This is a genomic window from Pseudooceanicola aquaeponti, assembly GCF_050897975.1.
Lineage (GTDB): Bacteria > Pseudomonadota > Alphaproteobacteria > Rhodobacterales > Rhodobacteraceae > Pseudooceanicola.
In genome coordinates, this window is record NZ_JBPAXY010000001.1 from 1 (window position 1) to 54,991 (window position 54,991).

General features: G+C 65.7%; 60 protein-coding genes, 1 tRNA gene and 1 pseudogene (1 of these 62 cut by a window edge). 21 read left to right on the top strand and 41 right to left on the bottom strand.

The annotated features are described in order from the left end of the window. Positions 1–116, top strand: a pseudogene (locus ACRARE_RS00005) (IS5/IS1182 family transposase); the annotation flags it as partial. Positions 117–275: 159 nt separating this feature from the next. Here ACRARE_RS00005 and ACRARE_RS00010 read toward each other — a convergent pair. The 32 genes from ACRARE_RS00010 to ACRARE_RS00165 form a co-directional block, all read right to left on the bottom strand. Further along, a complete protein-coding gene (locus ACRARE_RS00010) occupies positions 276–1,151 on the bottom strand; it encodes a hypothetical protein (RefSeq protein ID WP_432654354.1) in 876 nt (291 codons plus the stop codon). A 986-nt stretch (positions 1,152–2,137) separates the two neighbouring features. Next, the gene (locus ACRARE_RS00015) at positions 2,138–2,719 is read right to left on the bottom strand and encodes a holin family protein (RefSeq protein ID WP_432654355.1); all 582 of its coding nucleotides are present in this window, start codon (positions 2,717–2,719) and stop codon (positions 2,138–2,140) included. Next, positions 2,710–3,330 carry a holin-associated N-acetylmuramidase gene (locus tag ACRARE_RS00020; protein ID WP_432654356.1) on the bottom strand — a complete coding sequence of 207 codons (621 nt, stop codon included), beginning with the start codon at positions 3,328–3,330 and terminating at the stop codon, positions 2,710–2,712. The genes ACRARE_RS00015 and ACRARE_RS00020 overlap by 10 nt, the downstream gene beginning before the upstream one ends. Before the next feature lie 2 nt (positions 3,331–3,332). Then, positions 3,333–3,677: a hypothetical protein gene (locus ACRARE_RS00025; protein ID WP_432654357.1), complete on the bottom strand. Its 345-nt coding sequence runs from the start codon at positions 3,675–3,677 to the stop codon at positions 3,333–3,335. Further along, entirely contained in the window at positions 3,677–6,997 is a 3,321-nt protein-coding gene (locus ACRARE_RS00030; RefSeq protein ID WP_432654358.1) for a hypothetical protein, read from the bottom strand. The genes ACRARE_RS00025 and ACRARE_RS00030 overlap by 1 nt, the downstream gene beginning before the upstream one ends. Then, positions 6,994–9,486 carry a hypothetical protein gene (locus ACRARE_RS00035; protein ID WP_432654359.1) on the bottom strand — a complete coding sequence of 831 codons (2,493 nt, stop codon included), beginning with the start codon at positions 9,484–9,486 and terminating at the stop codon, positions 6,994–6,996. Before ACRARE_RS00035 ends, ACRARE_RS00030 begins: the two co-directional genes overlap by 4 nt. Further along, positions 9,486–12,956, bottom strand: a complete 3,471-nt coding sequence (locus ACRARE_RS00040; RefSeq protein ID WP_432654360.1) for a phage tail tip lysozyme — start codon at positions 12,954–12,956, stop codon at positions 9,486–9,488. Before ACRARE_RS00040 ends, ACRARE_RS00035 begins: the two co-directional genes overlap by 1 nt. Beyond that, the gene (locus ACRARE_RS00045) at positions 12,953–15,028 is read right to left on the bottom strand and encodes a hypothetical protein (RefSeq protein WP_432654361.1); all 2,076 of its coding nucleotides are present in this window, start codon (positions 15,026–15,028) and stop codon (positions 12,953–12,955) included. Before ACRARE_RS00045 ends, ACRARE_RS00040 begins: the two co-directional genes overlap by 4 nt. Beyond that, positions 15,025–15,558, bottom strand: coding sequence for a hypothetical protein (locus ACRARE_RS00050; RefSeq protein WP_432654362.1), 534 nt, complete (start codon positions 15,556–15,558; stop codon positions 15,025–15,027). The genes ACRARE_RS00045 and ACRARE_RS00050 overlap by 4 nt, the downstream gene beginning before the upstream one ends. Beyond that, positions 15,558–17,777 carry a phage tail protein gene (locus tag ACRARE_RS00055; RefSeq protein ID WP_432654363.1) on the bottom strand — a complete coding sequence of 740 codons (2,220 nt, stop codon included), beginning with the start codon at positions 17,775–17,777 and terminating at the stop codon, positions 15,558–15,560. Before ACRARE_RS00055 ends, ACRARE_RS00050 begins: the two co-directional genes overlap by 1 nt. Further along, positions 17,774–18,370, bottom strand: coding sequence for a phage connector family protein (locus tag ACRARE_RS00060; RefSeq protein ID WP_432654364.1), 597 nt, complete (start codon positions 18,368–18,370; stop codon positions 17,774–17,776). The genes ACRARE_RS00055 and ACRARE_RS00060 overlap by 4 nt, the downstream gene beginning before the upstream one ends. A 52-nt stretch (positions 18,371–18,422) precedes the next feature. Further along, on the bottom strand, positions 18,423–18,884 hold the full coding sequence (locus tag ACRARE_RS00065; protein WP_432654365.1) for a hypothetical protein: 462 nt from the start codon (positions 18,882–18,884) through the stop codon (positions 18,423–18,425). A gap of 70 nt (positions 18,885–18,954) precedes the next feature. After that, positions 18,955–19,899 carry a phage capsid protein gene (locus ACRARE_RS00070; protein ID WP_432654366.1) on the bottom strand — a complete coding sequence of 315 codons (945 nt, stop codon included), beginning with the start codon at positions 19,897–19,899 and terminating at the stop codon, positions 18,955–18,957. Positions 19,900–20,132: 233 nt separating this feature from the next. Next, positions 20,133–21,176 (bottom strand): hypothetical protein, encoded by a 1,044-nt coding sequence (locus ACRARE_RS00075; protein WP_432654367.1) that lies wholly within the window; start codon positions 21,174–21,176, stop codon positions 20,133–20,135. Then, positions 21,148–21,483, bottom strand: coding sequence for a hypothetical protein (locus ACRARE_RS00080; RefSeq protein WP_432654368.1), 336 nt, complete (start codon positions 21,481–21,483; stop codon positions 21,148–21,150). The genes ACRARE_RS00075 and ACRARE_RS00080 overlap by 29 nt, the downstream gene beginning before the upstream one ends. Next, entirely contained in the window at positions 21,480–21,716 is a 237-nt protein-coding gene (locus tag ACRARE_RS00085; RefSeq protein WP_432654369.1) for a hypothetical protein, read from the bottom strand. Before ACRARE_RS00085 ends, ACRARE_RS00080 begins: the two co-directional genes overlap by 4 nt. 103 nt (positions 21,717–21,819) lie before the next feature. Then, a complete protein-coding gene (locus ACRARE_RS00090) occupies positions 21,820–23,460 on the bottom strand; it encodes a portal protein (protein WP_432654370.1) in 1,641 nt (546 codons plus the stop codon). Further along, entirely contained in the window at positions 23,457–23,645 is a 189-nt protein-coding gene (locus tag ACRARE_RS00095; RefSeq protein WP_432654371.1) for a hypothetical protein, read from the bottom strand. Before ACRARE_RS00095 ends, ACRARE_RS00090 begins: the two co-directional genes overlap by 4 nt. A gap of 1 nt (position 23,646) precedes the next feature. Then, the gene (locus tag ACRARE_RS00100) at positions 23,647–24,165 is read right to left on the bottom strand and encodes a hypothetical protein (RefSeq protein ID WP_432654372.1); all 519 of its coding nucleotides are present in this window, start codon (positions 24,163–24,165) and stop codon (positions 23,647–23,649) included. After that, positions 24,162–24,461 (bottom strand): hypothetical protein, encoded by a 300-nt coding sequence (locus ACRARE_RS00105; protein WP_432654373.1) that lies wholly within the window; start codon positions 24,459–24,461, stop codon positions 24,162–24,164. The genes ACRARE_RS00100 and ACRARE_RS00105 overlap by 4 nt, the downstream gene beginning before the upstream one ends. Further along, a complete protein-coding gene (locus tag ACRARE_RS00110) occupies positions 24,461–24,760 on the bottom strand; it encodes a hypothetical protein (RefSeq protein ID WP_432654374.1) in 300 nt (99 codons plus the stop codon). The genes ACRARE_RS00105 and ACRARE_RS00110 overlap by 1 nt, the downstream gene beginning before the upstream one ends. 5 nt (positions 24,761–24,765) lie before the next feature. Further along, entirely contained in the window at positions 24,766–26,523 is a 1,758-nt protein-coding gene (locus ACRARE_RS00115; RefSeq protein WP_432654375.1) for a hypothetical protein, read from the bottom strand. Positions 26,524–26,691: 168 nt separating this feature from the next. After that, positions 26,692–27,372, bottom strand: coding sequence for a hypothetical protein (locus ACRARE_RS00120; RefSeq protein WP_432654376.1), 681 nt, complete (start codon positions 27,370–27,372; stop codon positions 26,692–26,694). A gap of 448 nt (positions 27,373–27,820) precedes the next feature. Beyond that, a complete protein-coding gene (locus ACRARE_RS00125; RefSeq protein ID WP_432654377.1) occupies positions 27,821–29,788 on the bottom strand; it encodes a hypothetical protein in 1,968 nt (655 codons plus the stop codon). A gap of 77 nt (positions 29,789–29,865) precedes the next feature. Continuing rightward, the gene (locus tag ACRARE_RS00130) at positions 29,866–30,045 is read right to left on the bottom strand and encodes a hypothetical protein (RefSeq protein WP_432654378.1); all 180 of its coding nucleotides are present in this window, start codon (positions 30,043–30,045) and stop codon (positions 29,866–29,868) included. Further along, a complete protein-coding gene (locus ACRARE_RS00135) occupies positions 30,042–30,326 on the bottom strand; it encodes a hypothetical protein (protein WP_432654379.1) in 285 nt (94 codons plus the stop codon). Before ACRARE_RS00135 ends, ACRARE_RS00130 begins: the two co-directional genes overlap by 4 nt. Further along, positions 30,323–31,489, bottom strand: a complete 1,167-nt coding sequence (locus ACRARE_RS00140) for a DUF7146 domain-containing protein (RefSeq protein ID WP_432654380.1) — start codon at positions 31,487–31,489, stop codon at positions 30,323–30,325. Before ACRARE_RS00140 ends, ACRARE_RS00135 begins: the two co-directional genes overlap by 4 nt. Beyond that, on the bottom strand, positions 31,489–31,776 hold the full coding sequence (locus ACRARE_RS00145) for a DUF2829 domain-containing protein (protein ID WP_432654381.1): 288 nt from the start codon (positions 31,774–31,776) through the stop codon (positions 31,489–31,491). The genes ACRARE_RS00140 and ACRARE_RS00145 overlap by 1 nt, the downstream gene beginning before the upstream one ends. Positions 31,777–31,929: 153 nt before the next feature. Beyond that, positions 31,930–32,787: a hypothetical protein gene (locus ACRARE_RS00150; protein WP_432654382.1), complete on the bottom strand. Its 858-nt coding sequence runs from the start codon at positions 32,785–32,787 to the stop codon at positions 31,930–31,932. Next, on the bottom strand, positions 32,784–33,110 hold the full coding sequence (locus tag ACRARE_RS00155; RefSeq protein ID WP_432654383.1) for a hypothetical protein: 327 nt from the start codon (positions 33,108–33,110) through the stop codon (positions 32,784–32,786). Before ACRARE_RS00155 ends, ACRARE_RS00150 begins: the two co-directional genes overlap by 4 nt. Continuing rightward, entirely contained in the window at positions 33,103–33,396 is a 294-nt protein-coding gene (locus tag ACRARE_RS00160) for a hypothetical protein (protein WP_432654384.1), read from the bottom strand. The genes ACRARE_RS00155 and ACRARE_RS00160 overlap by 8 nt, the downstream gene beginning before the upstream one ends. A gap of 238 nt (positions 33,397–33,634) precedes the next feature. Further along, the gene (locus ACRARE_RS00165) at positions 33,635–33,949 is read right to left on the bottom strand and encodes a hypothetical protein (RefSeq protein ID WP_432654385.1); all 315 of its coding nucleotides are present in this window, start codon (positions 33,947–33,949) and stop codon (positions 33,635–33,637) included. Between the two features lie 97 nt (positions 33,950–34,046). On the opposite strand from ACRARE_RS00165, the gene ACRARE_RS00170 reads away from it, so the two are divergent. The 15 genes from ACRARE_RS00170 to ACRARE_RS00240 all read left to right on the top strand — a co-directional run bounded on the left by ACRARE_RS00170 (position 34,047) and on the right by ACRARE_RS00240 (position 41,231). Further along, on the top strand, positions 34,047–34,742 hold the full coding sequence (locus ACRARE_RS00170; protein ID WP_432654386.1) for a helix-turn-helix domain-containing protein: 696 nt from the start codon (positions 34,047–34,049) through the stop codon (positions 34,740–34,742). After that, entirely contained in the window at positions 34,742–35,401 is a 660-nt protein-coding gene (locus tag ACRARE_RS00175; RefSeq protein ID WP_432654387.1) for a hypothetical protein, read from the top strand. The genes ACRARE_RS00170 and ACRARE_RS00175 overlap by 1 nt, the downstream gene beginning before the upstream one ends. 85 nt (positions 35,402–35,486) lie before the next feature. Beyond that, entirely contained in the window at positions 35,487–35,741 is a 255-nt protein-coding gene (locus ACRARE_RS00180) for a hypothetical protein (RefSeq protein ID WP_432654388.1), read from the top strand. 104 nt (positions 35,742–35,845) lie between these two features. Beyond that, positions 35,846–36,118: a hypothetical protein gene (locus ACRARE_RS00185; RefSeq protein WP_432654389.1), complete on the top strand. Its 273-nt coding sequence runs from the start codon at positions 35,846–35,848 to the stop codon at positions 36,116–36,118. Beyond that, complete coding sequence (locus ACRARE_RS00190; RefSeq protein WP_432654390.1) at positions 36,118–36,369, top strand: hypothetical protein; 252 nt, start codon at positions 36,118–36,120, stop codon at positions 36,367–36,369. Before ACRARE_RS00185 ends, ACRARE_RS00190 begins: the two co-directional genes overlap by 1 nt. A gap of 10 nt (positions 36,370–36,379) precedes the next feature. Then, on the top strand, positions 36,380–36,613 hold the full coding sequence (locus ACRARE_RS00195; RefSeq protein ID WP_432654391.1) for a hypothetical protein: 234 nt from the start codon (positions 36,380–36,382) through the stop codon (positions 36,611–36,613). A gap of 12 nt (positions 36,614–36,625) precedes the next feature. Then, complete coding sequence (locus ACRARE_RS00200) at positions 36,626–37,198, top strand: hypothetical protein (protein ID WP_432654392.1); 573 nt, start codon at positions 36,626–36,628, stop codon at positions 37,196–37,198. Further along, positions 37,195–37,473, top strand: a complete 279-nt coding sequence (locus ACRARE_RS00205; RefSeq protein ID WP_432654393.1) for a helix-turn-helix transcriptional regulator — start codon at positions 37,195–37,197, stop codon at positions 37,471–37,473. The genes ACRARE_RS00200 and ACRARE_RS00205 overlap by 4 nt, the downstream gene beginning before the upstream one ends. Beyond that, positions 37,470–37,793: a hypothetical protein gene (locus tag ACRARE_RS00210; RefSeq protein WP_432654394.1), complete on the top strand. Its 324-nt coding sequence runs from the start codon at positions 37,470–37,472 to the stop codon at positions 37,791–37,793. The genes ACRARE_RS00205 and ACRARE_RS00210 overlap by 4 nt, the downstream gene beginning before the upstream one ends. After that, positions 37,790–38,980, top strand: a complete 1,191-nt coding sequence (locus ACRARE_RS00215) for a site-specific integrase (protein ID WP_432654395.1) — start codon at positions 37,790–37,792, stop codon at positions 38,978–38,980. Before ACRARE_RS00210 ends, ACRARE_RS00215 begins: the two co-directional genes overlap by 4 nt. Beyond that, the gene (locus ACRARE_RS00220) at positions 38,977–39,156 is read left to right on the top strand and encodes a hypothetical protein (protein ID WP_432654396.1); all 180 of its coding nucleotides are present in this window, start codon (positions 38,977–38,979) and stop codon (positions 39,154–39,156) included. The genes ACRARE_RS00215 and ACRARE_RS00220 overlap by 4 nt, the downstream gene beginning before the upstream one ends. Further along, positions 39,153–39,419 carry a hypothetical protein gene (locus tag ACRARE_RS00225; protein WP_432654397.1) on the top strand — a complete coding sequence of 89 codons (267 nt, stop codon included), beginning with the start codon at positions 39,153–39,155 and terminating at the stop codon, positions 39,417–39,419. Before ACRARE_RS00220 ends, ACRARE_RS00225 begins: the two co-directional genes overlap by 4 nt. Before the next feature lie 344 nt (positions 39,420–39,763). After that, positions 39,764–39,904, top strand: a complete 141-nt coding sequence (locus ACRARE_RS00230) for a hypothetical protein (RefSeq protein ID WP_432654398.1) — start codon at positions 39,764–39,766, stop codon at positions 39,902–39,904. Between the two features lie 22 nt (positions 39,905–39,926). Then, positions 39,927–40,313, top strand: coding sequence for a dATP/dGTP pyrophosphohydrolase domain-containing protein (locus ACRARE_RS00235; RefSeq protein WP_432654399.1), 387 nt, complete (start codon positions 39,927–39,929; stop codon positions 40,311–40,313). A gap of 15 nt (positions 40,314–40,328) precedes the next feature. Continuing rightward, complete coding sequence (locus ACRARE_RS00240) at positions 40,329–41,231, top strand: phosphohydrolase (protein ID WP_432654400.1); 903 nt, start codon at positions 40,329–40,331, stop codon at positions 41,229–41,231. 83 nt (positions 41,232–41,314) lie between these two features. Here the strand turns inward: ACRARE_RS00240 and ACRARE_RS00245 are convergent. Together ACRARE_RS00245 and ACRARE_RS00250 are read right to left on the bottom strand one after the other, a co-directional pair. Next, a tRNA-Thr gene (locus ACRARE_RS00245) sits at positions 41,315–41,390 on the bottom strand. Between the two features lie 89 nt (positions 41,391–41,479). Further along, a complete protein-coding gene (locus ACRARE_RS00250; protein ID WP_432654401.1) occupies positions 41,480–43,147 on the bottom strand; it encodes an ABC transporter permease in 1,668 nt (555 codons plus the stop codon). Positions 43,148–43,229: 82 nt separating this feature from the next. Here ACRARE_RS00250 and ACRARE_RS00255 point away from each other — a divergent pair, with 82 nt between their 5' ends. Beyond that, positions 43,230–44,105, top strand: a complete 876-nt coding sequence (locus ACRARE_RS00255) for a hypothetical protein (RefSeq protein ID WP_432654402.1) — start codon at positions 43,230–43,232, stop codon at positions 44,103–44,105. Positions 44,106–44,209: 104 nt separating this feature from the next. Here ACRARE_RS00255 and ACRARE_RS00260 read toward each other — a convergent pair whose 3' ends face one another. Further along, complete coding sequence (locus ACRARE_RS00260; protein WP_432654403.1) at positions 44,210–44,476, bottom strand: DUF2312 domain-containing protein; 267 nt, start codon at positions 44,474–44,476, stop codon at positions 44,210–44,212. Between the two features lie 165 nt (positions 44,477–44,641). On the opposite strand from ACRARE_RS00260, the gene ACRARE_RS00265 reads away from it, so the two are divergent. After that, positions 44,642–44,857 (top strand): hypothetical protein, encoded by a 216-nt coding sequence (locus tag ACRARE_RS00265; protein WP_432654404.1) that lies wholly within the window; start codon positions 44,642–44,644, stop codon positions 44,855–44,857. A gap of 207 nt (positions 44,858–45,064) precedes the next feature. On the opposite strand, the gene ACRARE_RS00270 is transcribed toward ACRARE_RS00265, so the two are convergent. Continuing rightward, positions 45,065–45,289, bottom strand: a complete 225-nt coding sequence (locus ACRARE_RS00270; RefSeq protein WP_432654405.1) for a hypothetical protein — start codon at positions 45,287–45,289, stop codon at positions 45,065–45,067. A gap of 237 nt (positions 45,290–45,526) precedes the next feature. Here ACRARE_RS00270 and ACRARE_RS00275 point away from each other — a divergent pair, with 237 nt between their 5' ends. Beyond that, positions 45,527–45,949, top strand: coding sequence for a protein tyrosine phosphatase family protein (locus ACRARE_RS00275; protein ID WP_432654406.1), 423 nt, complete (start codon positions 45,527–45,529; stop codon positions 45,947–45,949). 103 nt (positions 45,950–46,052) lie between these two features. Here the strand turns inward: ACRARE_RS00275 and ACRARE_RS00280 are convergent, their stop codons facing one another. The 5 genes from ACRARE_RS00280 to ACRARE_RS00300 form a co-directional block, all read right to left on the bottom strand. Next, entirely contained in the window at positions 46,053–47,324 is a 1,272-nt protein-coding gene (locus tag ACRARE_RS00280) for a FliM/FliN family flagellar motor C-terminal domain-containing protein (protein ID WP_432654407.1), read from the bottom strand. 76 nt (positions 47,325–47,400) lie between these two features. Next, positions 47,401–50,091, bottom strand: a complete 2,691-nt coding sequence (locus ACRARE_RS00285) for an ATP-binding protein (RefSeq protein ID WP_432654408.1) — start codon at positions 50,089–50,091, stop codon at positions 47,401–47,403. Continuing rightward, positions 50,091–50,561 (bottom strand): hypothetical protein, encoded by a 471-nt coding sequence (locus ACRARE_RS00290; protein WP_432654409.1) that lies wholly within the window; start codon positions 50,559–50,561, stop codon positions 50,091–50,093. Before ACRARE_RS00290 ends, ACRARE_RS00285 begins: the two co-directional genes overlap by 1 nt. Before the next feature lie 18 nt (positions 50,562–50,579). Beyond that, positions 50,580–50,966 (bottom strand): response regulator transcription factor, encoded by a 387-nt coding sequence (locus ACRARE_RS00295; RefSeq protein WP_432654410.1) that lies wholly within the window; start codon positions 50,964–50,966, stop codon positions 50,580–50,582. Positions 50,967–51,073: 107 nt separating this feature from the next. Next, entirely contained in the window at positions 51,074–52,426 is a 1,353-nt protein-coding gene (locus tag ACRARE_RS00300; RefSeq protein WP_432654411.1) for a helix-turn-helix domain-containing protein, read from the bottom strand. 235 nt (positions 52,427–52,661) lie between these two features. Here ACRARE_RS00300 and ACRARE_RS00305 point away from each other — a divergent pair, with 235 nt between their 5' ends. Together ACRARE_RS00305 and ACRARE_RS00310 are read left to right on the top strand one after the other, a co-directional pair. Then, the gene (locus ACRARE_RS00305; protein WP_432654412.1) at positions 52,662–54,002 is read left to right on the top strand and encodes a substrate-binding protein; all 1,341 of its coding nucleotides are present in this window, start codon (positions 52,662–52,664) and stop codon (positions 54,000–54,002) included. Positions 54,003–54,194: 192 nt separating this feature from the next. After that, positions 54,195–54,991, top strand: partial view of a branched-chain amino acid ABC transporter permease gene (locus tag ACRARE_RS00310; RefSeq protein WP_432654413.1) — the 5' portion only. Its footprint extends 235 nt past the window's final position; 797 of the gene's 1,032 nt are visible here — the first part of the coding sequence; its start codon is at positions 54,195–54,197; the stop codon falls past the right edge of the window.

Below are 54,991 nucleotides of genomic sequence, written 5' to 3' on the forward strand. Positions count from 1 at the left end.
ACAAGCTCAAGAACGCCAGGCGTGTCGCGACCCGCTACGACAAGACGGCGGAAAGCTTCCTCGGCTTCATTGACATCACGTCGATCCGTCTCTGGATCCGCCATTTGTCAACATGACCTAGCTAGTCTTACCATCGCACCCGCCCAAATCTGTATCGAGTAAAGGCCGTAGGTAACGGGTCAATCGACGCAAAGGCAGAATATTAAGCGGCAGCTGCGACCTTTGAGCAGGTAACGGCGGCACAAATAGACGGACCTAATTGAAATTTCCATCTATTATGAAGGAAAGGCCATGTCTAGACGTAGAATATTCTCTACAACGCACCAAAAACCTCCAGCCTCTCGCACCATTGAGCTGCAAGCAAAAATTGCCAAAATAGAGAGAATGCAGACAAACCCAAGTGAGAAAATCCGCCCGTCAAACATCTCTAGTTTGATGGCGAAAGGGTATCGCTGGACCTTTGAACGCGCCGCGCTTGCTTTTTGAAGGCTGGCCGCATGATCTTTCTTAAGATTGTTGATCTCATCGACGAATTTCTCTGTAGTCGCGTTCATATCGCGGATCTTTTCAGATGCTGCCTCCTTAATATTTGCCAAGCTTCGATAGAGATTATCTAGCTCTAGGTCTGCGTCGTAGTTCCTTCGAACATCAGCGCCTGAACGTACTGTGACACTGTCGCCATTGTCTTTTAGCTCCGTATCTGAAAAATCTCCCAAAACTTCCTTCGAAAGCTTCCGGCAATCCTCAATAGCGTCTTTGCTTGCCTCGTGCGCGCCCTCAAGCGCTACTGAAAGGCTAGCACTATTACGTCTAAAGTCTTCGACCGTTTCCTCCACCTTCTCAGCTATTGAGTTAGGGAAATCGAGAAGAGACTTTGCGATTTCCGCCTCTTGCGTCCTATCTTTGAGCAAGCCGCCGTTGGAAAAGTATGCGATTAGAAATCCGAAAACGATTCTGGCCAGAAGGTATGTGAGAGAAATTTCTAGCCCGAGCGCGATTGAAGCTGTCGGTATCGGCAAGGCTCCCTCAAACACTGATTCCGGCAGTTTTATGTGTGCTCCGCCATACCGCCATATCGCCATCGACAAAAGGCTCAGGGATATTGCTGTCTTTCTTATAGATTTGTAGTCCGTATCGTCGAATGAAAACATCACAAGCCATTCCATGAAGCTTGCGCAGCCTAGCAAGTAGGCGCAGAACTTGTCTATCCATCTCGTCTGAACAGCTGGGGACGGGATGAATTAAGTTTCGTCGCAGAGCGTGTTTTTCCGCCCGAAGAACAAAGCAGTGCCAGAGGAAATCTTTCTCAGGCTGCGAGACTTGGGGCCGGACCTTCGCTGCGCCTGGTGCAAAGGCAGCTTTGGGCCGGAAGCGCTCAGAGGCGCGGCTGGAGACAACTCGCCTGGCATGTCCGCTCCCTGCGCATAGCAGCCGTTCGGAGTGCGCGGCACGAGTGACATCTAGAAGCCGCTCTCTCGCATCCGTCGCCCCCCCCTTGGCTACGGCCAGTGGAAGGCCTCTTCAGCGCCCAAAAGCAAGCGTTCGGAAGGTGCAATGCCGCGCACCGGGCAGCACCGACACCCCTTCGGCGCTATCGAAATCCAGACCAAGATCCCGGGCTCGAGCATCGCCCGAATTCGCCAAACTGTCCCACGCCCAAAATCCGTGGGACAAATCCCGGATTTTCTCGTGTTAAATCAATGCGACTCGAAGGAAGTGGTGCCCCCACACGGACTCGAACCGCGGACCCACTGATTACAAATCGCCATCCAATCAAATAAAATCAAAGGGTTAGCATTTCAGAACGCGAGAAACGCCTTCAATGAAATCAGATACTTGCAAGAAGCCTAGCGCGGCCGAGCCGTCAGTCCGAGCAGCTTGTGGCCTTCCGAGTGGGTGCTGTCATTGCTATCCCAGTAGACGCGCATATCCACCGCTGCGGCCTGCCCGCACGCCTGGCAGATTGCCCGAGGAAAAACATGCTCCCTAGTCGTATTGGCGTGGATCGAAACGACCTTCGTTCCCTCATGACCACAGGCGCACTTGATCCAGATCTTCCGTGGCATTTGCCCTCACGAAGCAGCACAGAGACCAGAACATAATAGAAACATCTGGACGAGGAAAGAGCCCGCAGCAATCATGCCGCCGTTCGCCGCCACTCCTCCACCGCGGCGTTTCCATCCACGCCGGCGCTCACCAGGCGCAGCCCCAGCTCTGCATCTGCCCCGCTATCCGCCACCCCCGGGCTGTCGGCCCGCAGCTTGCGCAAGGCACCCAGGTTCTCCACCACCTGCGGAACCCGCGACATGGTCTCGGCGATGCTCTTCTGGAACTCCTGTCCCTTCACCTGCTGACGAGCGCCGAAGTAGAAGCTGACCACGACGCCAAGAAGCCACCACAGCGGCTCCGGCACCAGGGCGAGGCCGGTCATCCGTTCCGCGAACCAGATCGGATCGACCATGGCCGCCACCAGCAGCCCCACGACACCGAAGGCCATGGCCGGGCGCGGCAACCGGTTCAGACCGTCGATCATGCCGTCGAACCAGTTCCGGCGGGGCTGGCCGTATTCGGCCGCCATCTGTGCCAGGGCGGCCGCTTGGGCATTGGCCCCACGCTCATCTGCCGACTCCGCATTCACGCGGAACACCTCGGCCGTCTCACGGATCACGTTGCGCTCTCCCCCGAAGAGCGCGGTGAACAGGGTTGTGATCAGTCCCATTTGGCAGTCCTTTCCCGAAACTCTGCCGCGCTCATGTGATAGCGCGGATCCATGAACTCCTCGGCCCGGCGGATCCAGCCGCCCTTACCGCCGCCCCGGGTGCGGCAATACTTGCGCGAGGGCGACCGGCGATCGGCCAGGGCGAAGTAGTAATTGCGCCGGGCGATCCCGTAAGCGTCGCGCAGATAGCCACCCGCGCTCTGCGCCACCGCATGGGCCGCCCCGATGCTCTGAGGCCCCAGGGCGCCATCCACGGCCACATCCTGGCCGAACTCGCGCAGAAGGCGCTGGAGGATCTTCACCGCATTGGCGCCCGCGTTGACGTTCATGTCGAAGACCGTGTCGACCAGGGCCTCGGGCAGCTCATGGATGCGCGGCGCGAAGAGGTAGTGATCGAGGAAGATGTCGGCGGCCTGGTCGCGGGTCAGCGCCCGCACGTCCGCCACATCGACATCACCGTCCCGGTCCAGGTCGAGGCCAAGGCGACGCATCGTATGGATCGTCACGCCAAAATTGGTCGCGCCGCCCGGGTCGTCGGGGTCGTTCACGAACCCGCCTTCGCGGGCGACGATACTGCGGGCAATAGCCTGCGGGGTCAGGTCATAGGGCATGGTTACCTCCCATCAGGGGTGCGCTCGATCCTCTCGAGACGCGCGTCGATCCGAGCCAGAAGGCCCAGGATCGAGGAAAAGCGCTCATCGGCGCGGGCCAACTGGTTCCCCATGGACCGGGTTTCCGCTTCCAGGCTGGCAATACGGGTCTCGGCTTCGGCCAGGTCGCTCTGGGCCGCCGCCACCTTTTCCGCCATGTCTTCGCGAAGGCGCACGATCTCAATCGCGTTGTTCTCGGTGCTCGCCTGCGTCGCCACGAAAGCGCCAGTACCGCCGACGACCAAAACGAGCAACTGAAGCCAGTTTCCGATGCTGATCGTGCGAGTAAACTCTGGCTTTACGGTCATCAGCCTTCCTCCCCCAGCAGACGGTCAAAAACGCCGTCGCTGATCGCCAGATCCCATAGGTCGGAGCTGGCGTGCGTCTCTGCCGGATCGACCGTCAAAGTGAAGCGCGACCCGGCCATTTCGAAAGCGGCTTCCAGAGCCGGGTAGGTCTCGGCACCGAAGAAATCCGTCGTGTAGGTCGTATCAGCCGATCCGACATAGCAGTCGACGGAGCGGAAGCCGGTCTTCGCCACCATCGGTTGAAGCGCCGCCATCGCGGAAGATGCGATGGTCTGGCTCTGGCTCACGGTGTAGGTGCCCACCCCGCCCGAGCCGGTGCCCAGGGCGCTGATGCGCGTGCCCGCGGTGACCCCGTCCGCCGACAGCATCTGCCCGACCTTGATCTCACCGAAAAGCATCGCGCTTACCGTCAGAGTGTCGCCGGACACGCTGCCCGTGAAGCCTGCCGACCCAAGGCGCGACACCGCGCCCGCATCGTCCAGGGGGATCCCGATTTCCCACCAGTCGTGACCCCGGATGAAGTCGAGCAGCTGATCGTCTTCGGAGCCGTCCGACGCCATGCCGTAGGCATTGCGGATCGGGGCTCGGCGACTTTCACCCCCACGCGCGAAGATCGTTGCGAGGCTCGGGACCGGGCCGAAAAGCACCGCACCTCGGAAAGGCACGGGCGGCGCGGCCAGCAGCTTCCCGGCGGCCAGGCCACCCATCGACCCACAAAGGAGAATCGAGGACCGCTGGACATTCAGATTGCCCTGCACCCATTCGTGCAGCTTCATGTAGCGCGTCAGGTAGATGTCATTGCCCCAGCCAGAGGCCGCCGAGGTGAAGGGCGCGGACGTTTCGTCCTGCCCGTCCGTCACCAGGAGGCAGCAGCTGTGCTGGTCCAGGTAGTTGCGCGCAGCCACGCTCGGGACGAAGGAGGCATTCTGCCCATTCCCGTGCAGATACCAGACCGGCACGGCCGCCGCGTCGTGCCCGCCACGGTGCCGATAGGCGTTCGGCAGGCGCACAGAGCAGTCGACGCCGTCGATCTGAAAGGAGAGGGTCGTGCCAGGCCCGGGCTCGTCCAGGATTTCCTGCGAAAATTCGCACGAGGCGAGATCGCTGGTGTAGGTGTGCAAGTACCGCTCAGTCGAGAAATCGGTCGGGTAGCCCGTCATGACGTTGCCGGACACATCCCGCGCGCCTCGCTCAATAAGAGCCGCCCAGTTGACCTTGATCTCGGCCCGGATGCTGGTGCCGCCTTGGGGCGAGGTGACCACAGTGTCGATCAAGCCGTCCCGCGTCTCTTCAGGGTAGGAGTAGAAGCTGTTGTCCCACAGCGACACCCGCTTCACGAAGACCCCTGCCGCGTCATATTCGGCGATACCGATAAAGCTGCGCCCGCCATCCGGGCCGAAGGTGATGACTTCCAGGCCGTAGCGCTTCGTCGGATCATGCCGCCAGATGTGACAGTCGAGGATCAGGTGGTCGGCGAAGCCGTCGCTGAAGACAGTGCCCTTGCGCCAGAGGTAGGGATTTTCCGGCGCCTCAGGCAGCTGACGGCGCCGGTCCAGCAGGAAGCGCTGGCGGGGAGTGTCCCGGGAAAAACACGTCTCGGCAAATCCACCCTTCACCCAGCTTTTCGGAGTGGGGTTCGGTGCTGCACTTCCTCCGCTGTCTTCCAGGGCCTCCCAGTCCACGGTGAGGCGCCCGAAGGTCAGCGGAGACCCGGGGGCAGGCACCAGCTCCAGCACCTCGATCCGCCGCCCGGCGACCAGATCGGGCTCCGTGTGCGGCCCGGGGTTGACCTGCCAGACCGCAACAACCCCACCGTCGCCGACGCTCGTGTCGATGGTGTCCGCATCGGTGTAGGCGACCACCCGCACGTACCAGCCGTAAAGCCCATTCCGGTCTGCGGTGAAAAGGGCCAACTTCATTCCGGTCACGCCCTCGAAATAGGCGTCCAGGACGAAAGACCGGACAGCCGGATCTACCCCCGTCGCGGCCGAGTGGAACGGGTAGCCTTCTTGAGTGGCGGTGTCGGCTTTAGCGCCTTGCTCTGGCGTCGCGAAATCCTCCACATCCTTCTCGGCTGCCGTCCCCAGGGGCACGATCTTTCCGGCAAGGTTCGCGTAAGCGTGGAACGCCTTAATAATCATGGGGTAGGCGACGTTCGCCATGCGGGTTTCGTCATCGCTGACGTTGACCGCGCCGCCATTGGGGTCGACTTCGGTCGAGGTGGAGACCTGGCTGACCGCGCTCAGATTGTCGCTGTCGAGCATTGGGTATGACTTGACGCCGGAGCCTGAGCCGTCTGGAGATGCGCTTCCGGTATAGGTGTGTCCATGCTCTTGCAGAGCATGGCCCTGGAAGCTGCGAATTTCCCGTGCAATTTCGGGGTCCAAGTTGCCATCAGGATCCCAGATACGGACGACACGGCCACGCGGATCCTGGAGCAGCGGATCTCCGTTCCCGTCGAGCGGCGCACCATCGTCTATCAGCTTCTGCCGCAGAGCGGGCATATCGGGCGTGACCGCCTGCCCCTGCACGCGCAACCAGCCGTCCGGCACCTCATCGAAGTAGTGGTAGGCCAACGTGCCGATCGGGATGACCGCCGACCCGATGTAGGCCTTGATGATCTCCACGTCCGCCTTCAGCTGCGCGGTCTCGTCGCGGATGGCTTCCGACTTCGCCGACCAGTGCTTGGCCGAGAACGCCTCCGGCTCGACCGGATCGTCCTCCGGGTTTTCCGCCCACTGTGCGGCCTTGTCCTGGGCCGCCCCTGCCGCGATCACCGCCTGCTCGACATCCCCGAAGGCCCCGGCGATACGAGCCACCTCTTCTGCATGGCCCTCGGCCGCACTGATCTCTTCCACAGATGGACCGTTGTCGAACCCCCCTTTCGTGTCGTTCCAGACCGGCACTCGGGCGTCGATCGGGTCCAACGGAGCAATCTTTCCGCGGCGCACCCGCAAGGAACGCCCGGCAGCGTCTTGCGCGTCCTGTGTACCCTGGGTGGTGAGATCGAGCTGCCGCTCGAGGCCCTTTTCCCGGGCGCTGTTCTGCCCCACCCAGCCCTGCTGCACCTCGGTCTCTCGATAGATGTAAAGACGTTCGCCCTCCAGGGCTGCGGCGATCGTTGGATCCAGGAAGAGGTTGCCCGCATCACCGCTGACCGGATCCACGCTGAAATCCGCTTCGGTCAGTTCGACCGGATCCCCGTCAGCCACCTCGATGACCGGCTTGATCGCCCCGGCGGTATATTCATGCGGGATGCTGTAGGGGCCAGTGCCGTCCACATCGTAGTTCGGCACCTCGGGAAACGGTTCCGTGGTCATCGCTCACCTCCGAGCACGTTGCTGAAATCAGGCCCCCGTTCGGGCTGGAGCTGGCCGCGTTGCCACCAGCTGCCGGTTCCGTAGTCGCGCTGCTGGCGGCGCTCCTGCTGCCGCATCAGACGCTCCGCCTCCGGATCCAGGAAGATGCGCAGTTGATCGGCCACGCCTCGGGCATAGGCCAGGCGCGCATACCAGAGACTGGACAGGACCGGGGTGTTGTAGCCGACGAAGTTCGCCACATCGCGACCGAGGAGAAAGCTGTCGCCTTCCATGGCGCGCCAGATCGGATTGCCGATCAGCCCCGCCACGTCGCCGCCAAACGAGACCACGGGCCCGGCCAGGGTTTCGGCGAAGCCGCCACCGATCCGGCTCTCGGTCGCCGCGAAGAAATCACCGAATATCCCCAGGCCACCCCCCTGCAAGATGGCGGCGCCCCAGAACTTGGTCTGGTCCATCGGGCGAGGATCGTTGCCCTTGGCCAGCTCTTTCAGCTGGATCGCCATTCCGCCCATCAGGGTCAGGCCGAGCCCCATCTTGGCGGCGTAGGTGAACCGGTTCCAAGGCGTCGGCTGAGCCAGAAACCGACGGTACTGGCTGAGCATCAGGGACAAAGCAAAGCTCTTGTACATGACACTGGACCGCAGCAGCTCTCCCCCGAGGGTGCCCGGTGCGCTGTTCCCCAGCCAGAAAGCACGTCCCTCAAGGCTGGCCGAGGGAATGGCCACTTCCATCTGTTCTTCGATCAGCATGTTCAGACGCAGGGACAGCCCCTCCGCCAGCGCGGGCGACAATCGTGTCTGGTTGTGGCGCCAATGCTGAGGAGACAGGAAGGTGGCACCATTGCTGGCCCGAAACAGCCCATCAGGCGACCGCAGAAGATCCCAGTCCGACATGGTGATACCGCGCGCCTCGAAAAGCTTGCGCAACGGCTCGTCTATCTGATCGAAGGTCCGGCCCGCGTTCTGCGCCAGGTAGGCGGAGAATTCCATCCTGAAGGCGTTCCGGTTCATGTCGGTCCAGAAGGCCAGGCCCGAGGCCCGCATCGTGATACCCGACACGCGCTCGGCGATCTCCCCCGCGATGACATCGCCAGTGTAGCGGGCGGCGCTACTGCCAGCCTCGGCCAGGGTGTCGGCCACATAGCCGAGCTTCGCCGCCAACTCCCGCTCTCCCGAAGAGGCCATCAGCTTGATCGACCGGCCCATGACATTATTCGGGTTCAGCCCGCTGGCCCGGGCGCCCATGCGCATTGTCACGATATCCGTCACCGCCGACAGCGGCGCGCTGCCCAGTTGGATCGCAGTCAGGTATTTCCGGGTATTGCTGAAGAAACGTGCGGCGACTTCGTGCTCGGTGTTGTTCACAGCCCCGCTGAAATGCGCCAGCATGGTCTGCGCCTTGCCTGCCGCCTTGTTGATCCTGATCTCGAGCGCGGTATCGCTCTTCAACGCAGCTTTCTGGCTGGCAACCTGGGCGGCAAACTCCAGCCCCATCTTAGGGTTCGGTCCCAGAACCCGCATCTGGGCAATGTCGCGCGCCATGCCGTGCAGGCCGCCGATCATCGCGCTGAAAGCATCCGAGGTGCCGAAGCGCTGGTTGTACTCCATCCAGGCTGAACCACCGAGAAAATGCAGTTCTCGATGCTCTGCCCTGGTGTTGTAGAGCGCCTGACCACCAACCGCCATGGACGGATCCCGGTCGTTCCAGCCCCGGGTCACGATGCCGTCGTAGACCTGTCGAAGGAATACTTGCGCCTCGGCGCGACGCGGGGCGCGGCCGTCGATGGCGAAGGCTTTCCCCGTCTGGTGGTTTCGGATCCGTGTCCAGTCCAGCAACGGCGTGATGAACTCGGCCCAGGCCTCGAACGTCACCCGCCGCAGGGCGGTGACATCATGGGTATGGGTCACCCCGAAATCCGCCAGGTCGCCGATGTCGCCGCCATGGGCGTTGAACATGCGGCGCAGGCGTTGCTGTACCCCGCGCACGGAATCGGCCAGCGCCTTGGCCGCCGGATCCCCGCTGTCCTCCAGGTGCAGCTCCTGGATCAGCTGACGCAGGCGCACCGGGTCACGGCTGTTACCGATCAGGTTGCGCCCCGTCGCGCGAAGGACATCATTCAGCTCCGCATTGACGTCGCGGATCAGCGCATCTGCCAGGGATTGTATGCTCTCACCGACAAAGCCGCTGCCCTCGCTCCACTCCAGCAGATTGACCAGGGCCCGGGCCGGATCCTCCGCCTTGGTGATCAGGTCATGCAGGCGTCGTTGCGCCTGAAGCTGGTTGACCACCTTGTGATGGCGCGACCGCCGCGCCTGCCTGGTTGCCTCTTTCAGATCGGCAGCGGCGGCCGCTTCAGCTGCATGGCGGGGCATGGTGGTCTCATACCGGGCCAGCAGCTGTTCGTAATTGCTTCCGGCCTGTTCAGCTCGGATTTTGTCGAGATCCCCCGCATCGACCGCGCGCTGAAGGCAATCGTGAATATTGGCCATCAGAGCCCCCTTCCGGTCGGACAGGCATCCAGAACCGTCTCGAGCGCTTCGTCAGCTTCGAGATCGTCCAGGACTTGTTGCAGGGATATTCGGGTGCCGTTCGCATCCTCGTAGGACAGGTCGAGATCGGACTGACGCAGCTCGCGCAGCATCGCCCCCATATCCGGCTCGCCCTCGAGGTCCCCAGGACCTTGATCGAAACGCCCGGCGGGCATATCTTCAGAGGGCCCGGTTGCGTCAGGAATTCGCGATGACGCACTTGCAGGTGGCTCGTTCGAAGTCCGCACCTGCCGGGCAATTTGCCCCTGTTCATCCTGGAATGCCGTTACCAGCCAGGTCTTCGCCTGGCCGTCGAAGTCCATCCGGATCACGGAGGTGTCGGGCGCACCGTCGCCAGCGAGCTGGATATAGGTCCGATCCCCTGCGGTCGACGTCCCGACGACCCGGCCGTCTCGTAGGATTTTCGGGACACGGGCCAACATCGCCGAACCGTGTTTGCTCTCGATATGGCGCAGGCCAAAGCCCTCTGTGCCGTAGACAAAGCCGATCGGCCCCAGCTCCGGGTGGATCACCGCATCGGGGATTTCCCCCGCCTTGTCCCGCATCAATCGCTCGATCGCGCCTTCGGGATCTCCGCGGAAGCCGCCGATGATCGGACCGAACGGGCCCTCGGTCTGAAGCTCTTGCAGATCGCGCACGGCCTGCATGTCGGCCGCCACCGCGTCGCGGCTGGCCGCGCCCTGCTCATAGGCTCCTTCGGGGATTGCGCGCAGATCGACCCGATCCGACGCGACCTCACGCGGCGCAGCCGTGCCCATTTCGGTGAGCTCCCCGAAGGTCTCTGGGTCGATCCGGCGCAGGACATCTAGCGGACTGGGCGTATCCACTAGATCGCCCCCGACACGTCCCACCGTTGCGGCCTCTCGCGCGTAGCGCTCCAGGAACTCAGCGATGGTGGTCGAGCGGGCCTGACGCCCGCCTGGCATCATCTTGCGCACCAGCGCCCGGGTCAAAGGTGCGACGCGGTCGCCCAGGAACAGATCGACGTCGCCCAGCATGTCCTCCAGCACGGCGGCCACCCCTTGGCCAGCTTCTGCTGCCGTCTCCCGGGCGAGCATGATCAGCCGCGTGGCATCGAGGAGGAAGGGCGTGATGTCGAACTCCGGCGCCACAACGCCCGCGTCAATCGCCGCCCGCAGCCGCGCGATTTCGGGCGCTGCATCGGCCAGCGCATCCATCAGGCTGCGCAGCTCGCCGCGCTCTGCCTCGACATAGCGGGCGAGGATATGCGGATCGGGATAGGCCCGTGCAAACAGCGCATCCCGCAGCTGCCGGATCCCATCGCTGCTGATCCTGCCCTCGGCCGACAGGAAGGCGTTGCGCTCCGAGCGCGGGAAATTCCCGATGAAAGCCCGGGCGAAATCGCGGTTGCGCGCCGATCCCAGATCCGCCTTGGCATCAAAGGTCTGCATGGCGTCGTGGCTTAGCGCCCGCTGACCGATCTCTGCGCGCTCGGTCGCGTTCATCCGGGCGACACCGCTGTCCTGGGCATCGACCACCAACCGGCGCCGGGCCTCGGCGTCAAGCTCGCTGGTGCGCCGTGCAATCAGAACTGGGCGCTCGACACCTTCCGGGATCGGCCGACCGGTGCGCAACTCGATCTGGCGCCGATAGTCCTCGGCACGGTCATAGGCCAAGTCATAGGCGCGTTCGATCGCGCGCACCCGGCCGTTGCCGCTTTCGATCACATCGTCGGGTCCGACCAGGGGCGCGCCGCGATCCGCTTCCGGGCCGTCCATGAGGCGCGCCGGATCCAGTCGGCTCGCGGTTTCCGCGACCCAGGCGTCGCTCGTGGCCCGGCTGCGATCACGCGGCTGAAGATCACCCGAGGCCTGCCGCAGGGTCGACAGATCCACGACCTGGTATTCCACGTCGACGCGCATGTCATCGCCCACACTGACCTGGCCCGTGCGGGTATAGGGCCGCGATGTCTGGTAGGTGCCGTCGCCGGGCCCAGTCGTACTGGCCCCCTCGCTGCCCACCCGGGCAGAAGCGCCGCGCCAGCGCGGGACACTGCCGCCCTCGTACTGGTTCATCACCTCGACCGCGTAGCCCCGGCGCGTTGACAGCGCCTTGATGCCTGGACGCTCGAAGGTCTCGGACACCAGCTCAGCAGCTTCTGCCGCGCTGCCCGCGCGCTGGATCTGTGCCCAGGCGGCGGCCTCGCTGGTTTCGAGCTCGTGGAACAGGAAGTCGATCTGGATGTCGATATCCGATGCCGGCTTGCCACGGGCCCGCGCGAAGGCTTCCAGGGCCCGCTTGCGCGGCCCGTTCCATTGCGCAATCCCGAATGCGTTGCCACGGTCCCCTAGGGCGGAGGTATTGAGGCTGACCCCGCTTTCGGCCATGAAATTGCCGACCATACCTGCGGCGATATGGGGATCCATGCCGCGCTCCAGCAGGCGCCCGAAAACGTAGCCGATCCGATTGTCCCGTGGAGAAGCGTTGCCGCCGGGCGCGAAGTCGAAGTCCGACATCTCCAGCGGCTGCGGCGACAGCGGGGGCCCGCCCTGCCCCGGCGCCTGGCTGCCATCGCCCCCCTGTTCCGCCTGGGGTCGAGCGGCCAGGCGCCGATCCGCCAGCTCCGCGGTAGCGCGCTCGACCTCGGTCATGTGGTCCAGCGCCCGTTCGTCCTTGCGCAGCTGCTCTGCCTCGGCCTCTCGGCGGACGCGGCGGTACTCCTGGCGTCGCGCCAACCCATAGCCAATGCCGCCGCCAAGTGCGCCAAGACCGGCCGAGAATAGGGCAGCATTCGCGATCTGCTTTCCGGCCTCGGGTTCCGGCAACCCCAGATCCAGCGCTGCCTGCTGCTGATCCGGGAGGCTCATATACTCGGTCAGTCCCCCGGCGACGCCCTCCGTAAGGGCCGTGCGCGCGACAAGGGCGCCGAAACCTAGCTTCACCCCAGCACTGGGCGCTCCACCCAGAGGAAGCGAAAGCAGCGTGTATTCGTCGCGAATGCCCGCCCCCAGGCTGCCCACAAGCGACGCGCTCCATCCTTCGAAGCCCGAGGCGACGTTGTCCTTGTCCTCGAGGATTTCCGTGAGCTCGGCGCGACGGCGGCGCTCGACCTCGGCGTCGAACTCCTCGCGACTGCCCGGCAACCGGCTGAATGTGTCGGGATCGAATGCGCGCAGCTCGGACACGCGATCCGCAGCCTGGCCAAGTTCCAAGCTGAACCGCTTCTGGCTGCTGCGGGTGCGCGATCGCGGCGGAGTGTCCGGGCCGATCGCCTCTTGCATCTCATCCAGAAGATCCTGCTCGAAGGCGTGCTTCTGCTTGCCGAAGTTGTCCACGGAAACCCGGTCCAGCCGGTACTGGAGCTGGACATGATCGGTCCAGCTGGGCAGCCCGCCCACCAAAGGCTCATTCGGCGCGGCCTCTGCGCTCGGGCGGCCGAACCAGGTCACGGTCCGAAGATCCGGTTCAGCAGCCGCAGGCTGAACTGATAGTCACCGCCTGCATCGGACTGGATCGTCTTCAGCCCGGTATCGGTGTCGACCTGCAAGATGTAGACATCATCGCCGATGGCTTTGATGCTCACCTGGCCATCCACCAGCTCATCGCGCGTGATCGGTCGCCCGGCGATCACCGGCAGACTATCCCCGGCGATCTGCCGAAGATGTTCCTGAAAACGCTCTTCGGTGAAGGACCGATAGGCCGCTGCGTAGCTCGCGCCCTCTCCGTCCGTGCCAAGCATGGTGAAATTGGTCTCGAGCTTCTCTGCGCTCAACCCCATGGGGATGATCGTCGCGGCGCCCTTGAAATCCTGGATGCCACCGCGCGCATCCGCTCTGCCATATTGGCCCGTCCCGCCCAGGACTTCATGCGCCGCCTGCGCATAGACCTTCGCATTCATCTCGCCGGTCGGATCCTCCCGCTTCATACGAGCGGCAAACAGCGCGTCGATCGACTGGTTGATTTCCTGCTGCAACAGCTCTTCGCCGGGCAGATCGACCAGCACGTCCCCGATCGCCGCCTGGGCTTCTTCCAGCCGTTCGCTGGCCGGCGGCACCAGGGCGTTGCCCAGGTCGATCGCCGACTGACCTTGAAGGATCTCCCGCCCTAGATCTTCGCGCCCGCCCGCCGACAGCAGGCCGCCAACATGGCTCAGAACCGGATCGCCCAGCAGGTCCAGAACCGGTGTCGATCCATCCTCCGCCACGGCTGAGGCCGCGATCCGCGCCAGGGCTGCCCGGACTTCTGGATCTTGGTCGGTCCCGGCCAATGCCTTCAGTTCGGCTTCTTCCTTGTCGGAGAAGAGGCGCAAAGCGCCGTCCGTGTAGCCTTCCGCCCGCATCTGCTCGGCGAAAGAGAGACGGCTTCGGATGCTTTGCTCGAAGGCCCTGGGGTTCGCCGGGTCGAGCTCAGCCGCGAATGCCGGTACCGGCAGATCGACCCTATCAGCCTGACGGATCGGGTCTTGCTCGTACCCGGCCACATTCTGGTCGCGGATTTCGATCAGCGCCTCGAGGCGGCGGGCGCTACGCTCATCCCCTGGTGCGGATTGGCGTTCTCGCTCGATCTCGGCGCTCAGCTGGGCGGGCGACATCGACAGCAGGTCGGGCCGCTCCTGGGCCAGAAGGACCACGGCTTCGGTCTGCGCGAAATCGTCATGGCCTACGATATTGGGATCCGACAGCAGATCATCCCAGTGAACATCCTTGCCATTCATGGCTTCGGACCTGACCACCCGCAGGAAGTCGGTGGTTTCCTTGTTGGCTTGCGACGCCCCGAATTTCAGCTCCTGGTCGATGGCGGTCTGCGCCTTGGTCTTCCAGATCGCGATATCGGTCGGTGCGAGCCCAGGAAAGCGGCCAGGGACGTCAAGCTGCTGCATCAGCTCTTGCGGATCCTGCCGCAGCATGTCGGTCAGCAGCGCGCTCGAGCTGCCCTGGCGCATCTCCAACTTCCGGCGCTCAGCCTCATCGGCGGCAATCACGCCATCTGCGACCATCGCGTCGTAATAGGCATCCCCCCGGGCGAAGGTTTCCTCGGCGCTCTCACCGCGGTTAGCGACCGCTTCGCGCGCGAATTGCTGGCCCGCCTGAATGGCCATGGCCTCACGCTCGGCGATGCGATCTTGCAGAAAGCGGCGGCCGAGGCTGAAGCTATGCGCATTGACCGCCTGATCGAAAGCCAGGCCAAAGCGTTCCTGGTTGCGCTGGTTCAGCCCCGGCGAAGCCTCATCTCCCTCGAGGTACCGCTGCTTGATCGCGGCGCTACGCTGATCCCAGGCTTCGCCGGCGGCACGGGGATCGCCGATTTGGTCGACCTCGAGGCGCAGATCGTTCAGTTCGCGGGTTGCATCCACCTGCGCCCGCTCGAACTCGCTGTTGAGCTCGAACTGCTCAACCTGTTCGAAAACACCTTTCACCTGCTGACCGAAGGCCGCGATGGCATTGCCATCCTCGCGACCTTCAACGCGCAGGCGCGCCGCGCGGCCAGCCTCGGATCCCGCCTGAGGAACGGTCAGCGTCATGACAGCAACTCCGCCCATTCATCCGCCGGCCGATCAAGCCAGGCGCCAGCGGCACTCAACCCCCCGCGCAACAGCGCCTGACTCGCCTTGGCCCGATAGTTCACCTGCTCGGCGGTAAGCTCGTTCTGGGTCGCCTGAGCGCCCGATCGGATGGCCTGGTCGTTGAAGGACAATTCCGCCGCGGCGGACTGGCCCAGAAGCACCGCCGTGGCGCTGTCCAGCTGGACACCACGGGCCGCCAGTTCCGCACGCTGAACCGCGATCTGGGACTGGAAGCGCCGCCGCTCACGATCCGCCCTCGTGGCATCCAGCGCGCGCTGCTGTTGCTTCTGGTTCTCGATCAGTTCGACATTGGCTCGCGCCGCCGCAGCGGTCTGTGCACCCTGAACCAGCGGCCCGGCGATCGCCAGCACCGTCCCGATGGTCTGCATCGTCCCCGCGATACTGGCGGCAGCGGTGCTGCCTGCCGCGGTGGCCGCACCGCCAGCGCCCAGGGAGGCAAAAATGGGAACGAGGGCTTGCACACACATCAGGCACCGGCCTCCTCAATGTCGGGCACCCATCCGAGAACGGTCATCGGCGCGCCGCCGTAGGGGCGGAACCGAACGAAGAGCTCATCGCAATGGCCAGAGGCGAGATCCAGCGGCGCCACCCCGGACACGGCCAGGGTAAGGTCTGCGGCCACGCTGCGCGGCACCAGGTCCAATTCCGGCCCGATCCGCTCGGGCTGGGCAAAATCTCTCTCGATCGCCTGCACCTTGCCCGCTGCAGTTCGATGCAGCATCACGCCGTTGTCCGAATGCAGACGCCGCTTACGGCCTCGGCTGTCACCATCCGGTGCGGGGGCGGTCACGTTCAGGGTGGTGAACTCGTGGGTCTCATCCAACAGACCGATGACAGCGTGGGAGACTGCGGTCTCGATGGTAAGCGCGCCGCCTGGCGGAACCGTGAGCGGCCCGTATTCACCCGCGCTCGTCCAGACATAGACCCTTTCGCCAACCAGGTGCGGCACCGGGAAGGTATCGGTCGGCTCTGCGGGCGCGAAGACGCTGGACGCGAAGAAATGGACTGCTTCGTGCAAGGGGCTTTCCCCGGCGATCACGCCCCAGGTCACGGCCTGCTCCTCGACCATCCGGACGGTCTGGCCGTCGATTTCGCGCGCCACCACCAGGGTCAGCAGGTCATTCCCAGTATCGGCGTCCGTCGTGACGGCCATGGTTTCTACCCTGCCCCCAGCGACCGGATAGCGAGCCCAGCCCAGCACATCCTCGTCCGGGTCATAGAGCATCGCCGCCAGCTCACCGTTGCCACGCAGAAGCCAGGCCAGCCGCTGTGGGGCCGATTGCCACACCAGATCCATGAAGCCGCCGAGGCCGAGGTGCTGGGAGGGCAGCGACAGCTCAAGCGGGCGCCCGCCGTCGTCCTCCAGCGAGTAGCGGATTTCCAGGACCCGACCGCCTTCCTTGGTGATGAAGATCGGGTAGGTGTAGGGGGTGATCGGGCGAACGGAATTGGCCCCGTCGGTGGCTTCGACATCGGTATCGAAGGTGGTCGGCCCGATACGCTGGCCCTGGTTGTTCGAGAAACCGCGGAACACCTCGCCCAGGGCGCCAATATAAAGGCCCCGCCCGGCGCGCGCGAGCCATTGGCCCGCGTTCAGGGAGGTCGATCCGGAAATCGTGTAGGCAAAGCTGCCGTCGGCTTCGATCGAAGGCTCGAAGTCGGCGAAGTCGCCGAGCGTGGAATACCACAATGTCCGGGGTTCCTCGGGCGTGAAGCCAGCAACCAGGCTCTGGTCGTCGATTTCCAGGTCGGCCGGATAGCCCCGGCGATCCGACCAGGCGCCCTCAGCCCAGCGATAGGTCGCATGGGTTTGAACAGGCGGCGGGAGATCCTTCAGCACCTGCGCTTCCACCGAGTTGGGGCCATTGTAGCCGGTCACCCGCACAACACCGGTGCCGTCGCTCACATAGGCCCACCGTGTCCCCTTCGTCTTGTCGACAAGCTCGGTGCCCTCTTCATGCACCGGCGCGATCGCACCCGTGTTGCTGCCCGTGATGACACGGTAGATGTTGCCTGCGTTGCGCATCAGATCTCCGAAGGCGACATCGGTATTGCTCGTCCACAGGGGGATGTCCTCGTAGCCATCGGGCTTGAGCTGGATCAGCGACCCGATCCAGTCAGGCGAAAAGATGTCGCCTGTGCCGGTGATCGTGATGTTGCCCGAGGTCCAGCTGGCGCGCATGGTCTTGGCCTCGTCCAGGTTCTGCACCAGGAAGGGGCCGTTCACGAAGACCGCCGCCTCGATGGACCAGTCATCCAGGGCGAAGCGTGACAGCTTCTGGATCGGGATCTGCCCGTCGGCCAGGTAGATCACGTCGGCCGACTGTACCCAGCTGAGCCGCGCGATCGCGTCCTCGTCGTAGGGCACCGCCAGTTCGAAGGGCACCCCGCCAACCTCGATCAGGGCGCCGTAGCGCCAGACGCGCATGTAGCCGTCGGTGAATTCCAGTGTCAGGGCGTCGTTGACCGCGAACTCGAAAGGAATAAGCCGCGCCTTGGCATTGTTCCGGGTCGTGCCGCGGAAGATCGTACCGGGCGCCCGGGTCACGCCCCCCTGTCGCAGCGGCAAATAGCCGACACAGCTCCGCAAGCCGGTCTGAAAGCGCTGATAGTCCGTCCGCGCGTGAAGCAACGGCGAGATCTCCCCGGACGAGAAGGCAACCTGGGGCGGGCGGGCGCGGCTCATCGGGTGGCCTCCGTCGCCCAGTCACCCGTCGAGGGTTGACCGTTCCAGCGCCGCGGACTGGCTGTGCGCGCATCATGGCTTGAGGCCCGCTCCAGGGCTTCGCGCCCCTCAAGCGCAAGGGTTTCCCGCTTGGTTCGCGAGCCGACGTAGAGGGGTGCCAGAAGGATGGCCAGGTGATAGGCAACCGCCGTTCGGAACAGACCCGGCAGCGCCTTCTCATTCTCGATGACCCGGGTGTAGCGGATCAGCAATTGGCCGGTGGCATCGGTGCGTAGAAGATCCTCATCGACACGCCAGGTCACCCCATCGGACACCCAGTGCAGGCGCACGATGTCGCCCGGCAGGCGATAGGCCGTAGGCAGCAGCGGATCCGCCGCGATGCCAGCAGGCAAGGTTCCCACTGGCGGCAAGGCGACCAGGCGCCGCGCAAAGCTCCAGTCTTCCTCTTCGAGGCATATCCGGAGCGCCTCGGGATATTGCTCCGCAGCCGCCTGGGCCTGAGGGCTGTCATCCGCATAGGAGCTCAGGGGCGACAGCTCCATGAACCGAAAGGCCTGCTGGGCGATGGTCGAGGTGGCGAGCGGCGTAGTCACGAAAGCCTCCGGAGCGTCGAAGGGACAGGCCTGGCTGCCTGCCCCGCTCGGATCAGGACATCAGATAGTGGAAAGCGAAGGGCATGTTGCCCGCGCCCGCCGCGTCGGCCTCGGCATGTTTCCAGATCCCGATCATGCCGCTCTTCGGCGGCTCGGCGAGGCCCAGGACCTCCCACAGGGGCTTGCCGTGGTTGGCGTCACCTTGAGCGATCGGCGTCACGGTGTTTTCGGTTGCCTTGGTCTGGTCAACCAGGGCGTCGGTGTCGGTCTCGGTGCCGATCACGATCTGGGCGAAGCCGTCGTTCTCGACATCGAAGAAGGTCGCGGGCAGCAGAATGGCCTCTGCCGGAAGGTCGGCCAGGTGGTATTTCGAGCCGTTGCTGTCCGTGGCCAGGTTGGCCAGGGTGCCCATGGCGACGACGACGCGACCGCGTGCCCGTTGCGGGTCGGCCGGCACGCTGCCGCTGATCATGGGATCGTGGATGAGATCGGATTTTCCGGTGACTGCGGCCATGTCTGGGCCTCCATATCATCATGTTCGAAAGGAAAGGCGGGCCGGTCACCGGCCCACCAGACGCGGCCGATCAGGCCTCGAGGCAGCGGATGACCCGCACGCCCTGGTCCTCGATCCGGCCCGCGGCCGGATAGGCGTCGACCAAGCACTGCGGCAGGTTCCGCTTCGAGCTGTCGTTGAACAGGTCGCCCTCGACGTCCTGCCACATGCCGCAGACGATGTTCGCCTTGGTCCAGAGCGGCACCAGGCGGTAGCCGTTGCTGTCCTTCGGCAGGCGGTTGGTGAAGATCCAGTTGATCCCCAGAAGCGAGCCGGGCTTGCCGTTGCGGATCTGCTCGACGTCGAAGGGGTTCAGGTTCTTCCCGGTCTCGAAGGCCAGCTTCAGGAGGTCGGTCTTCTGCTTGGGCGTGATCAGGCCGTAGACCTCGTCATCGGCCTCCATCCCGAAGTCCTCGAGCTCCATGCTCTCGGTGGCGAAGCGCATCTTGTTGAGGGTGAGCCCGGCTGCGGCGTCTTCGTCCTGGTTCACGGCGACGAAGTTGCCCACCGGTAGGCTCTTCTGGCTGCTCGGCGTCTTGCCTTCGTGAACGGCGCCCAGAATACCGCCGCCCGAAACCTCGTAGCTGCCGTCGGACTTCTTGCGCACACCGAGGATCCGGTCGAACACCCCACGCTCGACTGCCTTGGTGTGCGTGGTCACCAGCACCGAGGTCGGATCCTGGGACTGGTCGAACTTTTCCTCTTTGGTGATCAGCTGGCCGCTCTGGATGACGGTCGGCCGCACAAGCCAGCGCCGGATGCGTTTCGGCGGGTTCTCGGGGTTGCGCTGCGAATAGTCCTCGCCTTCCTGGTAATCGACCTTGTCGACCAGGTCGGCCATGTCCTGCGCCTCTCCGGAGGCCGGAACCACGGTGACGGCATTGCGCAGCGGGTTCAGCATCTGCTGCGCGACCATGCGGACGTTGTTCTGGTAGTTGAGACGATGATGCGCCTCGACGTTCTGACGGTAGGACATACCTGCCCCTCTCGAAAAATCAGCGATGTTGGTGAGATTTCGGAGGGGTCGCCCGGCAAATCCGGACCCGTCCTGGCGGTCACGCCCGCCTGGGGCGCCCGGCATTGTCCGGGATCAGACGGACCCCGTGGGGTCACCCGTCATTGGAAATGATCCGAACCACAAAACCTGCCTCAAGTCAACGAAAAAGGGGCACATGAAGTGCCCCCTACATCGTCTCTCCAGCGTGATCGTCAGCCCGCCGCCAACTTCGTCAGCCGCTCGATCTCGGGACGCAGCCGCTTGATCGTGGCCTGATCCTTCTTGGCGATGGCCTCGTAATAGTCCCCGCCGGGGCTCTGCATCTGCTCCAGCTTCTGCCGCGCCTCAGCCGGGGTGGTGCTGAGTTCCAGCGCACCCCGACCGGCGCCCAGGCCATCCATGGTGTCCTCGCCCATCATGTCGCCGATCGCCGCGAAAAGCTTGATGACCCCGGCATCGCCGGTTTTCGGCGCCAGCGCCTGGGAAATGCCGCTCATGGCCTCGGGCGACAGACCGGCCTTTTCCGCCAGCACGGCGGCAGCCTGCTTCGCCTGCGTCAGCTTCACCGGCATCTGGGCGCCCCAGTCCTGCTCAAGCGTCGCCATCATCTGCTGGTTGGCCTGCTCCAGCTGCTCACCGGCCATCTGATCGAGCTGGCCAACCTTGCCCGCGTAGAGCTCGATCATCCGGTTCAGGGCCTTGCCGCTCAGCCCCTCTTCATGCGCGATGGTCCGGGCCGCGGCCTCGAGATCCTTGTCCCAATCTGCGCCCTCGGGCCAGCTTTCGGGCCGGGCCACCTCGTAGCCATCCGGCGCCTCGGGGATCCCGAACACCTGGCCGTTCTGGCGCATCCATTCCGACACGTCCTGGCCGTCCTTCGGCTTCTGGAGCAGTTGATCGGCGCTCACGCCTAGGCGCTTCTTCGCCGCGACCTCCATCCCGTTCAGACGCTGGACTGCCTCCAGCGGGTCCTCGGTGGTCAGGCCCAGTGCCGTGAGGTTCCGGCGCTCATCATCGCTGAAGCGCTTGTCCTCCCACCACTTTGCGGTGCCGCCTTCACCAGCGCCCGAGCCAGCGGCGCCTGCGCCAGCCCCGGCGCCTTCGCCAGCGCCGGCGCCTTCACCGCCAGCTGCGGCCGCACCGTTCTCTCCAGCGCCACCGCCTTCGCCGCCGCCCGCGCCGTTGCCGCCCTCATCTTCGGGCCCGCGCAGCAGCCGGGTGCGGAAATCAATCGTGGTCATCATCCAGGTATTCATCTTGAGGCTCCATCATCAGGGTGTTGAGGTCTTCGATCGACACGCCCATCAGGGCGAGAAGCTTGACGGCCATGGCGCGCTCGCCGCGTTCCTGGGCCATTCTGATTGGATCAATCGGATCCGGTTGCACCACGCCCTGCACAAGGCGCTCGGGCGGCAGCGTCAGCAGACCGGAAAACTCGACAAGGTCGGCCGCCAGCCTCGGATCCGCGCGATAGGCCCTGGCCCATCGACGGCCCCTCTCGGCGGCCTCCCTTCGATTGTTCCGAAACTGGAACATGAGAATTTGCAGACGGTTGAAGATCATGCGGACATATCCTTGGCCGAGCGCGCGACGTCGTTGGCCAGGCGAGACGCCAGCCCACAGTAGGAGCGCGATGCTTCGATCACCGCCAGGATCGGCTCGTCTAGATCCGGGCGGCGGTCCGGCAGGGCCGCCTCCAGCAAGTGCAGCAACGCGCCATGAAGGCCCCGCGCTGTGGACAGCGCATCGGCGATTTCTTCAGCGCGATCGAAGGTTTTCTGGGAAAGATCTGTCACGGTTTGTCTCCTCCGTCTTGCCACCACCCGGGCGCGCAGCGGAGTGACGCCAATGGGCGCCACCATGACCAGATGCGGGAGATTTTCCGACGCTGACGCAGGGTTAAGCTCCACCATTACCTCCCTGCCCCATGGCCGAGGCCAGATCACGGACCACGCCGCCGCCGGCCTGAGCGGTCTGCATCGCCTGTTGCAGCTGTTGCTGTTGCGCGCGGCCCTGGGCGATCTGGTCCGCTTGCTCACGCGACCGCAGGATTTTTGCGGGCAGGGTCGGACTGGCATCGTGCAGAGCCTCGGTGACCCCGTCCGGATCCATCCGGTCGATGTAGCGCGGGTCGAGCTGCGCGAGCGGTCCGAGATCGTTCAGGAACTGACGGATCGCCTGTCCCTCGCGAGCTCGAAGCGCCATGGTTGCCTGGCTCTGGTAGCGCACCTGAAGTGGCAGCCCCGCCGCCTCTGACGGCGGAGGCGGAATTTGCCCCGCGCGCCAGAGCATCCGGAACCGCCGCTCGATCTTGCGGGCGCCGTATTCCTCCATGATCCGGTCGGCGTGCGGGGCCCAGTTTCGCAGGCGCGCCTCTTCCATGATCATGCTTTCCTCGCTGGTGATCCCGGTACGACCGGACAGCGACATGATCGCGTAGTGATAGGCCTCCTTGATCGCCTCGACCTTGGCCCGTTTCTCCTCGATCGTCAGCCCGATGTTCGGGTTGCTGGTCATGTTCTTCACCAGCTCCTGACCGCGCATGTTCACGCCGCCGTAGATCATTTCCCCGGGCCGCACGACACCGTCCAGAGGGATCGCATCGCGGTCGGGCGCCAGCTTGACCGGATCTGCGGCGAACTGCGCTGCCCGCAGCGTCGCGGCCTCCATCTGGTGGACCATCCGGGCGCTGGCCAGGCTGATGAAGCCCGGCCCTGTGCCGTAGGTGTGCCCGCTGTCAACGTCCCAGCGAGGGAAATAGACCGGCATCTCCCCATAGCCACCAACCTTCACCAAGGCCCGCCCCTCTTCGCAGGCCGTGATGGATAGGAAGGGCTTGCCACGATGGCCGAGCTTGCCTGGCACAAAGTTGTCGTTAGGCCGAATGTGCCGGTAGAACGTGATCCGACCGCTGTCGCCCTTCGCCGCCGCCTCGGTTACCCGATCCGGCAGGTTGTCCGGGCCGAATTCGCGCACGGCTGCCCGAGGCGTCAGCGAGAACTTCCGCACCATTTCGTTGACACGGCCGTGGGCGTCGATGTCCACCACGACCTCGGCCAGCGACATGGTGACGTCGACGAACTTCCGCTTCCCGGTGTCCAACTCGTCATAGCCAGCGGCATTCCCGAAGGCCGCGATGTCGGAATAGGCTTGGAAGGTCGCGCTGTAGAAGGGCGATACCGTCGGAGCCAGGCTTTGGAGGACGCGCCGCGTGGCCAGGTCGTTCCATTCGGCCATCGGTTTCCAGGCGTTCAGCTCCGGATCGGGGGTTTCCAGCCCGGCCCAGCGGTTCGCCGGATTGGTGATCGAGGCGTAGATCCCGGAGGCGAAGCTGGACTGGGCCATGATCGGCTCGGAAGAGAGCGGCTTTTCAAGATCCCGCGTTTCGGGCCGGTTCATGGAGAAGCCACCACGCTGCGGGCGGATCAGCCGCGCGATGTCTTCCCAGTCGGGCTCATGAAACGCCCGGGTGGATTTCAGCTCATCCCAGCGGCGGATCGCTTCCTCTGCCACGGGATGATCGAGGACCGCGCGGCTCATGCCGGCCGCCCCAGCTGACCCGTCGACGGGATGCCCATGGCGCTGGTCAGCACGTTCGCGGCTGCGCCGGACCGCCGCTTACGCAGACGGGCCTCGATATCTGCGGTCTGATTGGCTTCACGGTTGTCCGTGCTGGCCACGATGGGGGCGGCGGGGGTCGGGATCTTCGGTTTACCGATGCACATTTCAGGTCTCCTGATCAGAGGGTGAGGCGATCCAGGCGAATTGTTCGAAAGCCACCTGGCCCTGGCCACCAAAGCCGGGCATGTGGCATTCGTGATGGAAACCGCAGCCTTCCAGGAAGCTGCGAGCGGAGGGATGATCGGTCCAGGATCGCGCCTCGATGCGCCTGATCCCGAGCTCTTCGCAGAAGCCGGGCAACCGGCGCCGGATCAGCACAGCGGCTTCGGCCAGAGAACGGCGGAACCGCCCGTGATCCCGGGCCAGAAGGGCGGCCTGAGCCACGCGAGCCTGGCCCGTGTGGCATAGAGTCAGAACCGCGAACGGGACCCCCGCCGGGCCGGGTTTTGTTGCCAGCACCAGCGAAAGCACCTGCGCCCCCTGCATCGCACACCAATCCGCGAAAAGCCGCAGATGGTTGACCGCGGCACCACGCACCAGTTCGGCCTCCATGTGGTCCATCGGATCCAGGAAACGGAACACCTGCAGGGCTTCGGTCTCATTGAAGGGGCGCAGGTCGATCATGCAGGCGCACCTTCGTCTACCGGCTCGTAGGTGACGGCGAAGATGTCCGGCTTGCAGGGATAGTACTCCCCCTTCACGCCACGAATGATCCAGTCACCCGGGGTCGCATCCATTTCCCCCTCGAGGGTAGGAATGACCAATCGGAATTCCCCACCATCCTTTTGCCGTTGCCACCAGCCCTTGGGGAGAGCAAAGGGCGCGAGATCCGGCTGAACCCAGAGCGCGATATCGCGGGTGTTGTCGCCCGTGTAGCGCCGGGCCTCGATCTCGACAGGCTTCTTGCGAAATCGGGGCATTACGCAGCGCCCCCTTCCTTGAGGAGCGCGCGGCGGGCCGCGTTGGCCCAGTTGCGCAGCGCTTCATCCTTGTCGGAGCCGGTTGCATCGACGCCCAGCATCTTGGCCTTCACCCGGCCACGATGGCGGCCGAACATCAGCCCGCTTTCGGTCTGAAGCCGGGCCATCAGGTCCGCGAAGCCCGCCTTGCCGGACAGGTCCGTCACCTCCCGTGCGGTTTGCTGGAGGGTTACCGTGTCCAGGGTGGGGCCTGTCTCGGCAGTTTCGGCCGAGGAGGCTTTTTTGCTCTTCGTCGTCATCGTGATCACCTTTCGTAGGGGTTGAGGACATTCCATCCTGTCTTCAGGCCGCCGCGCTGGCCCGATCTGGGCGGCCTTCCGGGGTGGCCTGGACGGCCACTCCTGCGGGCGTCGGGGACCCGCTTCGTGTAAGGGGCAGCGCCATCGGCCGTATGCTCCGACAGCAGCAGATACTGCAGGGCATCCATGACGTTCGCCTCGGTCAGGCGCTTGTCTGGGACCTTCCGCTTGTCCCCGTTCCGATCGACTTCGTCGGTCCAGACGTATCGGGCCTGAAAACCGCGCCGCAGGAACTTGCAGGACGGGTCGATCAGGAGCCCCGGCTCGCCCGCGTCGATCGGCGCCTCCAGCGCAGCCCGCACCGCTTCCAGGCGCGGCTGGATCCGGTTGGTCCCGAGACGCTGGGGCCGGATCGGGAAGCCGGCGGCCTGGCTGACCATGAGGTTCCAGGTCGCATTCTCATCGGCGGCCTGGCTGGCCCCGTGTTCGCCAGCCATGTCCCCCCAGGCGGCCTCGACCAGCGCCCCGGGCCAGCGGTCCTCGATCGCTTCGGTGAGCCGTTCGCCAAAGGTCCGCGCCAGGAGACGCTCGGAAGGAAAATGCAGCTCGCCCAGGATCCGCCAGCGATAGAAACCGGTCATCTGCGCTATGACAGCGGCCCCCTTGAAGCCCTGGTCGAGCCCGATCCGCAGCGGAAGACCCGGGATCAGCGCAAGAGGGATGTCGGATACGTGGACACGCGGATTGAACTCGCGCTTGAAGACAGGCTCACCGACCCGCAGGTAGACGATCTTGTTCCGCACCAGGCGATCGACCATGTCCCCGCGCCCGGCCAGCTGCATGGAAGCGATCTGGCGGGGGTAGTAGCTTGGCGACAGGTTCTGGAGGTTCTCACACCCCGGTTCACCATAGCCGGGCTGGTTGCAGAACTCGATCGTGATCCGCTTCGCGCCCGCAGGCAGTTCAGCCGACAGCAGGTCGGCCATGCGCTTGCGCTCTTCCTCGTCGTGGAAGACCGTGAAGCCCCAGCTGTCCTCGTCCGGGGCGTTCATGTCACCCACGATCTGCCCGTAGCTGCGCAGCTCGGGCGGCAAACCCTCGAAGTGCTGGCGCCCTGGATAGCGGTCGATCCGGCCGATCCCGACCGTAAGGATTTCGACCGGCATCGTGTCCAGTTCGTTCAGCACGATATCGGTTGTCTGCACCCCTCGCATACTGGCGACGATGTCGTCGCCGAAGGCCATGAATTCCGCGGTGAACTCGATGGGGCCGAAGTCATCCTCGAACTGGATCACATGGGTGACCGGATCCCCTCGCCCGCCCGACCAGGTCCCCAGATCCTTCGGGAAGGTTTCCAGATAGGAGGGGATCGTCGTGGACCAGAGCTGTCGATAGGTCTCGCGGATGAAAAGCACCTTGTAGCGGCGCACTCCGTCGATCCTGGATCGCGGCATCTCCACCGCGCGCCGCGCCCGGGATTTCATCAGCGTGGTGGTCTTGCCCGAGCCGACCGGGCCCTGGATGCCGATGACGTCGTCGTTCGACCAGAAAAACCGCTCGGCGATCGGGCCTGGAAACTGGACAGCGGCGATGTCAGGCATCTTGCCAGCGGCAAAATCGCCTTCTAGAGTTCCGATTGCCTCTTTCGCATCGCTTCCCAGCAATGCCTCCAGACGCTCATCCGTGAGCCCCCCGCCCCCCGTGGGCGCTTGGTCAGAGGTCTCCCCCCGACCCCGTTGCGTCGCGCCAAGTTTCGCGCTCATTGGCTGACCTCCCCATGGGCCAAAATCAGGTATGGGGTCACACAGAGGGGCCTCAGGGAAGGCGCGGGAAGGCCCCCCCGGGGGGTCTCGGCCGCCTGGTGCCCGCGCCGCGAGCGGCGGGCACCAGGCCGTGGCGCCTGCTGATTTTCAATCAGTTGCGGCATGGACTTAACCATCTGATTTGCCTTCATTTTCCAGATCCGTCCGAATTTCCGCGTCCGAAGTTTCCGAGCGCACAGAGCTAACCTTCTGATTTTCCTGCATTTCATGCGCGACATCAGCGGGCATCATCCGAGACACCATCCGAGGCGTGACATCCCGCGCCTGGGCCCCGGGATCGACCGGCGCCGAAGGCACGGCAGGCATCATGAAGACGGTGTTCTGCTGGACGCTGACGTCCGGCGTCACCTTGGGCGCCGTGAAGGGCATCATCGCCTCGGCGGCCCGCAGGATCATCGTGTATTGCTGGCGGAAGACGTCCAGGCGCATGGCTGCCGTGGGCGCAGGGGCCGCCTTCTTGCCGATGTGCGCCCCATCATAGGCCCAGGCCAGCACCCGCTCGGTCTGCGCCATGGCCAGGGTGATGGCATCGTCGCGGGTGTTGAGCCCGGCGATCTGCACCAGGACATCCTCGGGCATCCGCATGCCACGCGCGGCCAGCCAGTCGCGCATCTGGCTGCTGACCTTGTTCCTGGATCCCTTCGGGCGGCCCGCCTGGCGCTGTTCCTGGTCCTGCTCCGGCTCCTCGTCCGGCAACAGGGCCAGCTGCATGCCCTGCTCACGCTGGCGCTCGATCCGCTCGGCCATTTCCCGAGCTTCGACCTGCCACTGGTTGTCAGGCTTGGCCATAGAAACCCCCTTTTTTATTGGAAATCAGGGAGTTAAGGGGCGCGATCGCAGATCCAGGCAGCGAGATCGGCAGGCTACGACGCTCATTTTTTAGGCGTCGTAGGGCGTGTCGTAGAGATTTCTCTTTCTTATCATATAGATAATAAGAGACTACGACGCTACGACGGTACGACACGCATTTCCTCGTGTGCGCGCGCGCGTGTGTGCACACATACGCGGGGAACCGCTTTTTGCGTCGTAGCGTCGTAGCTGTCTGGTAAACTATTGCAGCGTAAGGGAAAAACCCTACGACATACCCTACGACGCCCGATTTTTCAGCGTCGTAGCGTCGTAGCCCCTGACCCGTCCGCAGGACCTTCCGCCGCGCGTGAATTATGGCCCCGAAACGGGTCGGGGTACAGCGCAAAGAATGATGCAAATGCAATGGCTTGGCGAAACTGACCATGGCTCAGACGTACTCCTGCATACCGTCCGGAAGGGGATCCTCGGGCGGCTGCGACGTGCCGCCGGTCTCATCCATGGCGTTCAGCAGGCCCGGGATCGAGGTGAAGGGGATGACGTAACCGCGCGACGGCACCCGCGCGAAGGTCATGTTGGCGCTCTGCGCTCCATTCACGCGCCGCGCCGCCTGCGACCAGACACCCTCGGCCCAGGGTGTGCCCTCGAAAAGGGTTCGCAGCCCCGCCAGCGGCTTGTTGGCGATGCAGAGCTCGGCCGAGGTGTCTCGGCCCTTCACGCGCAGGCCGAACTGCGCCAGGTAATTGTTGGCGTTCACATGGGTGGCGTCGCCGATCTGCTCGGGGGCGCGGGGCAACCGGGCGGCCATGGCCAGCCAGCTGGCGACGTTGAGCTTCTGGCCGCGCCGCCACACGTCGAGCGGCTGCGACAGCAGATGCACCAGCATGTCCTCGGCGTTGCTGCCCACATCGACACTCTCGTCCCGCAGATGCGCATCCAGCTTGATGCACCAGCTCGCCATCATCTCCGTCGCGGGCAGCGCCTCGCGCAACGCCATGTCCGCCAGGGCCAGGACCGTCCCGTAGTTGTCGGCCTGACGGCCGCCATGCCCATGGGCCGCCAGGCTGGCCCGCCAGAGGTCCAGCCGCTCCGTCCAGGTGTCCCAGCGTTCGACCAGGCTGGCCCGCAGCGCGCCGCCCAAGGCCTTCAGCCGCCTCGGGTCATCCTTGGGCTTCGGGGCCCCGGGGCGCAGCCGGTTCAGGTCCAGCAGGATCAGGCGGGATCGATCCTGAGGGGGGAGCGGGGGCACAAGGATAGAGCTGAACAGGAAGCAGCTGTAGGCGTTCCCCTGGTAGCCCTTCTGATCGGTCGAGCCGCGCAGGATCTGGTCACCGCTGGCCGCGATCCGAGCCAGCCGGATGATCGCCGCTGCCTTGCCCTTCTTCGGATCGTCGTCGGGCTCCAGCTCGTCCAGCGCGACCGGCATCGACGAATAGCCGATGACGGAACGGATCCCTGCCTCGGTCGCATCAGAGGCCTGTAGCAGCCCGCTGGATCCGCCGTGCAGATAGCGCAGCAGGCGCTGCAAGGTGGATTTGCCGGTGGCTTGGTCGCCCGTCACCCAGGTGACCGGACGCCAGTCCAACGCGCCGCCGATCTGCTGGGCGCAGATGACCCCGAGGGTAAGCATCGGGTCGATGTCCGGCCGTGACCAGTTCCAGGTCTCCAGCGCCTCCAGGATCTCGGCCGCCGCATCCGTCGTTCCCCGCCGCGCCGGTCGGGGCACCGGATCCGAGGCCGGGTAGACATGGCCGCTGTAGACGCCCGGCGGCTTCCATTTGCCGTCGATCAGCACCTCATCGCCCGCGTGAAAGATCAGCGCGCCGTCTTCGTCCAGCCAGGCCCCTGCACCGCGCACCTTGCCGACCGGTGACCACACACCGCGCTCTGTGCTGGCCGCGATCATCGCCGTGGACAGCTTCAGCTGGTCGAACTTGCCCGGAAGCGGGTTGCCGGTCTTCGACCACTGGGGGAAATGCTGGGCCAGCATTCCGACCATGCCGCCAAAGACATGCAGCATCTTCTGCTGGGTGTGGGTGTCGACGGCCCTCAGCTGGCCCTTGGTGTCCAGGTAGTATGAAAGATCGCCGTGGATCCCAAGAGGAACGACCGGACACCCGTCCCAGATGTAGCCACGCGGTCGGCCCGAACCACGCGATCCATCGCCACCGCCAGCTTCTGACGCGCTGCCCATGCCGCCATCCGGTCCGTCTCTATCGGGTACAGCGCCGCCTTGGCCCGTTCCGCCATCTCCGCGTTCATTGCCATCGCCATCGTGCATGTCCTTTTCGGTCTTCGGCGCCACAGGCGCGTTCTCCAGCTCCTGGCGCAGCGCCGCGGCCGATCTCCCGGCCGGCGCCCGAAACGTCGCGGATTGCTCTTTTTCGAGCCAGCTCATGTCGGGTTCATCGTTCACTGCGATACCTCGGATCTTGGGGCGGGCCCCGGCGTCTTCTGCGCCGATGACCCGTGGGTTCAGACGCCCGCAGCGCGGACGAACTTCTCGCAGGAGATCAGGCGCGGCCGGATCTCCTCGCTCACGAAATCGGCGCAGGGGGCCGGGCTCCAGGCACCGGTCATCACGGCCAGCTCGACCACCCGATCGCAGCTGCCGTCGGGCGCCATCAGGGCACAGAAGGTGATGACCAGGATCATGCGAGCCACCCGAACAGGCGGGTGAGCAGCTCGCCGAAACCCCGCTCCGATCGCGGCACCGGCGTCTCGGCCATCGAGCGCAGGCGGATGACCTCCGCCTCGGCATAGGTCAGGCGATCCAGCCGGCTGGCAGCCTGGCGAGCCTGGGTCGGCGACATCGTCGTGCTGAGGCAGACCGTGCCATCCTCGCCGGCCGCCGCCGCGACGCGCAGGCGGCCCGCCAGCGCCCCGATCCACTCATCGCCCGTCTGAAAGCTGCGGTCCTTCAGCTGATAGCTCATGCCCGTCTCTCCTCTTCGCTGGTCTCCGCCGCGACCAGGCGCAGCGCATCGTTCAGATCTTTGCCGCCCCAGGCATTGCTCCAGATCCGCACCTCGCGCCCGGCCGCTCGATGCAGCGCGATCGCGCGCTCGAGGGCGGCGCGGGCGGCCGCGTTCTCGTCCTGGTCGGAAATCAGCGTGACGGAGGCGACCGTCGGCGGCAGTTCAATCCGGCCGAGGTTCGACAGCGAAATCGCCGCGATGACCCGCGCCTCTCCCTCCAGCAGCAGCACCGCCGACAGCGCGTCCTCGATGCCCTCGGCGATATAGACATGCTGGCCGGGCTCGGCCTGGTGCAGCGCCGGTGGCTTCCCGCCGCGTGGCCCCTTGCCCTTCCAGATCGGAATGTAGGCCCCGGCATAGTCCCCCAGGACCTTCTTAGGCGCGGGCACGGCCGCCTTGCCCCACCCGTTCGGCCCGATCGCCAGCCAGGTGCGGTGACAGGCCACGGTCATCCCGCGCCGGTTGGTCACCGCCGCGACCATCGCCGGGAAGTCACCCTCGAATACCTCGCCGGTCTCGCGGTCCTCGTGGTAGTAGCGGCAATGCGGCACATAGCGCAGAACCCCTGGCTGACGGCCGAGGCGCGCCAGGTCGATCCCCCGACCGCGCAGGTAGTGATGCACCGGGGTATCGCGCAGCCGCGCCTGGCCGCTGTGCCAGATCGCCCGGGCCGCCCGCGCGCGGCTTTCGCGCTTTTCCTTATCGCGCTGCGCGGCCTCCGCCTGGAACTGCCGGGATCGCTCCGCAGCGGCCCGATGCCGCGCGACGTCTTCGGCGCTGGCGGTTTGGAGGCCAAGGAAGGCCCGCGCCTCGCGCAGAGCATCCGCGTTGGAACAACCCAGTGACAGGGCGATCAGGTCGATCACGTCGCCAAAACCCTGGCCGGGCACGTCCCCGACGGCATAGTCGTTCCAGCGGCCGGCGTTCGGCCCCGCCATGGTGACGCAGAAGCTGCCCACGTGGCGGTCGGCCCGCCCTGGGTTCAGCGTGAAATACTTGCCATGGGCGCGATAGCTCCCCTGCGCCGGCGGCGCATAGCGGCCCACCACGCTGTCCAGCTGCGAGATCAGCATGTGCTTGATCTCGTCCAGGCTGTAAGTCTGACGCAGGGGAGCGGACATCACTCGACCACCACCCAATCTTCGGCCAGCATGTCGGTCTGGCTGGCCAGCCAGCCGATCACCATGGACCCGTCAGCCGCGCGCATGTCGATATGGGGCAGCAGCTCGATCTCATCGTCGGGCTCGAGTTCAGCCGCCCGTTTCGCGGCCGCATGCCCACACTTCGCATGGGCCGCCTCGAAGGCCGAACCGGGTGTGAGCGCGATCCACATATTCTTGCCATTCCAACCCTTCCGGGCGACCTTGGCGCCAGCCTTCAGCGCCCGCAGCGCGTCTCCAAAATCCATCGTTCTCTCCTCAGGTTGTGCGGCTCACGAAGGCCGCGGCATAAGCGGGCACCACTGCCCCAGAAGGCAGCCGCGCTCGCACCAGGTCTTGGTTTTCGGGCAGATGCCGCCACCTCCAGGCGGGTGTGGCGGGCGTTCGTCAGCCGACATCGCTCAGCCCCTCGCCTGCAGGGCCTGCCCCGCGCGATGCGCCAGGATCTTCAGCAGCCGCGATCCTGTGTCCCAGGAGGGATGGAACCGCAGCTGCGCGCGCCGCCGGCGACAGGCGTCCTCGGACGCCCCGAGCTCTTCCGCGATCGCCGGGAAGTCACGACCGCTCGACAGCGCCTCATAGAGGGCAAAATCCCGCCTCGGGGACCAGCCGTCGCCATAGCCGAGCTTGTCGAGATGGGTCTGCACCAGCTTCAGCGCCACGGGGGCATCCGCCGGCAGCGCGATCGGTCCGGTCTCCGGCGCGGTTCCCTCCGGTTCGGGCTCAGGCGCGGGCGCGGCCTCTTCCGCCGGGCTCTCGGCCGCGCCGCCATCCGACGCAGGTTCAGCTTTCTGGCGCAGGTAGCGCAGCTTCGTGTTTACCGATTGGAACGGTCGACCGAGCACGACGGCGATCTCTTTCACCGGCTGCCCCTGAGCGGCCAACTCCAACGCCTTCGCCTCCTCGTCCTTGGTCCAGGGGCCCGTGGCAGCGGGCTCCGGAGCCGGAGCTGGAACGACATCCGCCGACGGAGCGGATTGGACGGGCGCCTCGGGCTCAGTGAGCGCCGGGTTGCTGCATCCCTCAACGACGGGGGCGACACGGCATTCTTCGGCGATCTCCGTCAGGGTCCCAGCAATCTCTGCCCGCCCGGCCCACAGCCGCAGCACCAGCGCGCCGTCTTCGACGTCCAACCCCACGGGCAGACGCAATTTCGCGATGGCATCGGCCGTCACCTCGACCAGGCCGATTGCCTTCTCGCGGGCTTGCGCCTCCGCCAGGTCGCGGATGACACCGGCTTTCAGGTCCTCAAGGGTCATGCCGCCACCTCCAGATGCCGCATGGCGTCCTGCGCCATGGCAAGGCGCCAATCGACGATCGCGCGCAGGGCATCCTTCATCTGCCAGATAGCCCGCGCCCAGTCGCCGCGGCGGCGCCCGGCCCCGCAATCAGCCTCGACCAGTGCCTTGGCCGCCGCGATGAACGGGTCAAACAGGGCGCGACCCTCGCGCATCCGGGCCGTCTCCAGCCGCAGGATTTCCAGGTACATCGCTTCGCGCGGCGGGTCCGCCGCCACGGTCATCACCAGGGCCATCGCCGCATTCACCGCGACCTGGTCGGCCATCGTCATCTGCTCACTCACCGGTGATCCTCCTCGCGTTCTCGCCGACCTCGGCCAGCATCAGGTGACGGATACCCTCGACCAGGTCGCGGCCCGCCTGGGCCCGCTGCTCGGGGTCGTGGCGCACCACCGCATAGGCGGCGCGGAAATCCAGGATCAGGGCGCGCAGGTCGCTGGGATCCTCCAGCGTCTCGGCGTCCAGCCGCAGTTGCTCCAGCAGCGCCGGATCCACATGCGGCGAATGGCGCGCCTGCATCCCCGCCAGCCAGGCGCGGGTCTTCACCAGGGTGATCGCCCGGCTTGTCATGGCCGCCTCCGGCAGAGCGCGGCCGGGGCGCCATGATTTCCCCGGCCGCCCCTGCCGCCGCCCCGCGTGGAGGAACGCGCGGTCTGCTCGGCGACGACAAGCCGATGCCGGGCGGTGACCCCGCGCGGCGTGAAGTGGAAAAGGCCCCGGCGCGCCCAAGGGAAAAGACGCGCCGGGACGAGGGACCTGTCCGGTTCGGCAGTGATCTGATGAGGATCGAAGACAGACAGGGGGAAGCTCATTGCGCCGCGACCTCCGACGGGATCAGCGGCACGGGCACCGAGCCCTGGTGGGCGGCGATGGCCGCCTCGACCTGGGCCGCATCGGCGCCCCAGATCAGCCACTCGGGTTTGAGCGGGAGGTCATGGGCGGCGGCGTGGGCCAGGATGCTGCGCACGACGCCCATCGTGGGGAAATCACCCTCGCGCCGGCGGCTGGAGGAATGGCGCCAGACATAGCCGGCCTTCTCGGAATAGCCGCATATCAAGGCGATCTGCTCGATCGGCCCGATGATGCGTTCGGCTACAGCCACTGGTGTCAGGTGGTTACTCATGACACCAGACTTAGCCTATGCAAAATTTGCCTGTAAAGGCACATTTTGCCCCTTTGGCACATTACTGTGCCCTATGGCAGCGCTTACTTAGTCAGCCATGGATGACAAGTGGTTCAAAGCCCAGCAGAAAAAAGTTGGCATCACAGCCGAGGACATCGCCGCGCGCCTTGGACGCGACAGATCGGCTGTCTCGAAGATCTATACCGGACAGCGAAGGATGACACTTGAGTGGGCTCAAGCGTTTTCTGAAGCACTCGACGTCCCGATCGACGAGGTTCTACGCCGTGCCGGCCTGATCATGGAAACGTCGTCCGCGACCCCAATCGACGAAACTCCCGAATTGATCGCCACGCCCCCCAAACTTGGCGGCAAACCCTTTCTGCAAGCAAACCATGCCCGCGCAATCAGGCAAGGCATGGTGCAGGGAGATGCCGCCCCTTTCAGCGGCAACCTGAAAGAGACCGAAACGGCAAACAGAGTTGCCGACGCCTTCGGGCGAAAGCACGGGCAGGAGCTTTGGACTGTGACCAGCGAAGCTATGAAACTTGGCGGCTACTTGCAGGGGGACACTCTGCTGCTAGACACCGACCAATCCGAGCGATGCGGCTCAGGTGACATAGTCCTCGCTCAAATCCATGATTGGGGCGAAGGAAGCCCAAAGATCGCCCTGCGACGCTTTGAGCCCCCAGCGCTGATTGCCGACAGCGCGAGCGAAACCGACCGGCGCCTTCACTTGGTAGATGGGCGCAACGTCGTCATCAGAGGCAAAGTGGTCGCCTCCTGGAGACCATGATGGCCGCGAAACTCGAGAACCTGAACTTCCGACTGCGGAAAAAACGAATTGGCCGCGGCTACGTGCTAATAGATCGAAACACTCACCAGAAATTCGATGCTCCCGACGACCTAGTCGGTAAGCTTTTTCAGATACTTACAGTGATCGCGACCGAAAAGCTGTCAAAACTCGAGCGCGCCCTGATCGTTAACCACCTAATTGATCGCTTCGGCATGTCTTGCAAGCACCCCGATGAGCTTCCCGCCCACATGCTGAGGACTGCCAATCCCAATGATTTCGTTAGCACAACCCGTAGCGCGTTGCCGGAAGACGCAGGTGCCCCCACCACTAATAGCCCACTCGAAAAGCCCTACAAACGCATCTATCAGGATGCGGACTTTGAGCTATTCCACGACTGGGCACGCCAGCAGTGGCATGTATTCTCCAACGACCACGGCAACGGGCTCACTGCCGGGCCAACTCAGGCAATTCAACTCGAAATGACCCTGGCCTCCGTAGCGGCATGGCCCCTATCGGCAGACAGAGAACTGGCAAAAAAGAAAATCTATCGGGCATTCTGTATAGCGACCCTACACCCGAACAGCGCAGTCGGGTCCGCATTCTTCAGCCAAGATCCCGCGGTCACCGCCACGATATTTGGCACGGCGCCAGACGTCTAATTTTGCCATTTTGGCATTTTTTGCCTTGACGGTCACAGGTCACAACTCCTAACTTCCTGAGCAGAGAACAGCTCAGGAGGCCTTTGTGGCACATCACGACAGCATCCCGAACGCGCAGCCGGGGCCGGTGGATGACCGGCTGCTGCGCGGCTACCGCGACCTCGCCTATGATGCGGCGCGCGGCATCATCCCCACGGCCACCGAAGCCGAGGCTCTTCTTTCCGCCATGGGTCCGCTCCTGGACGAGCTGATCCTGCGCCGCGAGGCCTGCCGGTCCGTGACCGGCGACAGCAACGTCATTCTCCTGGACATGCATCGCGCGCCGCCTCTCGGCGCCTGAGGTCCCGTCGGGGCGCCCCCGGTCAATCCCCACCCTTACCGGCCCGTCCCATCACCTCCCCGCGCAGGGCGCGCGCGGGGACCACCAACCAGAGGAGGGTCCTCATGACACAGAAACAGCCACTCGGCCGACTTGCCTTGCGCGTCGAGGGCGCGTGGTGGGTCGCCTATTTCGCCCCCATCGACACGATGGAAGACGCGTTCGAGGTCGGTCGCATCGCCTTCCGCCTGGTTGAGAATGAAGACATGAAGACCCGTTTCGCAGACCTGATGCGCGACGCGGTCGCCCAGATGATCCAGGACCTGACCGGGCAGCGCCCGAGCTGGCCCGAGGGCTTCGTCGACGCGCCCGAGCATGAGCGCGCAGGGAGGGCATGATGGCCTATGAAATCCAACTCGAGGACCAGGGGCAGGATCTGATCCGCCTGCGGGTGAACTTCGAGACCGGCGTGATCGAGGATGCAGGGCTTCTCTCCTGGATCTATGCCACTGGCGAGTATGTCGTCGACGTCGACCAGCTGCACGAGAACCGCATCGTCCATTACCGCAAGAATGGTGGCGAAGATCAGTGGTTCAAATATCCGATGACCCGGCTGGCCCTCGATGGCGAACTGCTGGCCGCAGCTTAGGGAGGACACGATGACCACCCCTCACTTCCCGAAAATCGGCGCCTTCAGCACCGAAGACCCCCTCATCCTGCGCATGATGCCGAACGGCGGGTGGGTGATCAGCCAGCGCTCCGATGACACGAGGCTCATGGACAAGGAACTCGGCGCCTACTCCACCGCCCGCGAAATGTTGGACGCCCTTGCGTCCGCGCTGGACGCATTCAGCCTCGATGGCGCGCCGGAGGCGTCACAGGAAACCACCTGACAAGGTAGACCCATGACAACCCTGACCAAGATGGACGGTCTGCGCCACTACCGCGCGACCGTGACGGAAGAGCTGTGCCGTCACTACACGATCCCCGCCACCAGCGCGGCCGAGGCCGAGCGCATGGCGAAACGCAGCTTGCGCCCCGGCCAGCGCCTGGTCGGCGTCGACGTCACCGACGGCTACCGCTCGGCCGAGACCGGGGCCCAGTGCCTCGCCCATCTTCTGGGTCACCCCTACTTTCCGGCCCGCGACGTGCCCCGTTGCCTGGCCGACTGGATCCGCGTCGCTCTGGGATGTGACGGCGCGGAGGCCCAGGCCGCCAACCGCCAGCTCGCCTTTGGCGGCCTGCGGGTCCGGCCGGAGATGTCGGCGCTCTGCGTCGCCTCCGGCCGGTCCGTCGCCTTCCTGGTGCAGGTCTTCGATGACACGCCCTGGGCCGACCGCTGGGCCGATGCCCTGGCCGCCCTGCCCGGCGCCACCCGCACCAACATGACCTTCGCCCGCGTCGCCTCGCGTGCCGTGCAGCTGCCGCTGGCCGGGATCGTCTCCGACATCCTTCACACCCAGGGAGATCAGACATGACCGACCGCCTGCCGAAGCTCTTTCTCACCTCCGACGAGGTTGCGGACCTGCTCCAGATGTCGCGCTCTTCGTTCAACACCAAGCGGGACTGGCTCGAGCGGGATCATGATTTCCCGGCGCCGATGCCCCATTCGCTGCGCCCCCTGCTCTGGCGCCGCAGCGCCATTCTGGCCTGGGTCGATCGCCAGGGCCTCGCCAAAGACGATCCCGCCCTCCAGGCACCCCCCCTGAAAACCCGGGCCGACAGGCTCCTGCAAAAGGCGGCAAGCGCATGACTGACTTTTCCGACAACACCCACCGTCAGCTGGTGCTGAGCGCCGCGGCCGAGCTCGAGGCAATGATCGGCGGGATCACCCCCTTCGACCTCAACGATTACGACGCCAGCCGCGCGCGCCAGCGCGAAGAGCTCCTGTCCCTCAAGAAGGCTCTAGAGAGCCGCCGCGATGCGCCGGCCGCAATCTCCGAGGGGGTCACTGGGGTATTCTTCTCGATGCATGGCTTCCGCGCCTCCAGCACCTCGGGCCTGCCTGGCGCCATCAGCAACTGGATCGCCCAGGTGCGCAAGAAGGCCGAGGCCTGGAGGCCGGGGAAATGAGCCGCACGAAGAAGCCCCCGATCACCGACAAGATCACCGGCCTGCGTCAGCGCCAGCGCGCCGATGGCAGCTGGCGCATCTGGTGGGAACCGAGCGGCCCGCAGCGGGACCTCGGCTTCTGCTCGATCGAGCTGGACGTTGACCGGCCAAGCTGGAGCGTCACCCAGGCGAAGCGCGAAGCCGAGAAGGCCCGCCGCGCCCTGCGCGACGGTGTCGGCCCGGAGGAGACCCGGCGCGGCCAGCGCACCGTCGGCGCCCTGGCCGCCGGCTACCGCCAAGACGAGCTGCCCCAGGTGAAGCCGGCGACGCAGCGCAGCTATCGCGGGTGGCTCAAGGTCATCGAGGAGAAATGGGGCGACGAGCTGGTCGGGGATCTGACCCACGGCGTGATGTATCGCTGGGGCAAAAGCCTGCAGCGAGAGCGGGGCGTGACCCAGGCGAAGCGTCTGATCGCCATGATGTCGATCCTCATGTCCTATGCCGAACGGATCGAATGGCGCGCCCACAACACCAACCCCTGCCTGCGCCTCGGGCTCGAGGTGCCGGCGGCGCGCAATCGGGTCGTGACCACCGACGAGCTGGCCGCGCTTGAGGCGGCGGCCGAGGCGATCGACACAGACCGCGCCCGCGCCGTGGCCGATGCCATGCGCCTCTCGCTCTTCCAGGGCCAGCGCCAGGCTGATGTCCTGGCCGCCCGGGTGGGCGCGTTTCGCCAGGTGACCTGGCCCGCCCTCGAGGGCGACCGGGTGGTCGAGCGCCGGGGGTGGGCCTGGATCTTCACCCGGGCCAAGCGCGCGACCGAGGGCGGCATGCCAGTGCATCCGGAGAACCTGGCGCTGATCGAACGTCGGCACCGCGAGACGAATGATCCGGATGCCCTGCTGCTGCCCGGCCGCACCGGGCTATGGCGGGTCGATGAGTTCCAGAAGGACTGGGCCGCCCTGCGCAAGCGCGCGACCGAGATTCTGGAGAGCTGCGCCACGATCCAATTCCGCGACCTGCGCCGCACGGGTGCTGTCTGGGCGCGCCAAGGCGGCGCCTCCAAGAGCGACGTGGGTGACGTCCTGGGCAACACGGCCGCGCAGAACGCACAGCTGACGACCACCTACATGCCGGCAAGCTTCGAAACCTCAAGCCGCGCGATCGGCGCGATCCGCCGACCCGGCCGAGAGGAGGATGAGGGATGACCAGGACGAAGGGCGAGCTCCGCCGCCTCAACGCGATCCGCGCCAAGGCGCAGCGTCATGCCGACAGCAGCGACAGCCCACACATGCGGCGCGTCTGCCGGGCGATCATGGTCGAGGTGAACGAAATGCTGCGCCCTAAATGGCGCTCCGCGCGACACCGTGGGGAAACCGTATGAGCGGCGATCTGCAGCTGGACGTGCGCGGCTGCGGCCAGAGCTGGGCGGTCTTTGCCGGCGAGCGGCGGGTCAGCCGCTACTTCACCCGCGACCATCACGCCGCCGGCGCAGCCACGCGCCTCGCAGAGCGTGCCAGGCTGCGCGAGCGGGCCTGCCTGTGCTGTGGAAGCGCCTTCATGAGCCAGGGCCCTCACAACCGGCTCTGCGCGCCCTGCCGACGGGATCCCCTGCAGGCGATGACACTAGGAGCCGATGATGCGTGACCATGCCCCAAGGGAAAACAGGGAAGCGCCACACGGGACCGGTTTCGCGCTGGTGATCATCGGCTGGTGCATCTTCGGCGCCGGCGTCCTGCTCGGCGCCCTGGTGTTCTAGGTGTACAGACGGCAGCCATATCTCTTTCCAGACCAGGACATTCCTCGTCAGCGCTGCATCCGCATGCATGTCGAAGATGCGGGGCACCTTCCAGGCGGCGCGAAGGGCATCCGCTTCACCTGCAGTCGATGCGGGCATGACACCGGATGGATCCCGGACACCTGGACGATTTCCGAGAACAGGCGCGGGCTTCCCTGTCCCACCTGTAATTCCGACAACCGAACTGTTTGCCGTGCTGACTGACGGCCTCGACGACGGGACAAGCGAGACCGATGGCGACCTCGCCTTCATGCAGCAGTGGGTGGACGAACTCGAGGCCTTCCACCGGAAGACCATGGTCGCGATGACGGCCGCCCCTTCAAAGCCCAGCTAACCACCTGCCAGGAGGCAACAGAATGGACCTTAAGCAGCATCTTATCCGTCAGATGGCATTTAGCCACGCGACCTACGGCCCCGGCGTGCGAACGGCGGGAGTGATCGATCACATTCGGAAGGAGCTCGTGGAGGTGGAAGCCGCCAACGGTGAGTCGGACGAATGGGTTGACGTTGTGATCTTGGCCTTGGACGGGCTGACCCGCCAGCTCGCATTTTGCACCGGCGTTCGTGGGGATCCGGAATTCGTCGCTGACCTCGCTTGCAGGCTGATCCTTGCGAAACAGTCCCGCAACGAGGCGCGGACCTGGCCGGATTGGCGCACCGCGGATAGCGAAAAGGCGATCGAGCATGATCGCAGCGGCGAGAAGACGCGCCCTCGCACTGGCAAGTTCACCCAGACCAGCTGACCTAGGATACCCCACATGACCACGACTATCTGCATCTATCACGCCAACTGCGCGGATGGCTTTACCGCCGCTTGGTGTGTTCGGATGGCGCTCGGCGCCGGCATCACGTTCGTTCCCGCCGGCTACGGCGACGAGCCACCGAACGTGCTGGGCGCCGACGTGATCATTGTCGATTTCAGCTACAAGCGGAAGGTGATGGAACGCATGGCCGAGACCGCGCGCTCGATCCTGGTTCTTGATCACCACAAGACGGCGCAAGAAGAACTGTCCGGCCTTCCGGAGCCCCACTCAAACGGTTGGCTGGACCATCTGGGCGGACTGTCCGCCGAGCTGGATCACGGCCGAGATCCGCGTGCGCCACGGGCCCTGTTCGACATGGGCCGCAGCGGAGCGCAGATGGCTTGGGACTTTTTCTGCGGCGGACAGCGCCCGTTCCTGGTCGAGGTCGTTGCCGATCGGGATCTCTGGCGCTGGAATATCGACCAATCCCGCGAGATCAATGCGGTGATCGCCTCGCACGAAATGACCTGGTCGACCTGGGAGGACCTGGACGCCCGCCTGCAGGCTGATGCCGATATCGGCCAGGTGGCGGCCGAAGGTGAGGCGATCCTGCGCGCCCACGACAAGCTGGTGCGGCAGGTGATCGATGTCTCGCAGCGCCGCATGATCATCGGCGGGCACGATGTGCCGGTCGCAGCAGCGCCCTATGCCCTGGCGTCCGACGCGGCCGGAACCATGGCAGTCGGGGAACCATTCGCCGCGACCTACGTCGACGGCCCGAAGGGGCGGGCCTTCTCGCTGCGGTCGCGGGGCGACGGGCTCGATGTTTCGGAGATCGCGGCCGCCTACGGCGGGGGCGGTCATCGCTCGGCCGCGGGATTTCTCATGCCGCTGGGTTGGGAAGGTGATGCCGTATGAACATCCGTCCGAATTCGGACGGATTCGGACGTTCGGACGCATACATATGCATACGGAAAATTAGCTTTATTTTCATTGGGTTATGGTGCCCCCACACGGACTCGAACCGCGGACCCACTGATTACAAATCAGTTGCTCTACCAGCTGAGCTATAGGGGCATTGACCGCCGTTTACGCGGATCGGGCGGACCGTTCAAGCGGTTTGGGACACGCATCCGCAGCGGGCCCCGGGGCGCGCGACGGCCCGCTCAGCGGTTGGCGCGGGCCAGCAGGGCCACGGCGCAGAGGCCCACGGCGATGACCACCAGGGCCGCGGGGGCCGCCTCGCCCAGCTGTTCCAGGCTGGCCTTCTCATGGACCCGGGTTGCCAGGGTGTCGTAGTTGAAGGGGCGCAGCAGCAGCGTGGCGGGCAGCTCCTTCACGCTGTCGACGAAGACCAGCAGCAGCGCCGAGGCGAGAGAGCCGCGGATGAGCGGGAAATGCACCTCGCGCAGGACCGAGGCGCGGTTGCGGCCCAGGGACCGGGCAGCCATGGGCAGCGAGGGCGGGATGCGGCCCATGGCGCTGTCGGCGGCCCCCTGGGCGATGGCGAAGAAGCGCACCGAATAGGCCAGCACCAGGGCAAAGCCCGTGCCGGTCAGCAAAAGGCCCGGATCATGGCCCGTCGCCGCCGCGATGCCATCGGCCAGCCGGTGGTCGAGGCCCGCCAGCGGCACCAGGATGCCCACGGCCAGCACCGCGCCGGGCGCCGCATAGCCGATGGTGGTCACCGGCATCAGCAGGCGCGGCAGGGCGGCGCCCGACAGGCGCACCCCGTAGACCAGGAAGACCGCCGCCGCGACCGTCACAAGGGCCGCCAGGGCGCAGACCGTCAGGGTATGCGACAGCGCCAGCATCAGGCCCGGATCGGTCCAGGCCCCGGCCTCGTTCCAGGCATGGCTGAGGATCACCGCCCCCGGCAGGACGAAGCCAAGGGCGAAGGGCAGCGTGCAGGCCAGGGTGGCGGCCCAGGCGGCGGCGCCGCGCAGGCGCATTGGCACCACCGGGCGGTGACGGCTGGACAGGTTGTAATAGCGCAGGCGGCGGCGCGAGGATTTCTCCAACAGCACCAGAAAGACCACCAGCGCCAGGATCACGCAAGCGATCTGTGCCGCGCCCCCAGCGTTGTAGCTTTGCAGCCAGACCGAGAAGATGCCGGTGGTCAGGGTCTGCACGGCGAAATAGTCGACGGTGCCGAAGTCGTTCACCGTCTCCATCATCACGATGGCGACCGAGGCGGCGATGGCGGGGCGCGCCAGTGGCAGGCCCACGGTCAGGAACCGGCGGACGGGGCCGCGCCCCAGCGACATGGCCACCTCTTCGGCGCCGCCCGACTGTTCGCGGAAGGCGGCACGCGACAGCAGGTAGACGTAAGGATAAAGCGAGGCGGTCAGCACCACGATGGCCGCCCCGATCGAGCGGATCTCGGGGAACCAGTAGTCGCGCGCCGAGGTCCAGCCGAAGAGGCCCCGCAGCCCGATCTGCACCGGGCCGGCATATTCCAGGAAATCCACCAGCGCATAGGCACCCACATAGGCCGGGATCGCCATGGGCAGCAGCAGCAGATATTCCAACCAGCGGTGGCCCGGGAAGCGATAGCGCGTCACCAGCCAGGCCGCCCCGGTGCCCACGGCCCCGGTCAGCGCCCCCACGGCCCCCATCAGGATCAGCGAATTGCCCAGATAGCGCGGCAGGGTGGTGGCCACCAGATGCGGCCAGATATTCGCCTCGGGCCACAGCGCGGTCCAGATCACCGACAGGATCGGAAACAGCACCAGCGCGGCAATCAGCGCCGCCCCCAGCGACCAGGGCGAGGGGATCAGGCGCCGCGCGGGGGCGGCTGTGGGATGGTCGGTCTGGGTCTGGCTTTGCGGCATGGGGTCTGGTTGCCCGAAACGGCTTTGCCTGTCCAGATCCCAGCGTATATAGAGGGCAGACATCAGCAGGCGAGGTAAGGTGATGCAGGTTGTTCTTCACGCCGGGGTCCACACCACGGATGAGGATCGTCTGATCAAATGCCTGCTGAAGAACCGCGACAGCCTGCACGAGCAGGGTGTGGCCGTGCCCGGCCCCTCGCGCTATCGCCGCTCGCTGCGCGACGCGATCCACGCGCTATCGGAACACCCGCCCGAAGAAGGCGCGAAAGAGCGGTTCCTGCAACGCACCCTCGACCATGACACCCCGGCGCGGCTGGTGCTGTCGAACGAAAACTTCTTCTGCGTGCCGAAACTGGCCGTGGGCAGCGACCAGTTCTATCCCAATGCCGAAACCAAGCTGGCCGATTACCGCGAGTTCTTCGGCGGCGACCGGCTGGAGCTGTTCCTGGCAGTGCGCAACCCGGCCACCTACCTGCCCGATGTCTTCAACATCTCGCCGCAGCAAAGCTTTGACCAGTTCATGGGCGGCACCGATCCGCTGGCGCTGCGCTGGTCGGAACTGATCGGGCGCATCCGCGAGACCCTGCCGGATCTGCCGATCACCTGCTGGTGCCACGAGGATACGCCGCTGATCTGGGGCGAGGTGATGCGCAACATGGCAGGCCTCGGCCCCGACCGGGTGCTGGAGGGCGCCTTCGACATGCTGCACGACATCATGTCGGACGAGGGGGTGCGCCGCTTCGACGCCTATCTGGCCGACCATCCCGGCATGACCGAAAACCAGCGCCGCCGCGCCGCCGCCGCCTTCCTCGACAAGTTCGCCCTGGATGAGGCGCTGGAGGAAGAGCTGACCGGCCCGGACTGGGACGAGCTGATGATCGACATGCTGACAGAGCTTTACGAGGAAGACGTCTACGAGATCGAACGTCTGCCCGGGGTGCGCTTCATCACCCCCTGACACGAGGCGCTTGGCCCCGGTCGCATCGCGTGGCGCCGCCCGGCGGGACCGGGGCGCCACGGGCAGGCCCGGCGAGGAACGACGCCCCGCCCGGCCCAAGGCGCTCAGTGCATCCCGAGCGCTTCCTTGTACATTTCCAGAACCGCCTCTTCCTCGGCGATGTCATCGGGTTCGCGCTTGCGCAGCGCGATCAGCTTGCGCAGGACCTTCACGTCGTAACCACGGCCCTTGGCCTCGGCCATGACCTCTTTCTGCTGGTCCGCAAGGTCCTTCTTTTCGGCATCCAGCCGTTCGAACCGCTCGATGAACTGGCGCAGTTCGCCTGCGGTCACGCGGTAGTTCTCCGACTTGACGTCTTCGTCGTCCATCATGGCTGTCGCCTCCTGTTTTCCTGCGCTTTGGCCTGCTCGGGCAGCTTCCTTTGCTACCGGCGCGGGCGACCCGCCGCAAGGGTCATTCAGCCCCCGCGCTTGCAACGGCGGTCCGCCTCCGCTAGGCGCGATCCAGGCATGTGACAACGGATAGGCGGAAAAGCGATGGACGTGATGATCTGGGGAGGGGCGGCCGTGTCGCTGGTCGGGCTGGTGCTGCTGGTCTGGTCGATCATCAAGGTGGCGCGGGGCCGGGCCGCCGGGCTGGAAGACGCCGCACTGCGCGAGGTGATCCGCCGCGCCATGCCCATGAACATGGGCGGGCTGATGCTGTCGGTCGTGGGGCTGATGCTGGTGATCCTCGGGATCTGGCTGGGCTGAGCCTCGGTCAGGCCGGGCCGCCGGCCCTGTCGCCCTTTGCGCGCTTTTTCCGCGCCCTGCCTCCCTTGGCCTGCCCCGATCAGGCCCGGGACCCTTCGTCGGGCGGATACTACGTTCCCGGGCCGAATCGCCCGGCCCCTGCCCCGCTTATGCCGCAGCGCCGCATGACGGCGCCACGTGAGGCGCGCGGAAATCCCTTCCGCTTTTTCAGATGGGCATATTGTCGAAGCGTGACTCGATCGCCTCGTTGGTTAGGTCTTCCTGCAATTGCCGCAGCGGCGCCGGAACGACCACGCCGCGACGCGCGTAATCCCCGATCAGATCGTGCAGTTTCGACAGATGCTGATGACGGCTGCCCGGACGGGTCCCGGAAATCAGCTCTGACACATCGGCAAATTTGCGCTGCAACTCATCCGTGGTGATAGGGTTCATCTTGGCTCCTCCGGGGGCGGGACGGCTCTGCACCGCAGCAAAGCGGCGCACAGATCCCTGGGTTGTCACTGACGATAACGCCGCGGGTCCTCCTCCCCGGCGCTGCCACAACTATAGCGAAAGCAGGCCCACCCGCCCAAAGGAAATGAGCACCGACGCGGCAGAAGGTCGCGAGACCGGCACGTTGCCCCTCTGGTCCGACTGGACAGCCGCCAGAGGCGCACCTATTGAGAAGACATGAACATTCGTCAGATCTCCCCGCGTTACGCCGTGTCTCCGCAGATCGAGCCCGAGGACCTTGTGGCCCTTCGGGAGGCCGGGTTCGCCCGGGTGATCTGCAACCGACCCGATTCCGAAATCCCCGCGCCGCTGCAATCCGAGGCCATGGCCCAGGCGGCGGCCGAGGCGGGCATCGACTTTGTCGTGCTGCCCCTGACCCATGACACCATGACGCCCGAAAACATCGCCAAGCAGATGGCCTTCTGCGAGGTCGACGGTCCGGTGCTGGCCTATTGCGCCTCGGGCACCCGCTGTTCCGTGGCCTGGTCCCTGGGCCAAGCCGCCAGCGGCGCGCTCAGCACCGATGAGATCCTGGCCGCCACGGCCCGCGCGGGCTACGACCTGTCGAGCCTGCGCCCGCGTCTCGACCAGATGCGCTAAGCGGCGGCGCCGCCAGGGACCGCCCCCCGGTCCCGGCGCGCCCCACGGTCGACCTCTGATCAGCCCCCGCCCTGCCGCCGTCACGACGGCCCGGGGCGGGCGCCTAGTCCTCGGGATCGGGCAGATCGGCCAGGGACATGGCGGGGAAGCCGCCGTCGTCCTCCTCTTCGTCGCCCTCCAGCTCTGGCAGATCCGACAGGTCGGGCAGATCCGGCAATTCGCCCATGGCTGGGAAATCGCCATCCCCCACCTCTGTGTCAGCCATGTTGAAGTCACCCAGCGGCGGCAGGTCGTCGGTGCCGCCCTCCTCTGCCGCGTCATCGCTGTCGAAGCCGCCGAGGTCCATTGCCCCGATGTCCATCGCGGCGCCCATGTCTGCGGGCATCTCCTCCGCACCCTCACCCAGACCGCCGGTCTCGAAATCCGACAGCTCCGGCGCGGGCAGCACGCCGCGCCCGGCCTCGCCCGATGCGCCCTCGGCCCCCGCCTGGGCCAGCCCGGCCATGGTCAGACGTACCGCGCGCATTCCGCCCATCTGGCCCAGCCGGACCTTGCCCAGGCAGGTGGCGCGGCCGGTCTCGCCCCGGGTTTCCAGCCGGGTTTGCGCCAGGGCAGAGCGCGGCACCTCGATCAGATCGCCCACCTTCAGCCCCTGCACCCGCGACAGGGGCATCGACACACGGTGCAACACCGCGTCGATCGCCGCAGGCGCCGACATCACCGCCGCGCCCACGGTGGCGCCCGGCCCGTCCTCGGCCACGCCTTCGCGTTCTATGGCGGGCAGATGGCTGCGGTCGGGCAGCGCGATCAGCATCTGCCCCTGCCGGGTGGCGCCAAATTCGATATGCAGTCGGAAAACGTGGAACTCGGGCGCGTCCAGCGCCAGGCCCAGCAGGCGCACGTTCTCGATCCGCACACCAAAGCTGTAGCCCGCCATCCAGTCGCTGGCGCGGTCCCCCTCCAGCAGCATGGCCAGACGCAGGAAGACATCGTCGATCATCGGCCCGATCAGCGCCGCATCGGTGGTGGTGGTGGCGCGCGGCTCGGGCTCTAGCGGGGAAATGCGGCCCATGGTGTTCTGTTCGACCAGGGCCGAGGTGCTCATCAGATCCAGCATCATCGCCCCCGAGATCCGCCCCGCCCCGTCCAGCAGCACCAGCAGCGCGTCATCGGACAGCTGCGCCGTCAGCTCGTCGGCAGAGAGCATTTCGTACTGGCACGACAGAACCACCAGCGACAGGTCCAGCAATTCGTCCGCGCTTTTGGCAAGCGACAGCCGCAAGGCTTTCTCGGGCGACATGGCCCGGGCCTGGTAAGTCTCGCGCGCCACTGACGCCTTCTTGCGCAGCACCGCGTTGGATGCAGTTGATGCCATGTCTTTCGCCACCGCCATTCGCGGGTTTCTCAGGCTTTGTAGGCGTCAGATGGTTACCATTCGCTTTAACGCGGCCCTATTGCGCCGCCAGCGCCTCGGTCTGCGGCAGCACCACGCGGAAGGCCGCGCCGCCCTGCCCCGGCAGGTAGGAAATCGTGCCGCCCAGCCGGGCCATGATCTCGCGGCAGATCGCCAGGCCCAGGCCCGCGCCGCCCGCCTTCTGCTCGCCGATACGGGCGAATTTCTCAAAGATCATGGCCTGTTGCGCCGTCTCGACGCCCGATCCGTTGTCGATGAAATCGACCATGACCTGGCCATCCGCATGGCGCAGGGCGATGCGCAGCTCGGGCACCTCGGCATCGCAATATTTGCGGGCATTGGCGATCAGGTTGATAAAGACCTGCGCCAGCCGGTCGCCATCTGTGTCCAGCCAGATCTCTTCCTGGGCGGGCTGGCGCCGCAGGCGCAGCGCGTCACCCGCCGAACCGGTGGCATGGACCGCATGGTCCAGCACGTCGCGCAGACAGACCCGGGCGCGGTTCAGCGTGACCTGGCCGTTCTCCAGCACCGACAGATCCAGCAGGTCATCCAGCAGGCGGGTCAGGCGCACCGCCTCGTCATGGATGATCTGGGCATATTTCGCCTTGGCCTCGCCGGTCAGATCGGGGGCATCGCGCAGGATCTCGGAAAAGGATCGGATCGAGGTCATCGGCGTGCGCAGCTCGTGGCTGATCTGGCTGAGGAAGGCGTCCTTTTGGACCGACAGCTGGGTCAGCTTTTCGTTGGCCAGGCGCAACTGGCGGGCGGTGCGGGCCAGCTCGGCGGATTTCGCCTCCAGCTGGCTGGAATATTCCATGATCTGCGCGGTCTCGTCGGCCACCGCCATCAGATCCTCGACCGAGACGGCGGCGCGGCCGACGATCTGGCCGACCATGGCATGGGCCGTGGCCGCACCCACGCTGCCCGACAGTTCGCGTTCCAGAACTTGCAGGAATTCTCCCGTGGGTTCGGGCAGATAGCCCTGCACGCCCTGGCGTTCCGCCTCGCGCTGAAACAGCTTCTGCGCCTCGCGCGCGCCCAGCAGGCGCTGCGCCATCACCATCAGGTCTTCGCTTTGTGCCGTGCCCCCTTCCCAGCCGCGCGGGCTGGCGGAATGCTGAAAGATGTTGACGAACTGCGCGCCCTGCAACCTCTCCATCGGGCTGGGGAAGGACATCAGCGAAACGGCGGCGAAGAGGCCCGAGTTCAGCAGCATCGACCACAGCACCCCATGCACCAGCGGGTCCAGCCCCTCGATCCCAAAGAGGGCATAGGGCCGCAACCAGCCAAAGCCCCAGGGGCCATGGCGCATCACCTCGGCGGGGATCACCACCCCCTCGCCGAAAGAGGGCAGGAAGAGGCACCACAGCCAGATGGCAAAGCCCGCCGCCAGCCCCGCCAGCGCGCCAGAGCGCGCGCCCCCACGCCAGAAGATGCCGCCCAGAAGCGGCGGCAGGAACTGCGCCACGCCGGAGAAAGAGATCAGGCCGATCGCCGCCAGCGCCGCGCCGCCCCCCGACAAGCGGTAGTACAGGTAGCCCAGGAACAGCACGCCCACGATCGACAGCCGCCGCGCCAGGATCACCACGTGGCGCACATCGCCCGAAACCATCGCCCCCTTGCCCGGCTGCAACTTCAGCCAGATCGGCATGACGATATGGTTCGACACCATGGTCGACAGGGCAATGGCCGCCACGATCACCATCGAGGTGGCCGAGCTGAAGCCGCCGATGAAGGAAAAGACCGCCAGCCCGGTCTGCCCCTGGCTGAGCGGCAGGGTCAGGACGAACATGTCGGGGTTGGCGCCGCGCGGCAGCAGGGTCAGGCCCGCCACGGCAATGGGCATGACGAAAAGGCTCATCAGCATGACATAGCTGGGGAAGGCCCAGCTGGCGGTGCGCAGGTGGCGTTCGTCCTCGTTTTCCACCACCAGCACCTGGAACATGCGCGGCAGGGTCAGGAAGGCGGCGGCGGCCAGGAAGATCAGCCCGGTCCAGCGGCCATTGGCCATGTGCCACTCGCCCAGCCGGGCCGAGGCGTCGATCCGCGCCAGGGTCTCGGTCAGGCCGCCGCCCAGGCCCCAGACCACGTAGATCCCCACCGCCAGAAGGGCGCAAAGCTTGACCACCGCCTCAACGGCGATGGCCATGACGACGCCATGGTGACGTTCGTTGGCATCCAGGTTGCGGGTGCCGAAAAGCACGGTAAAGGCCGCCAGACCGGCGGCGACCCACAGGGCGGTGGTCTGGCTTTCCGGCCCCATGCGCGCGCCGGGGTCGGCGGCAGCGAAGACGGCAAAGCTTTGCGTCACGGATTGCAGTTGCAGGGCGATATAGGGGGTGGTGCCCACCACGGCGATCAGGGTCACGGCCACGGCCAGCAGGTTCGACTTGCCATAGCGCGAGCTGATCAGGTCGGCGACCGAGGTGATGCGCTGGCTGCGCCCGATACGGACGATCTTGCGCAGGGCCCAGAACCAGCCGATCATCACCAGGCTGGGGCCGATGTAGATCGTCAGATATTCCAGGCCAGAGCGCGCGGCATAGCCGACGGCGCCGTAAAAGGTCCAGGCGGTGCAGTAGATCGACAGCGACAGGGTGTAGACGATGGGCGAGCGCAGCCAGCCCGAGCGCCCGCGCAGCGCCGCCCGTTCGGCGCCGAAGGCCACCAGGAACAGCGCCGCCCCATAGGCCATGCAGACCGCGATCAGAAGGTTCAAAGAGGCCATCAGCCCGCCGCCCCGCTGCCGCTATCGCCCGAAGGCGCCTTTGGATCCCGGGGCTCTCCCCCGCCCTGCGGCCCGACCGGGGGCACGACCGGAGGCATGGGGGCCGATTCCAGGCGCGGATCGGGCGGCAGGCTGCGGGGGGCCTCGGTCAGGAGATCCGCCGGGGGGCCGGGGGGCGTGGCCCCCTCCAGCCGCTCGACCTCTTCCACCGACAGGCGCCAGACCAGCAGGCCAGAGGCAAGGGCCAGCCCGGCCCAGGCGCTGAACAGATAGATCATCGCCCGCGACACCGGCAGGCCCTGCCCCGCGCCGCCCTCGCCCAGCCCCGCATCGCCCCCTTCGGGCCACAGCAGCGGCACCGCCAGCAGGATCAGCCCCAGCACCGGCAACAGCCGCACCGCGTCGATCAGGCGGCGCTGGCGATAGCTCTGACGCTCCAGAAAGACGGGACGGACCTGCGGCGGGCTCATCTCGGCGCGCCTCCTGGCCTAGACGTCGGGGGCCGAGGGGGCCACCAGCGCATTGACCGCCGCCAGCACCTCGGCGTTGGAAAAGGGTTTCGACATGAAGCGGCTGGCGCCGATTTCCTCGGCCAGGGCGCGGTCCTTGGTCTGGCCGCGCGCGGTCAGCATCAGCACCGGCAGGCTGGCTCCCGCCGCCTCGCCCGCGCGCAGCTCGCGCAGGATGTCATAGCCCGAGCGGCCGGGCAGCATCACGTCGAGGATCACCAGATCCGGCGCCCGGGCGCGGATCACCTCGACCGCATCCACCCCGTTGGAATGGCTGGCCACGCGCCAGCCGTCCCGCGACAGGATGAAGGAAATCGCCTCGATGATGTTCGGCTCGTCCTCGACGACGAGTACGGACTTGCTCATTCGGTCCTCCCCTCCCAGCAGAGCAATGCCGGAGAGTTCTAACAATCTTTACCCGCCCCTTGAAAGCGCCTTCTGCCCTGTCAACAGAATCAATGCGCCCGGGCGGGTCATCCGCTGCTTTCCGCCATGATGGAGGGTTCGCGCCGCCCCCGGCAATCCGCTTTCGGACAGATCCGGCAGGTCACGCCGACGCGCGGCAGGTCGGCGGGGGCCTCGGCCGGGCCCGGCTGGATCAGCATATGGGCCTCGAAGGTGGGATCGCGGTTGGCCACCGGCGGGCCGGCGGGCTGGGCGATGGCATGGGTGACAAAGACCCCTTCGGCGCGCCCTGCCAGGCGGATCTGCCCGGCGATCGGCATCATCGGACGGCTCAGCGCCTGAAACAGCGGCCAGAGCGGACAGGCGGCGCCGAAGCGCGGCAGCGGGAAGCGGTCCAGCGGCTTGCGGAAGGTCAGCGTGCCCGAGGCGTCGCAGGCCACCAGGCCCAGGGGCCCCAGCCCCCGCGCCGCCAGCAGATCGGCGGGCAGCGTCGCCAGCCGCCGCATCATCCGCCCCGCATCGACGCCGAAGCGCGCGCCCAGGGCCGCCGGGTCCAGCACGCCGCCCGCGCCGCCTCCTTCTGGCAGGGCCTCGGCCACCGCCGCCACCGGCAGGGCGGCGGCGTCGCGCGCATATCGCTCCAGCACCCGGCGCGCCATCAACCGCGCAGCGCCCGAACCCAGCCGCTCGCCCGCCGCCTCCAGCACCTCTTCCACCGCCGCCGCCTCGGCGCCACCCTCCAGCGCGGGAAAGTGGAAGCCGTGATCGCTCAGGAACCCTTCGACCTGGTCCTGGGGCGCGGCAATCGCCGCCTCGCGGGTCTCGCCCGCGTCCAGCTCTTCGACCAGCTGCCGGGCGCCCTCGGCCAGGCGGGCGCTGTCCTCGTGGATATTGCGGTGAAAGCGGTCGCGCCATTCCGGCTCCAGCGCCCGTTCGGCCACCAGGATTTCCGAGGCGGCATGGATCGCGGTCACGGTCGACAGCACCTCGTGCAGCGAGGCGGCCAGATGCGGGTCATGGGTCAGCCGGTCGGTCAGCGCCTCGACCGCCTGTTGCAGTGCGCCCAAGCGCTGCCCCTGCACGGCGACCAGCCGCGCCCAGCCAGGAAAGCGGCCGACGAATTCCTCGATCCGCTCCAGATCGGCACCGGCATCGGGGCGGTCGGCGGCGGCCTGGCGCAGCTGCGCCAGCAGCGCCGCCTCGGCCCCTTCGGATAGGGCCGAGGGTTCGACCCCCAGGGCCTCGGCCAGGCCCAGCAGCAACTTCCCGCCGATTCTGCGCCGGTTGTGCTCGATCAGGTTGAGGTAAGAGGCCGAGATCCCCGCCCGCCGCGCCAGTTCCGCCTGGCGCATCCCGATCAGGGCGCGACGTTCCCGGATCCGGGTTCCGGTCAGCGAGGCGCCTCTACCACGTTCCGCCATTAAATTTCCCTGCACTTTCAACGATATTCTGCGGTGCAAAAGAATTTGTTTACAAATACCGCACAGGCATAGTGGATAAATTTACAAAAAAATCAAGCAATCAAAGTGACTTGTTGCGAGATTTTCCATTCATCTGCGATGATCCTTTTGCATCATGCGTTTGGGGGATGCCCCCAATTGCGATGAAGTGTCCGGGCGGAGGAGGTCCGGGCGCACCTTTCCAAGGGAGGAATCCATGACGAATAAACTGACCCGTCGCGGGCTGTTGAAAACCGGGGCCGTGGGTGGCGCCGGTCTTGCCCTGCCGACCATCTTCACCTCGGCGGCCAACGCCTTCACCAACGAACCCATGGGCGGCAGCGTCACCCTGGGCTTCAACGTGCCCCAGTCCGGCCCCTATGCCGACGAGGGCGCCGATGAACTGCGCGCCTATCAGCTGGCGGTCGAGCACCTGAACGGCGGCGGCGACGGCGGCATGATGTCGACCTTCAGCTCGAAGGCGCTGGAAGGCACCGGCATCCTGGGCAAGAAGGTCGAATATGTGACCGGCGACACCCAGACGAAATCCGACGCCGCCCGCGCCAGCGCCAAGTCGATGATCGAGAAGGACGGCGCCATCATGATCACCGGCGGCTCGTCCTCGGGCGTTGCCGTGGCCGTGCAGGGCCTCTGCCAAGAGGCCGGCGTGATCTTCATGGCGGGTCTGACCCACTCGAATGACACCACCGGCAAGGACAAGAAGGCCAACGGTTTCCGTCACTTCTTCAACGCCTACATGTCGGGCGCCGCCCTGGCGCCGGTGCTGGCCTCGCAGTATGGCACCGACCGCAAGGCCTATCACCTGACCGCCGACTACACCTGGGGCTGGACCCAGGAAGAGTCGATCAAGGCCGCGACCGAGGCCCTGGGCTGGGAAACCGTGAATACCGTCCGCACCCCGCTGGCGGCCACCGACTTCAGCTCTTACATCACGCCGATCCTGCAAACGGACGCCGACGTGCTGATCCTGAACCACTACGGCGGCAACATGGTCAACTCGCTGACCAACGCCGTGCAGTTCGGCCTGCGCGACAAGATCGTCAACGGCAAGCAGTTCGAGATCGTCGTGCCCCTCTACTCGCGCCTGATGGCACGCGGTGCGGGCGAGAACGTGAAGGGCATCTTCGGCTCGACCAACTGGCACTGGTCGCTGCAAGACGCGGGCAGCCAGGCCTTCGTCAAGAGCTTCGGCACCAAGTACGGCTTCCCGCCGTCCCAGGCGGCGCATACCTGCTACGTGCAGACGCTGCTTTATGCCGATGCGGTGCAGCGCGCCGGGTCGTTCAACCCCTGCGCCGTGGCCGAAGCCCTGGAGGGCTACGAGTTCGACGGTCTGGGCAACGGCAAGACGCTGTATCGCGCCGACGACCACCAGTGCTTCAAGGACGTGCTCGTGGTGAAGGGGAAGGACAACCCCACCTCCGAGTTCGACCTTCTGGAAGTGGTCGAGGTCACCCCCGTCGATCAGGTCACCTATGCGCCCGATCACCCGATGTTCTCGGGTGGCGCGCTCGGCTCCTGCAACGCCGGCGCCTGACGCCCGCGGGACATGGGGCCGCGGGGGCAACCCTCCGCGGCCTGGCAGCCAAGACACCACCACCACAACCACCTCTGGCCGCCTGCCACCGTCCCGTTCCTGCGGGCCGCACCCACCCGGTGCGGCCCCTCTCCCCCCTACTTCCGCAAGGGTCGCCCGGCCAAGGGCGCCTGACAGAGCCAAGGTAGAGCCATGGACGCTATCATCCTCCAAATCCTGAACGGGCTGGACAAGGGCAGTGCCTATGCACTGATCGCCCTTGGTCTGACCCTGATCTTCGGCACGCTGGGCGTGGTCAACTTCGCCCATGGCGCGCTGTTCATGATCGGCGCCTTCTGCGCCGTATCGCTGAACAAGCTGCTGAACATTTCCTTCGAGACGGTCGATCCCACCCGCACCGACTTTCTGGGCAACCCCCTGAAGGTGAAGACCCCCTACGTCGAAAGCTGGTTCGGCCCCGAGTTCGGCCATGCCATCATCGACTGGTCCGTGCCCCTGGCGATCCTGTTCTCGATCCCGATCATGATCGCCGTCGGCTTCATCATGGAACGCGGGCTGATCAAGCATTTCTACCGCCGCCCCCATGCCGACCAGATCCTGGTGACCTTCGGCCTGGCCATCGTGCTGCAAGAGCTGATCAAGCATTACTACGGCGCCAACCCGATCCAGACGCCCGCCCCCGACGCCTTCAAGGGCTCGTTCGATTTCGGCGCCATGCTGGGCTTTGATCCCAATACGATCATCTATCCCTACTGGCGGATGATCTACTTTGCCTTCGCGGCGGTGATCATCGGCGGCGTCTTCGCCTTCCTGCAATTCACCACCTTCGGCATGGTCGTGCGCGCTGGCATGGCCGACCGCGAGACCGTGGGCCTGCTGGGCATCAACATCGACAAGCGGTTCACCATCATGTTCGGCCTGGCCGCCGCCGTCGCGGGCCTGGCGGGGGTGATGTACGCGCCAATCAACTCGCCCAACTACCACATGGG

Coding starts and splice junctions, on each gene's coding strand:
- ACRARE_RS00275 (WP_432654406.1), top strand. CDS start 45,527: ATGAACATTCGTCAGATCTCCCCGCGTTACGCCGTGTCTCCGCAGATC.
- ACRARE_RS00135 (WP_432654379.1), bottom strand. CDS start 30,326: ATGAGCTATCAGCTGAAGGACCGCAGCTTTCAGACGGGCGATGAGTGG.
- ACRARE_RS00240 (WP_432654400.1), top strand. CDS start 40,329: ATGACCACGACTATCTGCATCTATCACGCCAACTGCGCGGATGGCTTT.
- ACRARE_RS00165 (WP_432654385.1), bottom strand. CDS start 33,949: ATGAGTAACCACCTGACACCAGTGGCTGTAGCCGAACGCATCATCGGG.
- ACRARE_RS00110 (WP_432654374.1), bottom strand. CDS start 24,760: ATGACGACGAAGAGCAAAAAAGCCTCCTCGGCCGAAACTGCCGAGACA.
- ACRARE_RS00260 (WP_432654403.1), bottom strand. CDS start 44,476: ATGATGGACGACGAAGACGTCAAGTCGGAGAACTACCGCGTGACCGCA.
- ACRARE_RS00280 (WP_432654407.1), bottom strand. CDS start 47,324: ATGGCATCAACTGCATCCAACGCGGTGCTGCGCAAGAAGGCGTCAGTG.
- ACRARE_RS00130 (WP_432654378.1), bottom strand. CDS start 30,045: ATGATCCTGGTCATCACCTTCTGTGCCCTGATGGCGCCCGACGGCAGC.
- ACRARE_RS00120 (WP_432654376.1), bottom strand. CDS start 27,372: ATGGCCAAGCCTGACAACCAGTGGCAGGTCGAAGCTCGGGAAATGGCC.
- ACRARE_RS00210 (WP_432654394.1), top strand. CDS start 37,470: ATGACTGACTTTTCCGACAACACCCACCGTCAGCTGGTGCTGAGCGCC.
- ACRARE_RS00305 (WP_432654412.1), top strand. CDS start 52,662: ATGACGAATAAACTGACCCGTCGCGGGCTGTTGAAAACCGGGGCCGTG.
- ACRARE_RS00255 (WP_432654402.1), top strand. CDS start 43,230: ATGCAGGTTGTTCTTCACGCCGGGGTCCACACCACGGATGAGGATCGT.
- ACRARE_RS00160 (WP_432654384.1), bottom strand. CDS start 33,396: ATGACAAGCCGGGCGATCACCCTGGTGAAGACCCGCGCCTGGCTGGCG.
- ACRARE_RS00185 (WP_432654389.1), top strand. CDS start 35,846: ATGACACAGAAACAGCCACTCGGCCGACTTGCCTTGCGCGTCGAGGGC.
- ACRARE_RS00105 (WP_432654373.1), bottom strand. CDS start 24,461: ATGCCCCGATTTCGCAAGAAGCCTGTCGAGATCGAGGCCCGGCGCTAC.
- ACRARE_RS00200 (WP_432654392.1), top strand. CDS start 36,626: ATGACAACCCTGACCAAGATGGACGGTCTGCGCCACTACCGCGCGACC.
- ACRARE_RS00215 (WP_432654395.1), top strand. CDS start 37,790: ATGAGCCGCACGAAGAAGCCCCCGATCACCGACAAGATCACCGGCCTG.
- ACRARE_RS00095 (WP_432654371.1), bottom strand. CDS start 23,645: ATGTGCATCGGTAAACCGAAGATCCCGACCCCCGCCGCCCCCATCGTG.
- ACRARE_RS00225 (WP_432654397.1), top strand. CDS start 39,153: ATGAGCGGCGATCTGCAGCTGGACGTGCGCGGCTGCGGCCAGAGCTGG.
- ACRARE_RS00100 (WP_432654372.1), bottom strand. CDS start 24,165: ATGATCGACCTGCGCCCCTTCAATGAGACCGAAGCCCTGCAGGTGTTC.
- ACRARE_RS00045 (WP_432654361.1), bottom strand. CDS start 15,028: ATGACGCTGACCGTTCCTCAGGCGGGATCCGAGGCTGGCCGCGCGGCG.
- ACRARE_RS00290 (WP_432654409.1), bottom strand. CDS start 50,561: ATGAGCCCGCCGCAGGTCCGTCCCGTCTTTCTGGAGCGTCAGAGCTAT.
- ACRARE_RS00125 (WP_432654377.1), bottom strand. CDS start 29,788: ATGAGCTGGCTCGAAAAAGAGCAATCCGCGACGTTTCGGGCGCCGGCC.
- ACRARE_RS00250 (WP_432654401.1), bottom strand. CDS start 43,147: ATGCCGCAAAGCCAGACCCAGACCGACCATCCCACAGCCGCCCCCGCG.
- ACRARE_RS00030 (WP_432654358.1), bottom strand. CDS start 6,997: ATGACCACGGAACCGTTTCCCGAGGTGCCGAACTACGATGTGGACGGC.
- ACRARE_RS00035 (WP_432654359.1), bottom strand. CDS start 9,486: ATGGCCAATATTCACGATTGCCTTCAGCGCGCGGTCGATGCGGGGGAT.
- ACRARE_RS00265 (WP_432654404.1), top strand. CDS start 44,642: ATGGACGTGATGATCTGGGGAGGGGCGGCCGTGTCGCTGGTCGGGCTG.
- ACRARE_RS00025 (WP_432654357.1), bottom strand. CDS start 3,677: ATGACCGTAAAGCCAGAGTTTACTCGCACGATCAGCATCGGAAACTGG.
- ACRARE_RS00205 (WP_432654393.1), top strand. CDS start 37,195: ATGACCGACCGCCTGCCGAAGCTCTTTCTCACCTCCGACGAGGTTGCG.
- ACRARE_RS00015 (WP_432654355.1), bottom strand. CDS start 2,719: ATGGGACTGATCACAACCCTGTTCACCGCGCTCTTCGGGGGAGAGCGC.
- ACRARE_RS00235 (WP_432654399.1), top strand. CDS start 39,927: ATGGACCTTAAGCAGCATCTTATCCGTCAGATGGCATTTAGCCACGCG.
- ACRARE_RS00140 (WP_432654380.1), bottom strand. CDS start 31,489: ATGTCCGCTCCCCTGCGTCAGACTTACAGCCTGGACGAGATCAAGCAC.
- ACRARE_RS00295 (WP_432654410.1), bottom strand. CDS start 50,966: ATGAGCAAGTCCGTACTCGTCGTCGAGGACGAGCCGAACATCATCGAG.
- ACRARE_RS00195 (WP_432654391.1), top strand. CDS start 36,380: ATGACCACCCCTCACTTCCCGAAAATCGGCGCCTTCAGCACCGAAGAC.
- ACRARE_RS00220 (WP_432654396.1), top strand. CDS start 38,977: ATGACCAGGACGAAGGGCGAGCTCCGCCGCCTCAACGCGATCCGCGCC.
- ACRARE_RS00300 (WP_432654411.1), bottom strand. CDS start 52,426: ATGGCGGAACGTGGTAGAGGCGCCTCGCTGACCGGAACCCGGATCCGG.
- ACRARE_RS00175 (WP_432654387.1), top strand. CDS start 34,742: ATGGCCGCGAAACTCGAGAACCTGAACTTCCGACTGCGGAAAAAACGA.
- ACRARE_RS00050 (WP_432654362.1), bottom strand. CDS start 15,558: ATGTGTGTGCAAGCCCTCGTTCCCATTTTTGCCTCCCTGGGCGCTGGC.
- ACRARE_RS00150 (WP_432654382.1), bottom strand. CDS start 32,787: ATGACCCTTGAGGACCTGAAAGCCGGTGTCATCCGCGACCTGGCGGAG.
- ACRARE_RS00075 (WP_432654367.1), bottom strand. CDS start 21,176: ATGAATACCTGGATGATGACCACGATTGATTTCCGCACCCGGCTGCTG.
- ACRARE_RS00090 (WP_432654370.1), bottom strand. CDS start 23,460: ATGAGCCGCGCGGTCCTCGATCATCCCGTGGCAGAGGAAGCGATCCGC.
- ACRARE_RS00270 (WP_432654405.1), bottom strand. CDS start 45,289: ATGAACCCTATCACCACGGATGAGTTGCAGCGCAAATTTGCCGATGTG.
- ACRARE_RS00010 (WP_432654354.1), bottom strand. CDS start 1,151: ATGTTTTCATTCGACGATACGGACTACAAATCTATAAGAAAGACAGCA.
- ACRARE_RS00145 (WP_432654381.1), bottom strand. CDS start 31,776: ATGGATTTTGGAGACGCGCTGCGGGCGCTGAAGGCTGGCGCCAAGGTC.
- ACRARE_RS00020 (WP_432654356.1), bottom strand. CDS start 3,330: ATGCCCTATGACCTGACCCCGCAGGCTATTGCCCGCAGTATCGTCGCC.
- ACRARE_RS00115 (WP_432654375.1), bottom strand. CDS start 26,523: ATGAGCGCGAAACTTGGCGCGACGCAACGGGGTCGGGGGGAGACCTCT.
- ACRARE_RS00190 (WP_432654390.1), top strand. CDS start 36,118: ATGGCCTATGAAATCCAACTCGAGGACCAGGGGCAGGATCTGATCCGC.
- ACRARE_RS00055 (WP_432654363.1), bottom strand. CDS start 17,777: ATGAGCCGCGCCCGCCCGCCCCAGGTTGCCTTCTCGTCCGGGGAGATC.
- ACRARE_RS00065 (WP_432654365.1), bottom strand. CDS start 18,884: ATGGCCGCAGTCACCGGAAAATCCGATCTCATCCACGATCCCATGATC.
- ACRARE_RS00080 (WP_432654368.1), bottom strand. CDS start 21,483: ATGATCTTCAACCGTCTGCAAATTCTCATGTTCCAGTTTCGGAACAAT.
- ACRARE_RS00070 (WP_432654366.1), bottom strand. CDS start 19,899: ATGTCCTACCGTCAGAACGTCGAGGCGCATCATCGTCTCAACTACCAG.
- ACRARE_RS00170 (WP_432654386.1), top strand. CDS start 34,047: ATGGATGACAAGTGGTTCAAAGCCCAGCAGAAAAAAGTTGGCATCACA.
- ACRARE_RS00285 (WP_432654408.1), bottom strand. CDS start 50,091: ATGGCCTCTTTGAACCTTCTGATCGCGGTCTGCATGGCCTATGGGGCG.